Consider the following 57,671-nt stretch of genomic DNA (forward strand, 5'->3'; position numbering starts at 1 on the left):
CGAATTTCCTTACCAAGTGCACCACATAACAATGGAACAGCTGGCCATTGGGACACTATGGTCGATAAAGCAATTGATCTTGCCCAGCATAGCGATGCCGAAGAAATCTGGCTGAATAAAGGATTAAGTAACGTAACCGACCTAAATAAGATCGAGCCAAACCGCCGACCAGACTTGCTTGTAAAACGAGCTGACGGCAAGATTGATCAATATGAAGTTCCTAGTAAGACGGATAAGATTGAAGATTTAGAACTTAGAATGGCTGATAATCAAAGAATTTTGGGTGATAAAGCTGGGAAAGCATTTATTTTAGTAATATCATAATGGAGGTAAGAGAAAATGGCTATATTTAATACATTATCAATAGTTTTATATGGAAGTGTATCTGATAATATTGGCAGTTGGAAAAATTGGTATGAATACTCAAAAAAACAAATACAAGATTTGAATTTTGAACCAAATTATATTGGGATATCAGGTACAAATTTTAAATCTTCAAAGATTAACACGTTAAGAAGGATAGAGAAAAAATTAATCGAAGCATTTGATAATAGTGAAATATTATCATCATTGGAATTATACTCTATGCCTGATGAATTTAAACAAGCAGCATTTGATTATAATATATATATGATAAGAACAGCAAACCTAAGGTGTCAGCGTGTGTTTATAACATTAAATAGAGATATTATACAAGCTATAAATATTAATTCTGTAGTAGAATCTTTAAAAAAACATATAGATTATACTAATGGTGAAGTTTTTGAGATGACCAATTTTGATAATCCTCAGTTTTATGCTGCTAAGATGAATGAACCATCTGATTATAAATCATTAAAAATTATAGAAACATTTTAACCAAGCGAAACCAATTCCACACCTAAAAATAAGTGGAATTGGTTTGCACAACAAATAAAAGGCACTAAATAACATTTATAAAGTTTCCTTGCATCTTTAAAAATTAGAAGAAGCATTTTCATTGTATGAAGATTTTAAACGTGAGTTTCTTGTTGCCAATAGTGCCAAAGTGTAAGCAAAATAAGGCAGCCAAAGTAAAATAGAGGAAGGAATCCTTAAAAACAAGCCGGATATAAAAAATATTATCTGGCTTGTTTTCATTGCTTGAACTATTGATATACCAATTGGGTTAAAGTTCACTGAAGTAATTGAAGGTATTTGGAAATATGCAGGTAAAATCAGCGGATGAAATAATTGCAGCAGGAAAGCTAATAATGTCCAATATATACGCAAATGTCCAGATTACCTGGTGATGAGAGCCAATGGCACCATATTGTTGAGCAGTCGCAGATATCAAAAAGTGGTTTTTCAACAACTACTGTTAATAATTTGAATAATGTGGTATCATTACCATCAGGTGGAGGTAGCATACATGCACAAATTAGTGGATATTACTCATCTATACAGGATTTTACGGGTGGATTAAGAGTAAGAGATTGGTTAGCAGGAAAAAGCTTTGATGAACAATTTAAATTTGGAATTGAATACTTAAAGAGATTCGGGAATATTATTCCGACATCAAGCGGATGGGTATTTAATCCGTTTTAATTAGTGAGGTGGAAAATGTGTGAACTTGAAAAACTAATACAAACTTTAGTTCAAGAGTCTATAAAGCAAGAAGAGGCAACACTTGTTGGTGATTCTAACATGATGAATAAGCAGTATGCTAAAATTAGAAAAATTAGGGAGTCATTAAGGAGGATAGGAAACATAGCATTTAGCGATATAATATCTCTTTTAAGTCATGAGAATAGTTATGTAAGGTATAATGCTTCATTTGTTATAATACCGTTTTTCCCAGAAGAGGCTAAAAAGACTTTGGTTGAAATATCAAAACTAAATAGTTCTATAGGATTTACTGCTGAAATGACTTTAAGAGAATGGGATAAGGGAAACTTGGAGTTCTAGAATTATTTAATAAAATGTTGTTGATAAGTCCCTTGTTGAGGTATAAAAGTGTGTTGGCAACTCCTTCAAGAAGGAAAATATGTATTTAAGTATATGATGCAATATTAAAACATAAAACAAGAAATGCCATAGTACAAAATAATCACCGTATTATGGTATTTTTTCTGAACTTATACAAATAGAGCCACCATTTACGAATGGCTTGACAGTACGTGATTGGTTGGCAGGAAAGAGCTTTGATGAGCAGTTCAAATACGGTATTGAAATCCTACAACAATATGGCAATGTAATTCCAGCATCAAGAGGATGGGTGTTTAATCCATTCTAAAATAGGAGGATAAGAGATGAGAAGCATAGAAGAACTTGTTAAAATGTTTGTTGATGCATCTATGAGGTTAGAAGAAGCTGAGTCGGTGGGAAACTCAAAAATTGTGAATCAGCAGTATGATAAACTTAGAAAGATAAGAGAAGAGTTAAAAGAAATAGGTGACGAAGCAATGGAGAGCTTAATATCCCTTATTAATCATGAAAATATTTATGTAAGGTATAATGCTGCATACAGCATTATACCAGTAAACCCAGAGAAAGCTAAGGAAGCTCTAAATGAAATTTCAAATGCTAGGGGATTAATTGGGTTCACTTCTAAAATGACTTTAAGAGAGTGGGAAAACGGAAACTTAAAGTTCTAGATAATTGGATACCATTAAGACTTAAATTAATTAGCCATGATGGGAAATTAAAGAGAGGGATATGCCTTTTTTTAGTTTCCTAATTTCTTCATCTTCAGGCTTTAACTTTCCACTTACAGGAAATGCATTAACTCCATCTTTCTCGTATTCTTTTACCCATTCATTTAATGTAGAGTAATGCAAACCAAGTTCCTGAGCTAAATCGCTTTTTTTCCTACCATCTTCAATTACTAATTTCACAGCACGGTCTTTAAAATTTTTATCAAATCTCTTATGTGACATTTTTTTGACCTCCTATTGACTTTATTATATAGTCATTTTGGATGTCTATCAATTCGGGATAAGGTCAAATAGGTGTTTGCTGCCATTGGTGGACACATCCTTTCTTTTGTCTATTATACAAGCTTTCTATGTGTCCATCAAATTGGTTGTGCTCCAAAGATCATAGAGTCCCTCAGACTGATCAATGTAAAAGATTACCATCAAAAGCTTTTCACATTTACCATACCATATAATCCCCTTGTAGTTTCGTCCGAGTATTTACTAAAATGCAATCCGAGCAATATTTGTACAATTGTATAATTCGATCTCATTTTTTAGACTCTGAGGCCGATTGAAATCTCATATTTAGCTAAATTGCATAACATTTAGTGTAAAAAGCAGTAGACTTAGTAAAATTATTTATATAAAATTAACATTGAAAAAATAATTAACAGAGCTTATATTTAGTAAAAGTGAAGTTTATAAGGAGTGCAAAGATTTATTATGTATACTGCACATTATAGGAAAAGTGACAAAAAACATCAAACAGTCAAGGAGCATTTGATAAAAGTTTCGGAATACTGTAAAATTTACGGAAAAAATACGGGTTTACCTAATACTTCTGAATTAATTGGATTAATTCATGATATGGGAAAACTTAGTGATGAATTTCAAGAATATATTACAACTGCTATAGTTCATGAAGAAAATGGAACTTTAAAAGAATGGAAAAAATCCTGTAGCAAAGTTGATCATGGCAGAATTGGCGGCATGTATATATATAATAAATTTCATAATACAGCAGGATATGTGAAAATAACATCTGAAATTATTTCAATGATTGTTTGTTACCATCATGGTGGGTTACATGATTTTATATCATTTGATTGTGAAACACCATTATTGAAACGCTTTGAACGAAAAAAAACTGATTTGTCATATCAGCAGGCTACGACACGTTTTTTTGAACAAATATGTGATGAAAAAGCTATAGAAAAGCTATTTTTTAATGCATGTAAGGAAATAGAGGCCTTGGACAAAGAAATAACGGAAAATAAATTATCCCGCCCTTTTTGCCTGCAATTGCTGATTAAACAATTATACAGCATTCTGATTGATGCCGACAGATATGATACATATTTATTTATGGATAATAAGGAGGAGCCTTATCCTGATACAAAAGTATTATGGGAACAATACTCCGAAATAATGGAGAATAAGATCTCCGAGTTTAGAAATATCAAAACAAATTCTGTCCTTGAAGAAAGGATTAAACAGCTAAGACTTGAAGTTTCAGATGCATGTGCGGAGTTTTGCGATAGGGAAACAGGTATTTATACACTTACTGTTCCAACCGGAGGGGGAAAAACACTGTCAAGTCTCAGATTTGCTTTAAAGCACGCAGCAGCAAAAGATAAAAATAGGATAATATATATCCTTCCTTTTACAACTATAATCGAACAGAATGCAAATGAAATTAGGGATCTTTTAAAATGCGATGATTATTTATTGGAGCATCATTCCAATATTATACATGATAATGATGAAGACGAAAATAATTATAAAGTATTGACTCAGAGATGGGATTGCCCTATTATTTTTACAACTATGGTACAGTTTTTGGAAACTATTTATGCAGGGGGAACACAGTCATTAAGAAGAATGCATAATCTTTCCGATTCAATTTTGATATTTGATGAAATTCAAGCAATACCTATACGCTGTATTTCTTTGTTTAACAGTGCTATTAACTATTTGAGTAAAATATGCAATACAACAGTGATACTATGCTCAGCAACACAACCGAATTTATCAGATACAAAAATTCCGCTGCTAAAGGAAAATAATGGAGAAATCATCCCTGATTTATCGGAGAAATTTAAAGGATTTAAAAGAATGCAAGTTGAAGACAAGCGAATTGATAGGGGATACTCTTATGAAATCCTTGGTGATTTTATATATGAACTTAAGAAGGCTTTATCAAGTGTTCTGATTGTTTTAAATACAAAATCTTGTGCAGAAAAAACGTATAATGAGCTAAAAAAAAGAAACGGTAATAAAGAGCACGTCATTTTATATTTAAGCACTAATCTTTGTCCTTCCCATAGGAAAAAAATAATACGGGTAATGAAGAAGTGTTTAAATAGAAAGAAATCTGTAATTTGCGTAAGCACCCAATTAATTGAAGCCGGTATCAATATAAGCTTTGACTCAGTGGTTCGTCACCTGGCTGGATTGGACTCTATAGCTCAGGCTACCGGTAGAGGAAACAGGCATGGTGAAGGTGACATTAAAGTATCGTATATTATTAATCTTTCCGATGAAAACCTAGGAAGCCTCAAAGAAATAGAATTGGGAGAAAAGCATGCCGCGGAGATTCTGTATGAGTACTCTAAAAATTCCGAAAAATTTGATAACGATTTACTTTCACCAGCAGCAATAAAATGCTATTATAACTATTACTATGCTGATAAAGATATTGGAAAACTTATGAATTATCCTGTTAGGGTTAAAGAGCATAATTGCAATACTGAAATCTATAAAATGCTGGATGGCACAGTGGCCAATAAGCAGTGGTATGAAGACAAATACGGTGAAAAATGCCAGCTGTACCTTAATTTTATGTTTGAAACAGCCGGAAAGCATTTTAGGGTTATTGATGATTTAACTACATCTGTAATTGTTCCTTATGGTGAAGGCAAAAAAATAATAGCAGGACTTTTTAGTTCAAAATCATTTGGTGACAAACTGAAGTACCTCAAACTTGCCCAGCAATATTCGGTAAATATTTTTGAAAATCAAATGAATAGGTTAAAAAGTGAAAATGCTTTTGAATTATCAGAAATACCTGGTATATACGTACTAAAAGATGGCTATTACGACAAGTCTATCGGTGTTGTAACAGAAAAACAAATGGAATTTTTAAATATTTAAAAAGAGACGCCTTAATCAAGTCAGTTAAGGCGTCTCTTCGTCTTTCACAAAAATAGTAATTTTAAAATTTCAATCCGCATATTTAAATGACAGTTTATTATAGCATAGGATACTAAATAATTGAACATTTAATTTACAAAAAATACAAGTCTACAGCAACAACAATGTCATTCTTAAGAAAATAATGTAATGTATTGACATCATTATAAAACTCTAGTATTATTTTAAGTAAATAAATTGTAATTTTAAAGAAAGGATACATATATGGAAAATTCGGTTACATTTAAGGTAATTGGCAGATATGCACTTTTTACTGATCCACTAACTAAAACCGGTGGAGAAAAATGTTCGCTTATGATTCCAACATATCAAGCTTTAAAGGGCATTACAGAATCGGTATACTGGAAGCCCAGTCTGATCTGGATAATTGATAGTGTGCGGATAATGAAGCCGATACGGACAGAAGCAAAAGGTATTCGCCCAATAAAGTACGGTGGAGGAAATGACCTAGCGATGTATACATATTTAAGCGATGTAGAATATCATGTAAAAGCTCATTTTGAATTTAATGTACATCGGCCTGACTTAAAAGAGGATCACAACGAGAACAAGCACTACTTTATTGCCAAAAGATGTATTGAAAAAGGCGGGCGCAGAGATATATTTTTAGGAGTAAGAGAGTGCCAGGGATATGTAATTCCGTACAACTTTATGGATGGTACAGGCTATTATGATAATATGGGTAAAATGGAATTTGGCTTACAATACCATTCAATCAGTTATCCAGATGAGAATGGCAAGGGTAAAATGATAGCAAACTTTTGGCTGCCAAAAATGGAAGATGGTATCATCAATTTCTGCAGACCTGAAGAATGTTATAAAAAACATTTAATAAGAGAAATGAAAGCAAAACAATTTAATGAGGTTAATTTTAGCGGTACTGCCGAAGCTGGGCTTCTTGACGGATATAAAGCACATGGAGGTGTATAAATGAGTTGGATGAATATGCTTTACACCACCTATGAAAATGTTATGAAAGGTGATACTGACGGATTGAATCCCCCTCTATTGCCAATTGCACACACAACCCAAAATGCAGATATTGAAGTGCAAATTGATATTGATGGAAATTTTATCAGAAGCTATGTTGTTGAAAGTGACAAACAAACAATGATACCTTGCTCGGAATCTTCATCAAGCAGATCTGGCTCAAATCCGGTTAACCACCCATTGTTTGATAAGCTTCAGTATCTTGCCGGGGATTATAGTGCTTTTGGAGGAGAAAAAGGATCACATTTCCATGAAAAGTATATGGCAGATCTGGAGGATTGGTGCAATTCCAGTTACTCAAACGAGCAAGTTCAAGCAATTTACAATTACCTGAAGAAAGGCTGCCTTATTTCAGATCTAGTCAGGGATGGATCGTTGATATGTGATGAAAACAACAGATTGTTAAAAAAGTGGCCAGGCAGCAAGAATGATATTCCAAAAATATTTAAGGCTATAATCGGTGAGCAAAGCAATGCTTTTATAAGATTTAGGGTGTCAGGCGGAAATGATGCTGAAACAGCTGCTTGGCAAAATAAAAAAGTTCAAGACGATTATATTGATTATTACTTAAGCAAGCAGGAAGACAAAGGCTTTTGCTATGTTACAGGTGAAATAATTCCATGTTCAAACAACCATCCTTCAAAGATCAGAAACACCGGGGACAAAGCAAAGCTAATTTCAGCAAATGATGATACCGGCTTTACTTTTAGAGGCAGGTTTATAAATTCAGGGCAGGCTATTCAGATCGGCTATGATGTTTCTCAAAAAGCCCATAATGCACTTAAATGGCTTATCAGCAAGCAAGGAAAAAACTTTGGGGATAAGGTTTTTCTACTATGGGGTACAAACAACGAGAAAACTCCTGATCCAATCCGTGATACTTGTGATTTTCCAGATTTCGGAACAGAAAATTTCGCTTATACAAAAGAAGAAATTGCAGAGCGTTTCAATCGTGCAATTGCAGGATACAAAGCAGAAATTGACAATAAAACCAGTCTGGCACTAATAGGCCTGGATTCTGCAACTACAGGCAGATTGTCAATAACATTTTACAGAGAATTCCATGGTAAGCAGGGAAATGAACTCATTAAAAATATTGAGAATTGGCATAATGATTGCAAATGGCACCATAGATACAAGAAAAAAGATAAAAACATTATCAGTTTTGATGGAGCACCTTCGCCGATGGATATTGCATTGGTGGCTTACGGTACGGAACAAAACGGTTTTCTAAAGGCAGATAACAAGCTTGTTGCTGCAACTGTGGAAAGAATTTTACCTTGCATTAGTGATGCTGTCAGATTGCCATTGGATATTATGCGTACAGCGGTCAATAAGTGTTTTCATCCTCAAAATTATCAGGATATTTACAATTGGAGTAAAGTAGTTAGTATAACCTGTTCATTAGTTAAAAAACATTATAAGGAACAAGGAGAGGATTGGGATATGGAACTTAATTTGGATACCGATGATATTAATTATAATTGCGGCAGGCTATTGGCTGTTGCCCATGAAATCGAAAGAAGAGCGTTAAAAATGACTGGGGATAATAACATTCGAAATACCAATGCAATCAGATACTTTACTAAATTCGCATTGTATCCATGTAAAACATGGGGAATTATTTCAGACAGGCTTAGACCCTATATAGAAAGATTGGGTGAAAGGGGAAATGACTTATATAAGCTAAAGCAGGAGATATCCGTCAAAATCCCTCCTAAGGCTTTTGAAGAAGTGAAAAATCTCGATGGGCGTATGGCTTTGGGCTTTGATTCGCAACGTTATTGTTTCTATAATTCATCAAATAAGTCTGAAAAAACTAAAGAAAATTTAGGAGGTAATGAAAATGAGTATTCTGAAGAACAAAATTGATTTTGCGGTTGTTGTTTCTGTGTCAAATGCAAATCCCAATGGAGACCCTTTAAATGGTAATATGCCGAGAACCACATACGATGGTTATGGTGAAATTTCAGATGTATGCATAAAACGAAAAATGAGAAACCGGCTTATGGATATGGGAGAATCGATTTTTGTTCAGTCCGATGATAAAAAAAATGATAGTTACGACAGTTTAAGAGAAAGAGCAAAGGCTAATTTGGCTTTAATGGCTGCCGAAAAAGCAAAAAGCAATGAAGAATTTGCAAAAATCGCATGTGAGAGTTGGATTGATGTAAGAAGTTTCGGGCAGGTATTTGCTTTTAAAGGTGAAAAAGACGATAAAGACGATAAAAAAGGTGGTGTATCTGTTGGTGTTAGAGGTCCTGTATCTGTTCATCCAGCTTTTAGTAAAGATATCGTCAGTGTATCAAGTATTCAAATAACTAAAAGTGTGAACAACGAATCCAATGACAAAGCGAAGAAAAGCTCAGATACTATGGGAATGAAGCATCGGGTTGATTTTGGCGTATATCTTATTAAAGGAAGCATAAATGTACAACTGGCAGAAAAAACAGGATTTACCGAGGATGATTCGGAAAAAATAAAAGAGGCATTAAGGACTATTTTTGTTAATGATTGCTCATCCGCTCGTCCTGATGGAAGTATGGCAGTTTATAAACTATATTGGTGGGTACATAATAACAAAATAGGTCAGTATTCATCTTCAAAGATTCATAATAGTGTACATATAGAAAAGAAATCCCAATGCGAACAATCTTCTTCAATTGATGACTACACAATAAGTGTTAAAAATCTGGAAGGACTGAAACTTGAGGAATATGATGGAATATAATGAAGAAGACTTCCTTTCTCTTTCGGGAATACAACATTTTAAATTTTGTCGTAGGCAGTGGGCGTTAATACATATTGAACAGCAATGGCAGGAAAATTTGCGAACCGTTGAAGGAGAAATACTTCATAAAAAAGCACATGATAATTTATTGAAGGAAAAGCGTGGAAACTTGATTATTTCACGAGGAATAGCTGTATTCTCAAAATCACTAGGCATAAATGGCATTTGTGACGTGGTTGAGTTTCGAAAAGATAAGGAAGGTGTAGCGATTTTTGGCAGAGAGGGCTTGTATAAACCTGCTCCTGTTGAATATAAACGTGGGAAACCAAAGGAAGATGATATTGATATTTTGCAATTAACAGCACAGGCGATGTGCCTTGAGGAGATGCTAAATTGTGAAATTAAAGTTGGGTATATGTTTTATGGTGAAATTAACCATAGAATAGAAGTTGAATTTACTGATGAATTAAAAAATTGTGTTGTGGAGATATGCAAAGAGATGCATGAAATATATAAAAGGCGTTATACGCCCAAAGTGAAGCCAAGTAAGAAGTGTAGTGCCTGTTCTCTTAAAAACATTTGTATGCCAAAGCTATGCAAAAATTTATCGGTTAAAGACTATATTGAGAGGAGTTTGAAGGAATGAGAAAGCTTTTAAATACTCTTTATGTAACTTCAGCTGATGCATATCTTTCCCTAGACGGTGAAAATATTGTTGTTTTGAAGAACGAGGCTGAAGTTATGAGGCTTCCATTACATAATCTGGAAGGGGTTGTTACTTTTGGATACGTAGGAGCCAGTCCAGCTTTGATGGGAGCATGTGCTAAAAAGAATATTTCATTGTGTTTTATGACACAGAGTGGTAATTTCCGAGGGCAATTTGTTGGAAAAGTACGGGGAAATGTTACGCTTAGAAAAACGCAATATTTTATGTCAGAAGATAATAATACAAGTGCCCTCTTGGCTAGGAATTTTATTTTAGGTAAAATTTTCAATTCAAAATGGGTAATTGAACGTGCAATAAGAGATTATGCACTGAGACTGGATGTTGCTAAATTGAAGAAGGTATCTTATAATTTATCAAATTCGCTTAATCTTATTAAAGGGTGTGTTGATTTAGAGCAGTTGAGAGGTTTCGAGGGAGAGGCAGCAAGCCAGTATTTTAGCGTTTTTGATGACTTAATTCTTCAACAAAAGGAAAGTTTTTACTTTGCACAACGCAATAAGCGACCTCCCCTAGACAATGTTAATGCTATGTTATCCTTTGTGTATACTTTACTGACTAATGATGTTGCATCAGCTTTAGAAACTGTCGGATTAGACCCTTATGTGGGATTTCTTCACAGAGACAGACCCGGAAGAGCTTCTTTGGCATTGGATTTGATGGAGGAATTGAGGAGTGTTTTTGCGGACAGATTTGTTCTTTCGCTTATAAATAAGAGAATAGTAAATGCATCTGGTTTTGTTAAGAAAGAAAATGGTGCTGTTATAATGGATGATGATACAAGAAAGACAATATTATCAAAATGGCAGGAACGGAAAAAAGAAGAATTGAAACATCCTTTTTTAGAAGAAAAGATTGAATGGGGATTAGTTCCCTATGCTCAATCAATGCTGTTAGCAAGGTGCATTCGTGGTGATTTAGAAGAATATCCACCATTCTTGTGGAAGTAGGTGATATATATTTTTGTTCTTATAACATATGATGTTAATACTGAAACAGTAGAAGGCAAAAAGAGATTGCGTAAAGTTGCAAAAATGTGTGTAAACTATGGTCAACGCGTTCAAAATTCTGTTTTTGAATGTGTAATAGAACCCGCAAAATTTAAAGAAGTGCAGCATAGGCTCCAAGAAATTATTAATAAGGATAAAGATAGCTTAAGATTTTACTATCTAGGGAACAACTACAAAAATAAAGTTGAACATATTGGAGCAAAAACATCTCTCGATATTGAGGGAACAATAATTATTTAGTGCGAATGTGTAGAGAACATAAAAACTGGGGACTTTCGCACCAAAAATTATATGTATTTAGGTATAATGAATAACATAAATAGTAGTTATATTGCAAAAGACACCTTTTAAGTTAGTCAAAGTTGTACAATTTCACTAATATTTTCAGCACATAATTGTATAATTTTGCTGTCGCTCTCTATACAGGGAGCGTGGATTGAAATTTCAAATGTCTGATAATGAAAGTCTACTAGATGGCGTCGCTCTCTATACAGGGAGCGTGGATTGAAATCTTGAAAGGAGTGGTAAAATGGGTTCAAGAGATTTAAGGTCGCTCTCTATACAGGGAGCGTGGATTGAAATTGAAAGTTGGGGTGATGATTTAGATTTTATTTATGGTCGCTCTCTATACAGGGAGCGTGGATTGAAATAAAAAAATATTTTGGTATTAGGAGGGTAGAGCATGAGGTCGCTCTCTATACAGGGAGCGTGGATTGAAATCCGGGTCATATGTATAAAGAAAAGGTTCCTATTGTCGCTCTCTATACAGGGAGCGTGGATTGAAATAGTCATACTCCGAAAAATTTGATACATCAACGCCGTCGCTCTCTATACAGGGAGCGTGGATTGAAATAGTAAAGAAGAATATAAGGCATTGCCTGAGAGTTTAAGTCGCTCTCTATACAGGGAGCGTGGATTGAAATCTGCAAGTCTTAAAAACGCTCAATTAACTAACGCAGTCGCTCTCTATACAGGGAGCGTGGATTGAAATCTGTTTCTTTTTCTCTTCTTTGGTGTTTCCGGTTCTATGTCGCTCTCTATACAGGGAGCGTGGATTGAAATGTTTATAAGTTTATCGTCACTTGTGTCCATCCAAGTCGCTCTCTATACAGGGAGCGTGGATTGAAATTCTTTTAGATGCAGGTAATTCTTATTTAAAAGAGGTCGCTCTCTATACAGGGAGCGTGGATTGAAATTGTACATATACATCAGTTGCTTGCAGCGAATATGGTCGCTCTCTATACAGGGAGCGTGGATTGAAATATGCCTAGAATATTTCTATTCGCTCTAATCCATTGTCGTCGCTCTCTATACAGGGAGCGTGGATTGAAATTTTACTGATAATGGTAAGGGGATTGCTCGTGTGTGTCGCTCTCTATACAGGGAGCGTGGATTGAAATGTTTATAGGTATATTAGTGTCAATATATATGGCAGTCGCTCTCTATACAGGGAGCGTGGATTGAAATTGTTTATGAGGACTCACCTCGATATGAACACCTGTTAAGTCGCTCTCTATACAGGGAGCGTGGATTGAAATTCCATCTGTATTTAGCATTGTCCAGAACATCAACCGTCGCTCTCTATACAGGGAGCGTGGATTGAAATTATGAAGCATATAGTAATACTTTTGCAATAATAGTCGCTCTCTATACAGGGAGCGTGGATTGAAATTGGAGTCCACGGGAATTTACCATTTCCCACTCTGTCGCTCTCTATACAGGGAGCGTGGATTGAAATATAATAAGCACCAATAAAACCTAAAACCAATATTGTCGCTCTCTATACAGGGAGCGTGGATTGAAATTTTGGACCGTGCTGTTAATGGACTAAAGCGCTGCAAGTCGCTCTCTATACAGGGAGCGTGGATTGAAATTATATTGTCAATAATCTCTGCTGTGACTGGCAAAGTCGCTCTCTATACAGGGAGCGTGGATTGAAATATTTTCATGCGTTTCGGTAATAATGACTCGTTTACGTCGCTCTCTATACAGGGAGCGTGGATTGAAATCTAACTGACCGACTGCTGTTTTTTCAAATGTTTCGTCGCTCTCTATACAGGGAGCGTGGATTGAAATCATCTGGCTTGCCGACATAACAAAACTCAAGACAGCTAGTCGCTCTCTATACAGGGAGCGTGGATTGAAATTTTATTAGCCTTGTATCTTATTGGTGTATCATCGTCGCTCTCTATACAGGGAGCGTGGATTGAAATAAAAAGTTGATTCAGCTATTGATCCTATCGATGTAGGTCGCTCTCTATACAGGGAGCGTGGATTGAAATTACGAGCTGGATAAACAAAAATTATAAAAGTACATTAGGTCGCTCTCTATACAGGGAGCGTGGATTGAAATGAGAATGGAAATCAAACATGGAGAAACAAATGACAGTCGCTCTCTATACAGGGAGCGTGGATTGAAATTATAAAAAAGGTTTGGATTGATGGGCAGGTTAAGTCGCTCTCTATACAGGGAGCGTGGATTGAAATACGTATGAAACTTTTTTAATATTTTCTGTTAATCCAGTCGCTCTCTATACAGGGAGCGTGGATTGAAATACAAACCACGATTTTAACTGGTGCAGGTCAATCAGTCGCTCTCTATACAGGGAGCGTGGATTGAAATTGTATCGGGTGCTGGACTGTATCCATACAACATAGTCGCTCTCTATACAGGGAGCGTGGATTGAAATCCTAGTGCGAGTACCTTTGCTCATGTTAGCCAAATGTCGCTCTCTATACAGGGAGCGTGGATTGAAATCAAGAATTGAGGAATGATACCATGCTTAATTATGAGTCGCTCTCTATACAGGGAGCGTGGATTGAAATTTTACAAGGGGTGCTAACATGAGAAGGATGTTGATAGTCGCTCTCTATACAGGGAGCGTGGATTGAAATATTTGGATCTACAGGAATTTAGCCAATACGGCATAATTGTCGCTCTCTATACAGGGAGCGTGGATTGAAATCCCAATTGCACTTTCGTATTCTAAAAATAACTGAGTCGCTCTCTATACAGGGAGCGTGGATTGAAATAGCAGCTTTAAGAATCATCAAGCTAAGAGGTTTAAGTCGCTCTCTATACAGGGAGCGTGGATTGAAATCAGCCATTATTGATGTGTAATCGGTGTATCTGTTGTCGCTCTCTATACAGGGAGCGTGGATTGAAATCCATATAGTAATGTTATTCACTTACGCCAGGACTTGTCGCTCTCTATACAGGGAGCGTGGATTGAAATTGTCCCATAAAATTCGTCTTTTAACTGTGCTGGTGTCGCTCTCTATACAGGGAGCGTGGATTGAAATCTGTATTAAGCTTCACTATTTTATCGCCTTTAAGTCGCTCTCTATACAGGGAGCGTGGATTGAAATATTTAACAATTGCTCTAAGTAATCCATATTTAAGTCGCTCTCTATACAGGGAGCGTGGATTGAAATCATAGTGTTTTAGATAATGTTGGCGTAGTAGTACCACCAGGTCGCTCTCTATACAGGGAGCGTGGATTGAAATCATTCAGTTGTCTGCATGAGATCATATATTACGTCGCTCTCTATACAGGGAGCGTGGATTGAAATAAGCCCTGTGTTGACAAATACTGCTGGTACTTCTGTCGCTCTCTATACAGGGAGCGTGGATTGAAATCTTTTATAAAGTATGGTTTGCTCGTTGTTGCAATTGAGTCGCTCTCTATACAGGGAGCGTGGATTGAAATCGTATGAGTCAAGCACACCAGTAAGAAATCCAGAGTCGCTCTCTATACAGGGAGCGTGGATTGAAATTTGAATAGTAAATGTCTTTGAGGCTACAGATGCAGTCGCTCTCTATACAGGGAGCGTGGATTGAAATATATAGGCAATTAGAAAAACAAGTAAAAAACGGTGTCGCTCTCTATACAGGGAGCGTGGATTGAAATACCTTGCTGCTGTCCCTGTTGTCCTTGCTGTTGACCGTCGCTCTCTATACAGGGAGCGTGGATTGAAATCAATGATTACATATTAATCTGGCCAGATAAAAAAGTCGCTCTCTATACAGGGAGCGTGGATTGAAATAAACAAAAGATAAGGACGGGAATAATGATGGATAATGTCGCTCTCTATACAGGGAGCGTGGATTGAAATCGTTATTCCTAAGACCGATTTTGTCCCAAAGCTTGGGTCGCTCTCTATACAGGGAGCGTGGATTGAAATACCACTGTTTGAGTTATTTGCTATTGTGTAGATAGTCGCTCTCTATACAGGGAGCGTGGATTGAAATCAATCAGGGTACACCAAATATGGGTGGTGCTAGAGGTCGCTCTCTATACAGGGAGCGTGGATTGAAATTCCTATTAAAGCCATACATACTGCCATTAAAGCTGTCGCTCTCTATACAGGGAGCGTGGATTGAAATAAGTTATTAATAAGACCTTGGTATTTGATATAAAAGTCGCTCTCTATACAGGGAGCGTGGATTGAAATAAGTTGGATTAAAGTTTTGCCTAACCCAAACTTTGTCGCTCTCTATACAGGGAGCGTGGATTGAAATATAAATATAAAAGCAATTCACAAGGGGAGAAAACGTCGCTCTCTATACAGGGAGCGTGGATTGAAATTATGATTCAATCTAAGGCAAAAGAGGCTGAGATGGTCGCTCTCTATACAGGGAGCGTGGATTGAAATTCTATAACCGCCCCAGGCTTTTACTCCCCCATTTGTCGCTCTCTATACAGGGAGCGTGGATTGAAATTTCAATGTTCTCAACATCTTCCTCAAGGTCTTCTTCCGTCGCTCTCTATACAGGGAGCGTGGATTGAAATCATGAGTGCGTCAAGTTCTTTTATGAGGTCAGTATGTCGCTCTCTATACAGGGAGCGTGGATTGAAATTTTCAAGTGAACAAATATCAATGGAAGGCTTATAAAGTCGCTCTCTATACAGGGAGCGTGGATTGAAATTACAACACAACAAAGTTTAACTGCTCAAAGAGAGGTCGCTCTCTATACAGGGAGCGTGGATTGAAATATTTTGACGATGGTAGAAAAGCAATTGTTTTAAATAGTCGCTCTCTATACAGGGAGCGTGGATTGAAATATCTGTTGTTGGCAATGACCATTGGATTGCTTTTGTCGCTCTCTATACAGGGAGCGTGGATTGAAATATTGATCTATACCTCTATCAACAGTGGGGAAGCCAGGTCGCTCTCTATACAGGGAGCGTGGATTGAAATCTCTAGTATACTGAGCATAGCTTTGTGGCACTGCAGTCGCTCTCTATACAGGGAGCGTGGATTGAAATCTTTTGATAAATTTATTATTGTATTACAGGCAATGGGTCGCTCTCTATACAGGGAGCGTGGATTGAAATAATAACCAGCCCAGTTGATGTAGACAGTATTGTGTCGCTCTCTATACAGGGAGCGTGGATTGAAATGTTCAAGTATGTTTTCGATAGAATTTTCTATGTGTCGCTCTCTATACAGGGAGCGTGGATTGAAATTGGAAAAAGGTGAATTAATCCGGCACGAAGATGGTTAGTCGCTCTCTATACAGGGAGCGTGGATTGAAATCAATAGAAAGACAAGGTGCTAGAAATGATTTAGGTCGCTCTCTATACAGGGAGCGTGGATTGAAATGGTTATGATAGCCGGGGCATTTGTACCACGTATTACGTCGCTCTCTATACAGGGAGCGTGGATTGAAATTTGCAAGAGACCCACGTAATAATATATATGTGTTGTCGCTCTCTATACAGGGAGCGTGGATTGAAATCCATATATTGATTTGTTTGTAGACACTAATTGCGTCGCTCTCTATACAGGGAGCGTGGATTGAAATTAGGACTTTTGCACTATACAAAAATATGGTATAATGTCGCTCTCTATACAGGGAGCGTGGATTGAAATTATTTTGCTAAGTCCAAATTCAGATATTGCAAAGTCGCTCTCTATACAGGGAGCGTGGATTGAAATAAGGATTTGAAGGAAACATTATAAAAATTGACAGAGTCGCTCTCTATACAGGGAGCGTGGATTGAAATTGTATATAAATATAATCCTCAAAATGGTACTTATTAGTCGCTCTCTATACAGGGAGCGTGGATTGAAATAAATTTAATGGTGAAATTCGCTAAGCAATGTGAAAACGTCGCTCTCTATACAGGGAGCGTGGATTGAAATCGTTTACTCCCGCCACAATAGCACCAGCTGCATTAAGTCGCTCTCTATACAGGGAGCGTGGATTGAAATCAAGATATCTCTGTACTTCCATTAGACTTGCTCCATTCTGGTCGCTCTCTATACAGGGAGCGTGGATTGAAATTCTTGGTATATTAACTTATATAATATCTGATATAGGTCGCTCTCTATACAGGGAGCGTGGATTGAAATTACTTTTGATTTTCTGCTTAATTTGTGCCAGTCAGTCGCTCTCTATACAGGGAGCGTGGATTGAAATAAACATGTTGATACACGCAACTATTCACTTTAAGAGTAATATTAAAGTGAAGGGGGAATATGGATGGTAAGAAAATTTGCTTTAATAACGCTAACAATGAGCTTATTGTTATTTTTGAGATGATTGTATGTACTTGAAATCCAACCTTTTGACAAGACATACATAAATTTGCTAATATAAAGGAAAAAAGTGTATTTGTTTTGGAGGCATAATGGAAAAGAAAGAATTTTTAGCAGGATGTATAATTATTGGTGCATCAATAATAATATGTTCGTTCATTTTAAAAGACAGTAATTTGTTGAGAAGTTTCATTCCTACATCGGCAGGACAAAGTGTATCTGTACCTAGCGATTTTAGTATTCGGCAAAATGATATAATTGGAATTTATGATGCAGCTGCGTATTTAGGAATGGATGATAGTAGTCTTGTAAGTGCTATTAATAGCAATAAGTTAAGGGGGTTACCATATACCAAAATTAATAATAACTATATTTTTAGTAGAAAGCTAATTGAACAATGGGTTCAAGAAGCTGCAAAAAGTAATAAGAGTTATTTAGAGTGATACTTTACCAATAGGTGTTTTGGTAAAGCCAACTTTAATGTACATTATTAAGGTCATATTGACTGGATGAAAAAATCTTTCGTGCTCAATTAAATGGTTTCCATAAAAAACCGGTAAAAAATTTTAAAATAGCTATTGCAATGATAATTGTACTATGCTATAATACCCTTTGTCACGAATAATGCGGGTTTGTGTAATGGTAGCACTACTGACTCTGGATCAGTCTGTCAGGGTTCGAATCCTTGACCCGCAGCCAACTGTATACATACAGTATCGTAAAAGAGGTAATCTTGAAATAAGATTACCTCTTTTACGTGTGTGACCATGTTAGGTGAATTTTGAAAGAAAGAATTTTACAATTCACAATATTTTTTCAATTCAGCAACACTATGAAAAAAAGAATTTCTAATAAAATCACTTCGTATCATATGAATTTTCCATCCCATTGTAATAAAATCAGAATATTGCTGAGGAGCATTCAAGAAATAATAAAACAGGAGGAACGAGTATTAAAAGGGTGGTTTCCACATAATCCGAAGAAAAAAGAAAAATAGATTAATAGTATATGAAAAAAGAGGACGGGTTATGTCTGAATACTTAGAATTGATTCTTGACATAAATTTTAAAAAAGTTTACAATGAGTTTATGCTAATGGGCGTGTTTGTACATTAGCTACTGTCCATTGAAAACTGAATAACAAGGAGGTGTGTATCATAAAATTCGCAATTGGTTTATTAATTGGTATTGGAATTGCAGTAATTGCTTCATTTATATTTTTCAAGTTGGGCATTAAGTTCAGAAAGAAACAGGCTGAAGAAAAAATAGGCGGTGCTGAAAACGAAGCGGTTAAGATTCTTAACGAAGCGGTAAAGCAAGCCGAAAGCAAAAAACGTGAAGTTCTTCTTGAAGCCAAGGAAGAAATTCATAAGAGCAAGGAAACACTTGAAAAAGAAATAAGAGACAGAAGAAATGAGGTTCAAAGACTGGAAAGAAGGCTTTTGCAGAAAGAAGAGACTCTGGATCGTAAAATGGAAGCCCTTGAGCAGAAGGACGAACAGCTCAATAAAAAGACAAAAGAAGTACAGGGACTCCAGGATAAAACGCTTGAGATTCAGAAAAAGCAGATCGAAGAGTTGGAAAGAATATCTGGTCTTTCAGTTGAAGACGCAAAGGATTATTTGCTCAGAAATATTGAAAGCGAAGTTAAGCACGAAGCTGCTATTCTTATAAAAGAGATTGAAGCAAAAGCAAAAGAGGAAGCGGATAAGAAGGCAAAGGATATAATCGCCTGCTCAATACAGAAATGTGCTGCAGACCATGTCTCAGAAATCACAGTATCTGTTGTTCCACTGCCTAATGACGAAATGAAGGGAAGAATCATCGGTCGTGAAGGACGTAATATCAGGACTCTTGAAACACTGACAGGTATTGATCTTATTATCGATGATACACCGGAAGCGGTTATTCTATCCGGTTTTGATCCAATAAAGAGAGAAGTGGCAAGGATAACATTGGAAAAGCTAATACTGGATGGAAGAATTCACCCAGCCAGAATAGAAGAAATGGTTGAGAAAGCCAAGAAGGAAGTTGAAAACACAATCCGTCAAGAAGGCGACCGTGCAACATTTGAAACAGGTGTACACGGATTACATCCTGAGGTTATCAAGCTTTTAGGTAAGCTTAGATTCAGGACAAGCTACGGACAGAATGTATTAAACCATTCTATAGAAGTAGCACAGCTTGCAGGATTAATGGCAGCTGAACTTGGTGTAGATGTTACTCTTGCTAAAAGAGCAGGTTTACTGCATGACATTGGAAAAGCAGTAGATCATGAGATTGAAGGCTCCCATGTTACTATAGGAGCTGATTTGGCAAAGAAGTACAAGGAAAATAATGATGTAGTAAGTGCAATTTTATCTCACCATGGAGATATAGAAGCTACTTCAATAGTAGCGGTTCTTGTTCAGGCAGCAGATTCTATTTCTGCAGCAAGACCTGGTGCAAGGAGAGAAACTTTGGAATCATACATCAAACGTCTGGAAAAACTTGAAGAAATTGCAAATTCTTTCAGTGGGGTAGAAAAGTCTTTTGCAATTCAAGCAGGTAGGGAAGTCAGGATTATGGTTAAGCCTGAAGACGTTACTGACGAAGGTATGATAATGATGACTCGTGAGATAGTCAAGAAGATCGAAAGTGAGCTTGAGTATCCGGGTCAGATAAAAGTAAATGTAATAAGAGAAGTTAGAGCTATTGAATATGCAAAATAGTAAAGATTTATATACATAAAAAGCGTGGTGACACGCTTTTTGTGCTTTAAAGATTATTTTTCAAAGCATAATTGATAAATTTATTAATTATTAATGTTAAGGTTAATAACACTTTTATCATTGAAATGGAGGATTAGGGTTGAGGGTTTTGTTTATTGGCGATATTGTCGGCAGTCCTGGAAGAAAAGCAGCAAAAGAAATGATAAATAAATTGAAAAAGGAAGAAGAAGTTGATTTTTGTATTGTTAATGGTGAAAATGCAGCAGGGGGAAGCGGAATAACATATGTTATTGCTCAGGAATTGTATAATAATGGGGTGGATGGGATAACCATGGGTAATCACACATGGTCAAAACATGAGATTTTAAACTTCATTGAAAGTGACAACAAGATGGCAAGGCCTGCAAATTACCCTCAAGATTTGCCTGGAAAAGGGTATGCCATATTAAGCGGCAAAAATGGGAAAATTGCAATAATGAACCTTTTAGGCAGAATATATATGGACAATATAGATTGTCCTTTTAAAGCCGCTGACAGAGAGTTGGAACAAATAAAAAAAGAGGTTAAGGTGGTTATTGTAGATTTCCATGCAGAGGCTACTTCGGAAAAAACTGCAATGGCTTGGTATTTGGATGGCAGAGTAAGCTGTGTTTTAGGTACCCATACCCATGTACAGACAGCAGATGAAAGGATTTTCCCTTTCGGTACGGGATTTATAACTGATGTCGGTATGACAGGGCCTTATGATGGTGTTATCGGTGTTAATAAGGATATTATACTTAAAAAGTTTCTTACCAATATGCCGCAACGATTTGAAGTAGCAAATGGAAGGGTAATATTTAATGCAGTGTTGCTAGATATTGACGAAAAAAATGGAAAAACTACAAATATTAGAAGAATAAGTTTGATAATGGAAGCCAGGTAGCAATAATTTGCCTAAAATGAATTCAAAAAAAGGATTTTCGATTTTTATGTAGAATATTTTAATATATGAAAAAGTTTTAGGGGGTACGAGTATGGACGTATTAAAAGTCTCATCAAAATCCAATCCAAATTCTATTGCTGGTGCTTTAGCAGGTGTTATTCGTGAAAAGGGTTCTGCAGAAATACAAGCTATAGGAGCTGGTGCATTGAATCAAGCGGTTAAGGCTATCGCAATTGCCCGCGGCTTTGTTGCCCCATCTGGAATCGAACTTATTTGCATCCCGGCTTTTACTGACATAGTGATTGACGGTGAAGAAAGAACTGCAATCAAATTATTGGTTGAGCCGAGAAGGTAGCAATAACTAAAGTATTTACATATGTAAAACAATCTTTAGTTTTATTAAAGCCTATTTAGTTAGTACTTTCTATCAATTCTAAGAAAATCTCTTAACTTCCGATTATATTTCTGCATTTATATCTGTTATTGTAACAGTGTTTTATAAATGCCATAAATTATTGGAAGTTTTTTTTATGGTTTTCCTCTAATCATATCTTTTAATGATCTTGCATTGCTTTCATTTATTCTAGGCAAAAAGAACAAGGAAATTAAAAGCCTGGTTATGAATGTAAGTATAAATAATGCATGATAGTGGTTTAATGTCTGACCGACTAGGAATGGGGCTTCAAGTTGCTTTAAGTAAGGCTCTGCAAACCTCATGAAACAAGAACCTAAAAGATAGGAAAGGCCTATTCCCACTACTGATGTAAACATTGTATAGTTGGCAAGGTATGATGTGCGGTGTTTTTTTGGAGCCAGCCATATGGATAGGTTTATAAAACTCATTTCAAAGCCGGGCCAGAAAATACCTGTTATGAGGCTTGCTATGGGTATAATAAAATAATAATTGTGCGGGGTGGCAAAGCACCATAAAAACGGAATTATGGATATAAAAAAGGCTGATATGACGGCTACAGGCCTATTTCCGTATTTGTCTATTGCCTTTCCAATATGCTGTACAAATAAAATAGTGGCGACATTAGAAACAAACTGGGAAAGAAGGTATATTGAAAAAAGGCTCATGTTAAGCTGTTTTATCATAAACATAAATAAAAACGGTGTTGGAAGGTTAATGCCGAAATTCCAAAGGGATACCGATATTATAAGTTTTAAATAATTTTTGTCCTTAAAGGGCTCTTTTAATGTTTTAATGCTTTGCTTCTCAGTAGTTTCAACCGGAGGATCTTTTATAAATATGAAGCAAAATATATCGGCTGCACCAAATAATGCAATCACAATAAACAATATGGAATAGTTCGTAAGACTGTTAAACCTGTCTATATACTGACCGATGATCAAACCGCTTAATGCACCTGAAACGGTATAGATCATCATTCTTTTACTAAAATATCGTCCTCTTATTCTTAATGGAATAAGAGAACCCATCCATGAGGAAAAGGCGACACCTACTACCGAATTGGCTGCAGAGGATACCATAATCAAAAAGGCAATGGAAATAAAAATAAGGTTTTTGTTTGCAGAGGGTACAAATAAAGGTATTAGTGCTATCGGTATATAAAGGAGCCTATGTATAAATCCCGCTGCTAGAAATATAAGCTTTCGCTTTCCTGAGTTCTCAATATTGAATGAAAAGGGCAATTGAATAACACTGCCTAAAATTGCTAGTGTTAGAATTATGCCATATTTGAAATCATCAATCCCAAGCTTTACTGCAAACTTTGTAAATGCCGCACCTCCAACCGGAGTTCCCACAGAAATGAAGAATACATTGCCAAGAGTAACTGCTATAATTACATAAGTAAGACTTTGTCTAAGATCCTTCCCCTTAATTCTATTTCCCATCAATACCTCTTATTTCCACGTTATTTTTATATTATTATTCCCCAAATGCTCATATTAAGTAATCTAATAATTGATCGGTTTTATCAGACATACATGTGAATTATAGCAAACTACATATTGGATTTGCAACTTAACAATGATCAAAATTTCGAGAAAAATAAATTTTGTAATGACATATGTGTTAAAATAATATTATAATAGACCATGTTATATGCTTAGGCATGAATGAAATTTAAACAATGTTTGGACAGGTGTAAAAAATGACAAATCTTATAATAGTAGTTATAATCTATATAATAGTTTTTGGGAATGACAAGTTTAAAGAAAAAGCCAGGTCAATACTACCTGTTGTGCTGGGTGTCTTGCTGGTTTTATTTACAGCTGCTGCATTGATTTTCAGATCCTATAATTACCTTCTTGGTAATTCAATAGACTTTTTGCTCATTGTAGTAATATTTATACTGGTGTTTGATGTAGAAAAGTTTTCTGCAAAAAATAAGGGTGCAGTAGTTGGGATCGTTGGGGGCATATTGCTTTGCTATCTATTGCAAAAGCTTTATTATTTAAGAATTTACCTTGCTATATCCGATTGGAAAAATATTATTGACGGTATCGGATTAATATTAGGCATTTTTTTAGTATTATTTATGATACATTCATTTGCTAGAAAGAAATAAACTAAAAGAGATTAATCAATTTCTGCTTCTATATTTATATATTAATTTGTGGGGAAATCAATATGAAATCCATGGGAAGATATCTTATTATTCTGTCGCTTATTCTTGTATTGTGGAATACTGTCATAATAAAGCCGTTAAAGCTGTTTGCAGTATTTCTGCATGAATTGGGACATTCATTAATGGCCTTCGTGTTCGGTTATGGCATAAGCGGTATTAGGATTAGCTTTAATGAAAGCGGATATGCACTTGTTAAGACAAAGGGCTGGCTTTCCCAAATTATGATTTTAAACGGTGGTTACTTGGGAAGTTTGTTCTTTGGGTTGCTTATTTTGCTTTTAAAGAAGACACCGATTAAAAAATACCTTCCAGGTATCATAGCGATAATATTTCTTGGAGTTTCCATAAAGTACGGAGATTTTAGCCTTATATTGCTATATTCAATAATATTTGCAGCTGTAGTTATAATTATCTACATGATTCAGAATGACAAGGTAATTGACTGGACTTTGGATATTATAGGAGTTTCAAGCGTTGCCTATGCTGTATATGATACCTTTGTGGATACATTGCTGGTCAAATTCAAATTTCCACTTCAGATGATAGGCGGTAGGGCAAATGGAAGCGATGCAGATCAACTGGCACAAATCTGGCCATATATACCTGCCGTTATCTGGGGAATATTCTGGATAGTACTTTCCTTACTAGCCATATATGTGTTTTTAGCTAAAGGTGGGGGGAAATCAAAGGCCTCTAAATCAAAAAAATAATTTTATAATTTAAGTAAAATGAGGAAAGGGTTGGATTCATGGAAGTTAAGAAGAGGATTGAGGAACTTAGAAAGCAAATAGAATATCATAATGAACGCTACTATAACCAGGATGATCCGGAAATAACAGATTATGAATATGATCAACTCTCATTAGAGTTAAGGAAGCTGGAGAAGGAGTATCCCCAGTTTGCAGATGCGGATTCACCTACCAGGAAGGTTGGAGGAACAAGCAAGAGGGAGCTTAGAAAAGTACAGCATGATGTACCTGTTGTAAGTCTACAGGATGTATTCAGTAAGGAAGAGGTTTATAGTTTTGTTAACAAAATGATTCAAGAGCTTGGGGAGCCTACTTTTATTGTTGAAAAAAAGATTGATGGGCTTTCAGTGGTCTTAAGATATAATGACGGTACATTTGTAGATGGGATAACCAGAGGGGACGGAGTTATTGGAGAATCGGTTTATGAGAATCTTCTGGAAGTACCCAATGTACCCAAAAGCATTCCTGAAAAACATCCGTATCTTGAGGTTCGCGGCGAGGTTTACATGACCAATGAGACCTTTGAAAACATTAACCGTAAACAGGAAGAGATCGGGGGTAAAATATACCAGACTGCAAGAAACCTTGCAGCAGGAACATTGAGGCAGTTGGATTCATCTATAGTAAGAGAAAGAAACCTTGATATATTTGTTTTTAATCTTGAGATATGCCGGGGCAGGGAATTTGCTTCCCATTCAGAGTCTCTAGGCTGGCTTAAATCCCAAGGTTTCCATGTAAGTCCCGATTATTGTGTATGTAAAACAGCTGACGAAGTATGGGATGCAATTTTCAAAATCGGTGATTCGAGATGGAGTCTGCCCTTTGGAATAGACGGAGCAGTTGTTAAGGTTGACAGCCTAGGAGACAGAGCAAGGCTAGGCATGACCAGCAAAGTGCCAAGATGGGCGGTAGCGTATAAATATCCGCCTGAACAAAAGGAAACCATAGTTGAAAAAATAGATGTTCAGGTTGGACGTACAGGCAGGCTCACGCCTCTTGCTATCTTAAAGCCTGTAAGGTTAGCTGGCACAACGGTTTCAAGGGCAACACTTCATAATCAGGACTACATAGACATGAAGGATATAAGAGAAGGTGACTCGGTAATTATTCAAAAGGCCGGAGACATAATACCGGAGGTTATAAGAAGCATTCCGGAAAAGAGGCCTCCGCATGCACAGAGGTTTATAATACCCAATACCTGCCCAAAATGCGGTGCACCTGCCCTGAGGGAGGAAAACGGTGTTGAGATTCGCTGTACAGGTTCCGAATGTTTTGCCCAAGCTATAAGAGGTGTTATATATTTTGCATCCAAGGATGCCATGAATATAGAAGGCCTTGGTCCAAGCTCGGTTGAGGCTTTGATGGCTGATGGGTATATAAAGGATATTGCAGATTTATATAATATAAAGAATCATAGAGAAGAACTGATAAACAAGGGAATTGTAGGCAAAGAAAAGTCAATTGATAATCTTATCAAAGCTGTTGAAAAGTCAAAAGAAAACGATATTGACAAGCTTATAACAGGCCTTGGAATAAGAAATGTAGGTAAACAGACTGCAAGGGTCCTTGCTGCAAACTTTCCCGATGTAGATTCCATAATGGAAGCGAAGTATGATCAGCTAATTGCATTGCCTGACTTTGGCGATATAATGGTGCAGGATATTCTGAGCTTCTTTGCAAGGCCTCAAGTTCGTGCTCTCATAGAAAAACTTAAGGAAGCCGAAGTTAATATGGTCTCAAAGGCTTTGGAGAAAAAGAAAGATGATCGTTTTGCAGGAAAAACTTTTGTCCTCACCGGGACTTTACCCTCAATGACAAGGGAAGAGGCTTCGGAACTCATTCAAGCGTATGGTGGAAAGGTTTCAAGCAGTGTTTCAAAGAAAACATCTTTTGTGCTTGCAGGGGAAGATGCGGGAAGTAAGCTGGTTAAAGCAAGGGACTTAGGAGTTTCTGTTATTTCCGAGGAAGACTTAAAGAAGATGATTGGGGAATAGTTAAAGAGTTAGGTAAATATAAATTATTTATTAAAAAATTATTAAAAATTTATTAATAATTAGATATCTTTTTTTAAAATTTATGATAAAATATTATTGTATAGAGAAATAAGTACCAATTTATTAAACCAAATAATAACCTGATGGGTAAATTGTGATACTTAAATAGGTTTATTTTATCTGTAAGTGATTAGATTATTTTGAAAAGAGGTATGTTATGGCTATAATTGTTTTCGTTATTTTTGACATCATTGTAGTTGCCATTGTTTTGGGCTTGTTGTTTAAGTTTTTGGACATTAAGATTCCTTATAAGTTAGTGGAAACAGTTAACAAGTCACCCAAATTAAAAGCTGCATTGGATAAGATAATAGGCTTCATAAAGGATTTGGACCTTAAGAGCAAGATATCAAATCTAAAGCTGCCTAAAATTGAGCTTGCGAAAAGGAAGATAAAGACAAAGCCTATTAGTGTTAACAGTAATGATATAAAACAGGATATTGCCAATTACTTTAGCAGAAAAAAAGAAAACAGATCTATAAATCCAGATACATATGATCATCCCAAATTCGGAAGAATAGGCAATGACAATGAGCCTGTAATGAATAATAATCAAAATGATTATTTTCAAAGCAACAATATACCTTCGATGAATCAAAGGCTTGCTACTGTGGAAAGTTCCAGCTATTCCGGAGGTTTCTCAATTGAATCGAATCAGAAATACGATAATGACAGCAGTATCTCTACAAAAAAGTTTACGCCTTGGGCATTATCAAATAACTCTGATGACGACAGTTGCTATGAATTACTCAATAAAAAAGTGCCTGAGCAGGATAGTCAAAGAGTAGAAAGTCCTTACGGGGATAGGCTGAATCAGGACAAAAGTAAAGAAGAAGGTATCAAGGGGAAATTATTTCAGAGAAATATAAAAGAAGAAGTCAAGAAGGTTGCAAAAGAAGATACAAAGAAGGAAAAAGTAAAGAAAGACAAGTCTTTATTTGGGAGCAATAAAAATCAAAATAAGAAATATAAGGTTGTTCAAACGGGGTTTGCAAGCATATTTTTCTCAAGAAATAACAGCATTATAATAATCCCTTATGCAAAAGATATTGAAGGAAAGGGCAGGGCTATGGACAATATTATATATATTGACGGTCCGATTCTTCCGCATCAATTGGGTGAAGCTGTAAGGCAAGCTGTTGAGATTGACAGCAACGTTTATCCGTTTACCGACAAAGAGTTGGTTAAGAAGCTGGAGGTAAAAGAATGGTGCGAATTTACCCAGGGAAGAAGATATATATCAGTAAGGTATGATGATGAATGCGGGTATATTTTAAATACCACGACAAGAAATACTGATGGATCATACAGATTGAATTGTCCTGGGGGAATAGAAAAGATTGTTAATAAGGATGCAACATTGACTGATTTGGGTGATACTATATACCATCTCTTGGAAAAATGTAAAGCATGATTATGAAATATCAAAATTAATATATCAAAAATAATATATTAAAGTGATAATATATTATTTAAATTATCAACATGGCATTAAGAGGGCATATTATATATGTCCTTTATTTGTGTTCTTTATTCATGTCTAGAATACTTGGAGAGAATAAAAAATAATTGCTTTTACAATAGGCATTTAATATAATAAACATTATGAATGGAGGGAATTTTATGAAAATAACTAGAGAAACTATTGAACATGTTGCTCAACTTGCCAGACTAAACCTAACAGAGGCAGAAATAGTAAAATTAACTTCTGAAATGGGAAATATTATTTCATATGTGGACAAGCTTAATGAGCTTGACACATCAGGCGTACAACCAACTGCACATGTTATGCCCCTTAAAAATGTTTTCAGAGACGACGAGGTTAAAGAATCGTTTGACAGGGAAAAACTTTTGTCAAATGCACCTTCAAAGGAGAATGGATGCGTACAAGTACCCAAGGTTGTTGAATAGGGTTTAAATAAATTTGATTTGTGAATAATATTGGATTTCAGGAGGTAGAATTGTGGAACTTTTTGAACTGACAGCCCATGAGTTAAAAGATTTACTTCAAAATAAAAAAGCAAGTGCCGTAGAAATTACAGAGTCGGTGCTTGGTAGAATAGACAGTGTTGAAGGTAAAGTAGGCAGCTTCATTACAGTGTGCAAGGAAGAAGCCTTAAAGAGAGCTAAAGACATCCAGGATAAGATGGATAAAGGTGAAGCAACATCACTGCTTAGCGGCATTCCTATGGCATTGAAGGACAATATGTGTACAGAGGGCATCAAAACCACTTGTGCATCCAAAATGTTAAATAACTTTATACCGCCCTATAACGCCACTGTTTCAAAAAAGCTTTTCCAGGAAGATACTGTTTTAGTTGGTAAGCTTAACATGGATGAATTTGCCATGGGAGGATCAACGGAGAACTCCTTCTTTAGAAAGACATGCAACCCATGGGATTTGGAAAGAGTCCCCGGGGGATCCAGCGGAGGGTCTGCAGCGTGTGTAGCAGCTGGTGAAGCCATATTTTCACTTGGCTCCGATACAGGGGGATCTATAAGGCAGCCGGCATCCTTTTGCGGAGTAGTTGGATTAAAGCCTACATACGGTTCTGTATCAAGGTATGGACTTGTTGCATTTGCATCCTCATTGGATCAAATAGGGCCGTTGACGAAGGATGTAACCGACTGTGCACTGGTAATGAATGCGATCTGCGGTCATGATCCTATGGATTCAACATCTATAAAAACAAGCTATCCTGATTTTACAAAGGCTTTGGTTAATGATGTAAAGGGTATGAAGGTTGGTATACCTAAGGAATATATAGGTGAAGGCCTAAACAGTGAAGTCAGGAAGTCGGTATTGGATGCTGTTGAGGTGTTAAGGAAGCTTGGAGCCCAGTGCGAGGAGTTTTCTCTGCCTATTACCGAGTATGCTATCCCGGCGTATTATATTATATCGTCAGCAGAAGCAAGCTCCAACCTTGCAAGGTATGACGGTGTAAAATACGGCTATCGTGCAGAGAAATTCACTGACTTGATTGATCTTTACAAGCAGTCAAGGAGTGAGGGCTTCGGTGCCGAGGTTAAGAGAAGGATAATGCTTGGAACGTATGCATTGAGTTCGGGATATTATGATGCTTATTATAAGAAAGCCCTTCAGGTAAGGACCCTTATTAAAAACGGCTTTGACGAAGCCTTTTCAAAATATGACTTGGTATTAGGGCCAACTGCTCCATCCACTGCATACAAGATTGGTGAGAAAATGGACGACCCTCTTGAAATGTATCTGGGTGATATCTTCACTGTATCTGTTAATATAGCAGGATTACCGGGATTGGTTGTTACATGCGGCTTTGACGGAAATAATCTTCCCATAGGCTTGCAGCTCATCGGAAAGCCATTGGATGAAAGTACACTCCTTCGGGTTGGCTATACATTTGAACAGAACACGGAGTTTCATAAGCAAAGGGCGAAAATATAGGATTACAAAAGAAGGGTGATGACAATGGATTACGAATTGGTAATAGGTTTGGAAGTTCATGCAGAGCTGTCAACTAAATCAAAAATATACTGCTCATGTACAACTGAGTTCGGCGGAGATGTTAATACTCATTGCTGTCCTATATGTACTGGGATGCCGGGTGTTTTGCCTGTTTTAAACAAAAAGGTTATTGAGTATGCTGTTAAGGCAGGGCTCGCTACAAACTGCGAGATTGCAAGATTCAGCAAACAGGACAGAAAGAATTACTTTTATCCTGATCTGCCTAAAGCTTATCAGGTTTCACAGTTTGATCTGCCCATATGTAAGAACGGGTATATTGATATAGAAGTAAACGGAGAACAAAAAAGAATCGGTCTTACCAGGATTCACATAGAAGAAGATGCAGGAAAGCTCATACATGATGAATGGGATAGAGGAACCCTTGTTGATTACAACAGGTGCGGGGTGCCGCTGATCGAAATAGTGTCTGAGCCTGACATAAGGTCGGCTGAAGAGGCAAAGGCATTTTTGGAAACATTGAAGGCTATTTTGGAGTATATAGATGTATCGGACTGCAAGATGCAGGAAGGATCTTTAAGGGCAGACGTTAACCTGTCTATAAGGCCTGTAGGACAGAAGGAATTCGGTACAAGAACAGAAATGAAAAACCTCAACTCTTTCAAGGCTATTTTAAGGGCAATTGAAGGAGAGTTCAAGAGACAGAAAACCGAGCTCGAATACGGCGGAGTTATCATACAGGAAACAAGACGCTGGGATGATAACAAAGGAACAAGCTATGCAATGAGGAGCAAGGAAGAGGCTCATGACTACAGGTATTTCCCTGAGCCTGACTTGGTACCTATCGTACTTGAAGACAGTTATATTGAAGAGATAAGATCTTCACTTCCTGAGCTTCCTGAAGCAAGGAAAAAGAGGTATATGGAGGATTATGCATTGCCCGAGTATGACTCGGCGATACTTACTTCGTCAAAGTATTATGCTGATTTCTTTGAAGAGGCTGTTAAGATGAGCAATAACGCAAAAGCGGTCAGCAACTGGATAATGGGTGACCTGATGAGGATTTTGAAGGAGAAGGAGATGGAAGCCAGTGAGATACCTTTTCCAGCAGAGTACTTGGCTAAGCTTGTTAAGCTCATAGACAGCGGCAAAATCAGCGGAACAATCGCCAAGAAAGTTTTTGATAAAATGTTTCAGACTAAAAAAGATCCTGAGGTTATTGTAAAAGAAGAAGGACTTGAGGTTGTTAATGATGAAGGTGCACTTGTAGGCATTGTTAAGAAAATACTTGAGGCCAACCCCCAGTCTGTTGCAGACTTCAAGAGCGGTAAGGAAAAAGCCTTCGGCTTCCTTGTGGGACAGTGTATGAAGGAAAGCAGAGGAAAGGGCAATCCTCAAATAATCAACAAGATTCTCAAAGAAGAGCTTGAAAAACTCTGATATGAAAGACTCTGATAAGGGGTATTAATTAATTCAGAAATTTAAATATAAAATTGCTTCGTATAAGGAAATTTACTTGGCCTATTGTTCTAACAGTATTCTGTAAGAGGCCATGTAAATTTCTTATTGAAGTATCTAAATGTTTTGCAATAATCATTTGACATTTGTAAGATGTTGTGAAATATTTTCCTTGATGTATATGTTGCAAAAATTCAGAAAAACGCTATACATTTATTATGTCAGGAGAGTGTGATAATGCGTTTTCTACTTTCAACCAACGGCATTTTGCCCGTCATATCTGCGATTTTGTCGTTTTTTATGGTTGTATATTTCATGTTTAAAGCAAAGAAATCCAGTCTTTTTATATGCTATGTATGCTGCCAGACATTGGTGTTTGTGTGGTCTTTAGGCTATGCATGTGAGCTCATGGCACAGGAGTATTCAAACAAGCTGATATTCATGAAAGTTAATTATTTTTGCATATGCTTTTTAAGCTTGGGCTGGCTGATATTTTGTAACCTTTTTGCTGAAAACAGGAGTTTTTTTAAGAAAAAATCCATTATACCTGCTGCTCTTATTCCTTTTGTTAACTATTTAGTTGTATTGACCAACGATTATCATAAGATATTTAAAGACAGCATTGGTGGTGACAACGGCAGAAGGGTTTACTTCTGGATAATAGTTTTTGTAACCTATGTGTACATTTTTCTGGGAATACTGGTTCTAACTAGAAAATACAGTAAACAAATCAGGATTCTAAAGATTCAGACTCTAGCTCTAATACTGGCAGTTCTTATACCCATTATATCCAATTTTTTATCTGTTACAGGCATTGTAAAGGTAAATTATGACCTGACACCTGTAAGCTTTTCTCTTACAATGCTTATAGTAGCTATTGCAACTTTTAAGTACAGGTTTCTTGATCTTGTACCCATTGCGAGAAGAGAAATTGTTGAGAAAATGAATGATTCGGTACTGGTTTTTAATTTAAGCAATAAGGTTATAGACTGGAACATGGCTTTTCTGTCAAACATACTAGCAGATGAAGACAGCTTAAAGGACGTTGATATAAGCTTGGTCTTCAGTAAGATAAAGTCAATATCAACAGGAGAAATAGATGCTGGGTTTATAGAATGTGTTATGGGACAAAAGCCTTCTATGATATCTACTGAAATAACAATAATACATCCCACCCCCAAAACCTATCATGTAAAGCTTCAGCCTGTTTTGAACAGGCATGGGGATATGCTAGCTAAGACATTGACATTTACTGACATTACATTATATAGAGAGCTGACCATTACAAAGGAACGAAACAGAATTGCCCATGATGTGCATGATACATTAGGGCATACAATGACACTGCTCATCTCAGTCCTTGAGGTGGCCAACATAACTTATAAGAGCGATGTGGACACTACAGGAGATAAGCTTAAAGAGGCATTGAAGATATCCAAGGAGGGACTTAAGGAGCTTCGCAGATCGATAACAGGTTTGAGGCCGGAAAAGCTTAATTCAAATAGCCTTATAACATCACTCAATAACATGTTTTCGGATTTCAGACTGTCAGGTGTGGAGATTGATTTTACCTCTGAGGGAATGGAGCCTCATGATATTGAGAGGTATTCTGATATTGTATATAGAGTATGTCAGGAAGCCTTGACCAACTCCATTAAGCATGGCAAAGCTAAAAACGTCAGTATAATTTTGAGATTCGATGCAAAAATGATTAAGCTCTTTATTTTGGATGATGGTATTGGCTGCGGTAAAATTGTAAAGGGATTTGGTTTGTCCGGAATGGAGGAGAGGTTAAAAGCGGTCAATGGAACAATAATCTATGGTTCGGATGGCGAAAGCGGTTTTAACTTAAGAGTGGAAATTCCTCTTAATAAAAGTTAATGAGATTAATATGAGGTGTCTTAATGATAAAGGTATTGATTGTGGATGATCAGGCGATGCTCAGACAAAGCCTGAAGTTTATTATTGAACAGGATAGTGCAATAGAGGTTGCAGCAACTGCCGGTAATGGAGAAGATGCATTCAGGCTGTGCAGTGAATTAAACCCTGATGTGGTTTTAATGGACATCATGATGCCTGTTTGTGACGGTATTGAAGGCACAAGGATAATAAAGTCAACGTACCCTAACATAAAGGTTATTATTCTTACAACGTTTAATAATGATGAAAATATAAAAAATGCTTTGCAAAACGGAGCGGCAGGCTATCTTTTGAAGGATGCTGATCCTGAAGATCTGATTCTTGCAATCAAAAGCGTTGCAAAAGGTATGAGCATCATTCACCATGACGTTTTTGACAATGTAGTAAAAAAGGTAAGCCACATTGAGCCTCAAAAATCAACTGAGGTTAATGGTCCTGATATACATTTTACAGACAGGGAGCTTGATGTAATAAGGCTTATTGTTGACGGCAAAAGCAATAAAGAAATAGGGTCAGAGCTTTTTATTACAGAGGGCACTGTAAAGAACATAATTACAGGGACTTTGGATAAAGCGGGGGTAAAGGACAGGACCCAATTGGCTGTATACGCAATAAAAAACCATATAGTATGACTTAAGTCACTTTGTGATACCATGACTTTCGGCTGTCAAGTTGTGACCTGGGATATCTGGGAATAACAATAAAATCCATCTATAATTTAAATATAACATTCAAAACAAATTGTTTTATTTAAATTTTGAAAGGATGGAGTAAATATGAACAACTTGTTCAAAAAACACTGGATAACCCTTCTGGGTGCGGTATTTATGTTTCTTACCTTCTCGTACCTGTTTAGATTTGCTGTAGACAAGGGATGGATATCCAATCAATTGAAAATCATGATTGGTATAGTGGCAGGAACAGGTTTTGCAGTTGGTGGTGTAACTGCAGGACAAAAGGGAAAGTCAGCATTAAATGAGATTTTATCAGGTCTTGGAGCTTCTTTGATTTATACTACATTTGCCTTTGCGGGTATTTATTACTCTATGTGGAGCCCTATGACAGTATTCCTGCTGATGGTTGCAGTGACATTGATGATTAGTGTATATTCCTATAGGCTTGATTTAAGGATCCTTATGAATATCGGTTTATTGGGGGCACTAATAGCTCCATTAGTCATGAAATCGGAAAATGCTATTTTTACACTTTTTCTCTACCTTCTGGTTATAAATTCAGCTGCATTCTATGTCAGTGTCAATAAAAAATGGCCTGAATTGAGGCTGATCCCATTTTTGGCAACATGGATACTTTATTCAACTTACTACCTGTACTATCAGCCTGATAGCTGGCAATTCTCATTCAAATATGCCTCAGCAGCATTTATGTTCTATGTTATAAGTTTTGTAATATCATCATGGAAGGACGGCAAGAATTTTAACGGACTCAACCTGTATCTTGGCATATCAAACGGAATAATTTTCGGAATTTGGTCCGTCATTATAATGAATGGTATTACATCCTTCTCCTTAATACTTGGAGCAATCGGAATGGTTTATGTTGGTGCAGCTCTTGTGGTGTATGGAATGCTTAAAAAATTCACCGCAGCTGTTATGTTAAAGCTCTTTGCAGGTGCACTATTGATTCTAATTGCATTGAATGATATAGGTACAGGCCTTGACATAAAACCGATGATCTCAGTATACTTATGGATCTTGGTTGCGGCGGTGGTATTTGTTGCAGCTCAAATAAAGAAATTGGACTACCTTAAGATAACCGCAATAACAATATGGGTTATCACATCGATTTACTGGTACTATACAACATGGACAACTCCAATAGGCAACTGGTTCGGCACTTTTATACCCATATTCAACTTTTCGGGAATGGCTTGGGTGCTGCTTGCAGCTTTCGGTTTTTGCTTATCAGTTAAATTGAAGCTCAATATATTTAATAACAAGGAAGATAACGACTCCTTTAATTATTATATAAGCAACACATTTGCAATTATAAGCCATATAATCGTCGGAGGTCTCCTAACCTTCCAGATTGATAACCTTTGGGAAAATTACAAAATAACCTTCATTGATCTCAGGCTTACATATTCAATTACATGGGGAATTTATGCACTATTGATATTCATATGGGGGGCATACAGCAAGCAGGCATTATTCAGATGGTTTGGCTCGGCGGTTCTGGTCCTGGTGGCTGTGAAAACAATATTTATAGACCTTTCAAGTGCCGACACAATAGCCAAAATACTGGTGCTGTTCGTATTAAGCGTTATAACCTTTGCCATATCCTATATAAACAACATATGGAAGAATGAAGAAGATTCTTAGGTTATTGAAAAAGTTTTGATAAAGTTTTTTAATTATGCAAATAAACATATATATTTATCCTACTGGACTTTTGTCTGCATGATTTGTATATTATACGACAAAAGCTCCAGTAATTTTTTATGTATTCACTTCAAAATATATAATCTAAAATTTATTTTAATAAAATCTTGTATACAATGAACAATTTATATTATAATATCTATGGCTGGAAACACTGATGACATCAGGTGTTATGACCTGGTGATAATAATAAAACATATCTAAATTTATACATATTTATACCGAGAGGAGTTTAAAAATGAATTTCTTAGAACAAATCAGCCTTAGGGCAAAATCCGACTTAAAAACAATCGTACTTCCTGAAAGTTCAGACATCAGAACAATAAAAGCTGCGGCTCTTATACAGGAAAAAGGTATCGCTAATATAGTACTTGTGGGTAATCCGCAAGAGATAAAAGAATTATCAGGGGATCTGGATATCTCGAAGGCGAGAATAGTGGATCCCTTAAATTCTGACAAATTTGATGAATATGCAAATGCTTTTTATGAGTTAAGAAAGTCTAAGGGCGTAACTATAGAAAAGGCAAGAGAAATAATGAAGGACAGCATGTATTATGGAGTAATGATGGTAAAGATGGGGGAAGCAGACGGGATGGTTTCCGGTGCCATCCACTCAACTGCCGACACATTAAGACCTGCTTTGCAGATATTAAAAACGGCACCTGGTACTAAGCTTGTATCATCATTTTTTGTAATGGTTGTTCCAGATTGTGAGTATGGTGAAAAAGGCACATTCGTATATTCGGACTGCGGGCTTGTGGAAAATCCTTCAGCTGAAGAATTATCAGAAATTGCAATTGCATCTGCTGATTCCTTTAAGGCACTTGTTCAGGCAGAACCTGTAGTTGCTATGCTGTCATATTCTACTTATGGAAGTGCAAAGAGCGAGTTGGTTGATAAAGTAACTAAGGCAACAGCACTGGCTAAAGAAAAAGCACCAGAGCTGGCACTTGATGGAGAACTTCAGGCGGATGCGGCGATTGTTCTATCTGTGGGAGGCTCAAAGGCACCTGGAAGTAAGGTGGCAGGTAAGGCTAATGTATTAGTATTCCCTGATCTGAATGCAGGTAATATAGCCTACAAACTTACACAGAGGCTTGCAAAGGCTGAAGCATACGGACCTGTTACTCAAGGATTGGCAAGGCCTGTAAACGATTTGTCAAGAGGCTGCAGTGCGGAAGATATCGTTGGAGTTGTTGCAATAACTGCAGTCCAGGCACAGAATATGTCAAAGTAATTGGCAGGGCAGATTTACTTAAAATAATTACTATTATGTAAAGATAGGAGAATATCAATGAAAATATTAGTTATTAACACAGGAAGCTCTTCATTGAAATATCAGTTGATAGATACCATGAATGAAGCGGTATTGGCAAAAGGAAACTGTGACAGGATTGGAATTGAAAACTCATTTATAAAGCACACAAAGATGGGAGCAGATGCGGTTGTTATAGAAAAGGATATGGCTAACCATAAGGTTGCCATACAACAGGTTCTTAATGCTCTCACAGATAAAGACATCGGCGTAATATCAGATATGTCTGAAATAGCTGCTGTTGGTCACAGGGTTGTTCATGGAGGAGAGAAATTCCATGATTCGGTTATAATTGATGATGATGTAATGGAAGCATTAAGAGATTGCATCGAATTGGCACCTCTTCATAACCCTCCAAATATAATAGGTATTGAAGCATGCCAGCATGAAATGCCCGGCACACCTATGGTAGCGGTTTTTGATACAGCTTTTCATCAGACCATGCCCAAACATGCATATCTCTATGCATTACCATATGAAATATATGAAAAATATGGGGTCAGAAAGTATGGATTTCATGGCACTTCCCACAAGTATGTTGCAAACAGGGCAGCTGAAATGATTGGAAAACCGCTTGAAAAAACAAATCTTATTACCTGCCACCTGGGTAATGGTGCAAGCATATGTGCAGTCAGAAACGGTAAGTCTGTAGAAACCAGTATGGGATTTACTCCACTGGCAGGACTTGCTATGGGAACAAGATGCGGTACAATAGACCCTGCTGTGATTTCTTACCTTATGGACAAAGAAAAGATGTCGGTTAAGGATATAAATGACTACTTGAATAAAAAGTCAGGGGTTCTTGGTATATCCGGTGTAAGCAGCGACTTCAGAGATATTGAAGCAGCGGCAGATGAAGGAAATGAAAGAGCGGCACTGGCAATCGAAATATTCTGCTACAGGGTTAAAAAATATATCGGAGAGTACGCAGCAGTTATGGATGGTGTAGATGCTATTATCTTTACAGCAGGGATTGGTGAAAATAACCCTCTGGTTAGAAAGAAAGTTCTAACAGGTATGGACTACATGGGAATTGATATTGACTGGGAAAAGAATGGAGTAAAAGGCAAGGAATTGGACATCAGTGCTCCTAATGCAAAGGTGAGGACTTTGGTGGTTCCAACCAATGAAGAGCTTGCTATTGCAAGAGAAACAATAAAACTTCTAAAAAAATAAGGTTTTGAGATTATTATAGTTAAGGCATGATTAAAGAATTACTTACCGTTGCGAGTGTGAGTTCACGAAATTAAGTGGACTCGAAAACGAGCATATACGGTAAGTTATTTCTTTAACATGCCTAAATATAAAAAGAGCTGATATCCATTTGTTTATATTTCGGGCAGCTCTTTTAATTTTGTTATATAATATGGTATATTACAAATGATTAAATATTTCTTTGGGAGATGCGATATGCAAATAATAATTATAGGATGCGGCAAGGTCGGTTCAAAATTTGCACAGATGATGTCGGAGGAAGGACATGATGTAGTTGTTGTGGACAACAACAGCAGCTCATTTAAATCGCTAGGATTGTCTTTTAACGGGCTAACCGTAACAGGTGTCCCTATCGATCAGGATGTTTTAAAACAGGCAGGTATTGAGACTGCAGATGTGTTTATAGCATTGACACCTGACGACAATATAAATATTATGGCCTGTCAGGTTGCAAAGGAGATATTTAATGTTCCTCAGGTTTTAGCCAGAATTTTTAACCCCGAGCGGGAAGATGTGTTTCATCAATTCGGACTTGACACCATATGTCCTACCAATGTAACTGTAGATGTAATAAGATCCTTTGTTTTTGGAGAAAAGGGTGTATCCAGGTACACTTTGGGAAGCAATTTAATATCCTTTAAAAAGGAAAAGGTTCAAAAAAAATATGAAGGGAAAAAGATTTCCTCAATCAAGTTAAGGAAAGGCTTATTCATATTTGGTATAGTTAGAAACGGAACATTCAATTTTGCATTTCCATCGTTAAAGGTTAGTGCGGAAGATACTTTGGTAATAGCAGAAAAAGTTGATTAGGAGGCTCATAATGTTTATTGTTATTGCAGGCGGCGGGAAAGTTGGCTATTATCTTATAAAAAATTTGATTCCTCGAGAGCACCAAATCGTTGTGATTGAGCCCATTACAGAGATATGCCATAAAATAGCAGATGAATTAAATATTCCTGTAATAAATGGGGATGGAACGGACATTGCCAAGCTAAATCAGATAAACTTGTCTAAGGCGGATATTTTTATTGCGGTAACGGGCAAAGATGAAGAAAATCTGATTGCGTGTCAGCTTGCAAAGAAAAACTTTGGAGTAAGAAGAACTATTGCCAGAGTAAATAACCCCAAAAATATAGCGGTTTTTGAGCGTTTGGGAGTTGATATTGCTGTAAGCAGCACATCTATTATTACTGATCTTATTGAACAGGAAGTTGATAGCTCAGGGGTTAAAACCATAATGAAATTAAAAAAGGGTAAAATAGTTTTATTGGAGATAGATATTACAATCGGACATGCTATATGTGGAAAGACATTGAAGGACATAGTACTCCCAAAGGATTGTATATTTATATCAATAATTAGAGAAAATGAAGTAATTATGCCAAATGGCTTCACCATAATAAAAAGCGGAGATTGTATAATAGCAGCAACATCCGAAGAAAAGCAGCAGGAATTGAGGGAATATTTCAAGGTGTAGGAAAAAATAGAAGGGTAGGTACAATTTGTGATTAAATTAGCTATTAAATATAAAGATAATAAAATATTTTATATGAATCCTACCAGGCTTATTGTTCTTAGCTTCATTTTACTGATAGTGATAGGGGGATTTCTTCTAAACCTTCCCATAGCCTCAAAGGATGGGAAAAGTGTGGGAGTATTGGGAGCGTTTTTTACCTCAACATCAGCATCCTGTGTTACCGGGCTTATTTTCAGGGACACTCAGAATCAATGGACTATCTTCGGGCAGCTGGTCATATTGTTCCTGATTCAGGTAGGAGGCCTGGGAATTATTACATTAACCATGTTTTTTACAGTAATTTTGGGAAGGAAAATCAGCTTAAAGGGCAGGGCTCTTGTTCAGGAATCCCTTAATTCATTAACCATCAGCGGTGCATTGAAGCTTCTTAAGAAGGTATTTTTAATAACTATTGTTTTAGAGCTTATTGGTGCTGTTCTGCTTTCAATCGGCTTTGTCCCGAAGTTCGGTTTACGTGGAATCTACATGGGAGTTTTTCATTCTATAAGTGCTTTTTGTAACGCGGGCTTTGATATAATTGGAAATCAAAAGAGTTTTACGGAATATAACGGAAATCCACTGGTGCTTCTTACAATTTCATTTCTTATAATAACAGGTGGACTTGGATTTATTGTTTGGGAAGATATTATGGATTTTAGAAGAAAAAGAACTTTCATGCTGCATTCAAAGATTGTGTTTTTAACGACTGCGTTTTTGTTGATATCAGGTTCTATATTATTCTTTCTATTTGAATATAACAACTCACTTACAGTAGGTAAATTAAACTTATTTGAAAAGATTAATGCATCTGTTTTTCACTCGGTTATAACAAGAACCGCAGGCTTTAATTCTCTTCCGCTTAATGATATGACTGAGCTATCCAAGGTAACAACGACGATACTGATGTTTATTGGAGGAGCCCCAGGTTCTACTGCTGGAGGAATAAAGGTTACTACCTTCAGTATAATTCTGATTTCTATAATTTCACAGGTAAGAGGTTCCTCTCCTGTTATATTCAATAATGGAATTTCATTTGCGGCGTTAAATAGGGCTATTGCGATTATAGGGCTAGCTGCAATATGGGTTATAGTTGTTACAACATTTATACTTGTATTCGAGGGAAGTAAACATTCATTTTTAAATATTTTGTATGAAGTAACATCAGCATTTGGTACTGTAGGGCTATCGGCAGCAAATACACCCGATTTGCATGTGTTCAGCAAGATTTTATTAATGGTGACCATGTTTATTGGCAGGGTTGGTCCCATCTCTTTCGCTATAGCAATTACAATAAATAACAACAAGGATAGAGACAAAGTTTATCCCGAGGGAAAGGTTATAGTAGGGTAATGTGGGTTGAGAATGCTATTTATTTCAACTTATATACTCACTGGAAAACTACCGGTATAAATAAGTACATAGGATACTCTGCAAAAATCACAGGTACCATATCCAAAGTGCCTTAAGGAATTATGATGTTTAATGTAAAAACTTTAAAAAAAAGAAACTATGGTATCATCACAATGCCATAATTTCTTTTTTAACTTGTTTTACATGATGTTTCCAATTGAGTGTTTTAGCTTATTATTTCTTAAATATACCAAAGGGTTTTCCTACTGGTAAAAATGTTCTTCCAAAATGAGTGTTCAGAACAGAGGCTGCTGAACCATAAAATGAGAAAATAGAGACAATAAGCTCTGATATAGCAGCTAACCTGTGTGAAAATTCAGGTATAAATCCAATTGAATTCATTGATAAGCCAATGAATAGAAAATCAATAAAAACAAAAATAATGAATAAAATCTTATTTGTTTCCATAGCTCCAATAGTCATGAATATTGTAAATACAAGATATCCAAGAAATGCAATCCCTAGCTGTTTTGTATCAGCATCTTTTGCTAAAGCTTGACCGAAAACTCCCATTTTTATCATCCAGGAAGCAGCAACCCCAAACCAGAATAATGCATATGCACCAAAAGCTGTTGTCCCAAAGGTATTGTTTCGTTTGGAATCGTTTATGCAGGCAAACAACTGTGCAAAGGCACCAAGAAAAATTGCCCATGGAATAACAAATGACAAGCCGGAAGTAATCTCCAGTTTTTGTGATGATGCTACCAGCGTAACCATAGCAAGTCCAAAGAGACCTAAAGCAGATGGATCTGCGGTAACAATTTTGACGTTTTGTGTTTCAGTAGTACTCATATATACCCCCAAAGTTTATTACATTCTATAAAAGTCCTATTTATTCTAACCTATAAAGTAGTGTTATGTAAAGTGATAACATTTTTTAAGCCTTGATTTCTATAAAAAAGAAAATTGGTAAAATTCACAAGTTTCCTGTAAAATATTAAGGGATAGGTTACTTAAAGTTTGATGTAAATCATGTGGCTTATGAGTTGAATGATTATAAGTAAATACAAATCTATGAAGTAATCGGTGAAAGGTAGAGCATGTTGCTTAATTAGGGGATGGTATGCTAAAATATGACTATTCTTTTATGCATGCAACATTAAACTTAAATTAAGGGACAGGAATATGATTGATACTAATAATGAAATAAACTCTGCACTCTTCCAATATTTTGGCAGTAGTAGCTTTGATATAGATATATCAAAGGGTGGAATGAACAATACCACATGCTTTGTGAGGATAAAGGGCAATAAATACATACTTCGAATTTACAGATCACATAGTGATGAAGCAAAAGTCTGTTATGAGCTTGAAGTGTTAAATGCATTAAGGGAAAATAATTTTCCATTAAAAATACCTAATCCCATAACATCATTGGAAGGGAAGCCATTTATTAGGACGGTGGAAGGTAACATAGCTGTTGTGTTTAAGTACATGGAAGGAAAAAATCCTGATTTTTTCAGGCTCAATGAGCTTTGTTCCTTTGGCTTTGCCTGCGGTACCCTCACCAAGGCTCTGGATAGTCTAGTATTAATGGGAACTCCTGCTTACAGACCCTACTATGAAATTGAGAGTGCATACCCGGAGTGTCCGCTGGATAAAGTTCTTGAGTTTTGCCGTAATCCGCCTTACGAATTTACCAGGCATAAAGTATATCTTGCAAGTATCCGTCAGCAGCTTGAGTTATTAAAAGATAGAATTCCGAGCTTTAGAGATCTTCCACATCAGATCATTCACGGTGATCTTAATGCGTCTAATGTCCTTGCTGATGAAAGAGGCAATATATGCGGAATTTTGGACTTTGAGTATGTAACATACGATTTAAGGGCTATGGAGCTGGCAGTTTGTCTTTCCGATACAATACAATATACCGAAGGGGAAGGAAGTGTATGGGAAAGGATCCAATCCATTATGAATGGATATAAAAGGGCTGTTGTGCTTGAGAAAGATGAGCTTAAGGCGATACCCGCGTTATTGAATTTAAGAAGGCTTGATGTTTTTGTGCATTTTCTTAACCGTTATTGGAAGGGCATTGATGGTCCTGAGGTTCTAAAGAAAAGGATATTGAATAATATGGACCACTTTAAATGGGTCTTTGACAATTGCCCCATTGACCAGTTAATTATTTGATAATACCTATAATACCTAATTAACAAAAAATAAGCAGCGTTTTATTTTAAAAGTGATTAATCTATCGCATTTAGCAAAGAATAATATATAAAAAACAAATGTATGATTATTAGCACTTTTAATTTATCAAGGGAGAATATATGAGTTTTTTACCTATTAATAGAGAAGATATGGAAAAAAGAGGCTGGGATGAATTGGACGTTTTATTTATAAGCGGTGATGCTTATGTTGATCATCCCAGCTTCGGTCATGCTATAATAACCAGACTTTTAGAAAGCGAAGGCTACAGAGTAGGAATAGTAGCACAGCCCGATTGGAATAAGGATGAAGACTTCCTTAAAATGGGGAAGCCTAGGCTGGCGGTTCTCATTGCATCAGGTGTTATTGATTCTATGGTAAATCATTATACTGCCAGCAAAAAGCCAAGATCGGACGACGACTATTCGCCAGGAGGCAAGGCAGGGAGAAGACCTGATAGAGCGGTTATTGTATATGCAAACAAGGTTAAGCAAGTTATGAAGGATGTTCCTGTCATTATAGGAGGGCTTGAGGCCAGCCTTCGAAGGTTTGCCCATTATGATTATTGGGATGATAAAGTGAGAAGGTCTATTCTTGTTGACTCAAAAGCAGATTTGCTGATATACGGGATGGGAGAAAAACCAATTCTTGAAGTTGCGGAAATGCTAAATAAGGGAATACCTGTTAATAAGATAAAAAATATTCGGGGAAGTGCTTATATATCCAGGACTGAAGATATGCCTGGAGCACTTAAGAGCTACCTTGAGAATCCAGGAGACAAGGCAAACTCATCGGGATTTGCTATTGTACCATCCTTTGAGGAAGTTTCAAAGGATAAAAGAAAGTACGCAGAAGCCTTCAAAGTACAGTATGATGAGCAGGATGCCATTACAGGAAAAACAATAATACAAAGGCATGGTGATAGATACCTGGTACAAAACCCGCCTGCATTTCCTATTGAAACGAAAACAATGGACAAGATTTACTCGCTCCCGTATGAAAGGACATACCACCCGAGCTATATCGAGGCTGGGGGGATACCTGCAATAGAAGAGGTTGAGTTTAGTGTAACCAGCCATCGAGGCTGCTATGGGGGATGCTCATTCTGTGCATTGAACTTTCATCAGGGTAGGGCAATACAGATGAGAAGCAAGGCATCCCTGGTTAATGAAGCTAAAAAGCTTACCTGGCTTCCAGGATTTAAAGGATATATCCATGATGTTGGCGGACCTACAGCCAATTTTAGAACAAAGGCTTGTACCAAGCAGGTTAAGGGCGGTGTATGCAAGGGGAAACAGTGTCTGTTTCCTGAGCCGTGTAAGAATATCGTTGTGGATCACAGCGAGTATCTGGATATTTTAAGAGATATCAGGCAGCTCCCTGGAATTAAAAAGGTTTTTATAAGGTCGGGTGTAAGGTACGATTATCTTATGCTGGATAAAAACGACAAGTTTTTTAATGAACTTTGTACTCATCACGTCAGTGGTCAGCTTAAGGTTGCTCCCGAGCATGTGGTTGACAGGGTTCTTGAAAAAATGGGTAAACCAGGCAGGAAGGTTTATGATAAATTTACTAAAAAGTTCTATGATATCAATAAAAAGATAAATAAAGAACAGTACCTTGTTCCCTATTTCATTTCAAGCCATCCCGGAAGCGATCTTGAGGCTGCAATAGAGCTTGCGGAATATTTAAGGGATTTAGGCTACAATCCTGAGCAGGTGCAGGATTTTTATCCGACTCCTGGGACACTTTCAACATGCATGTATTATACAGGCCTTGATCCTAGGAACATGAAGCCCGTATATGTGCCCAAGAGTCCAAAGGAAAAAGCCATGCAGAGGGCTTTGCTCCAGTTCAGGAAGCCCCAGAACTATGAGTTGGTTTATGAGGCTCTAAAGAAAACTGGAAGGGATGACCTTATAGGATTTGGGAAGAAATGCCTTATAAGGCCAAGAAGTGCGGGGAGGTTTATTTCCGGTGAGGGCAAAAAGGGCGGTAAGCCACAAGAAAGGTTGGGTTCTAAAGCAGCGTCAAAAGGCAAGAGCGAAAGAACTTCCGGAAATGTTCGAGGGAGCGATAAAAAATCAAAAGTCAAGACGAATGAATTAATAGCAAAGAAAAGCAGAGGAGTCAGGAATGATGTTTCTATAGGGAAAAAAGGAAAAGGAATTGCTTTAAAAGAACCTGTTGTAAGAGCTAAAAGCAAAAAAAGGCGATAATTATAATATAATATAATGTTGGAGGGGTGATGTCATATGGAGCACAACGGCTTAAAAGCCATAACAAGGAGCGACATTGATAAAGTTGTGGCATTGCGTATAGAGATATTTAAAGACATTGGAAAAATCCAATCGCTTGAGGAAGAAGCTTTAAAAGTAGTAAATAAGCGATATATGGATGAGCTTTTTGACAAAAACTGTTTTTGTGGCTTCTATGAGGAAGCTCACGGTAAAATAATCTCGATTGCATTAGGTGTAATACTGGCCTTTCCTCCAATCAATATGGAAAACCAGGGTATAAGAGGTTACATATTTAATGTTTATACAGATAAAGAGTACAGGAATCAAGGAAAGGCCTCAAGACTTACCCAAAAACTTGTTGATGAGCTTAAAGGAAGAGGAGCAAGTAAGATAGAACTTGATGCAAATGAGAGTTCCACGAAAATTTATGAGAAAATCGGGTTTATGCAGTCAGCAAACCATATGTTTTGCTTATAAATTAATCAGGAGAAAAAATTGACACAATTAGGTTCATTAAATAAAATATACATTGTCATCTAATTTATTAAATTAACGAAAGGAAAAGGATAGCATATGGCAGCGACTGTAATTAGTGGTAAAGATTTAGCAAAAAAGGTAAAGGATAACCTTAAAACAGATGTTGAGGCACTCAAGGCCAAGGGAGTAGAAACCTGCCTCGTTGTAGTAATAGTAGGAGATGACCCGGCTTCAAGGGTTTATGTAAATAATAAGAAAAAGGCATGCGAAGAAGTAGGTATTAAGTCAATTGAATACGCTTTAGGTGCGGATACAAGTGAAGAGGAGCTTCTTAAGTTGATAGACAAACTCAATATGGATAAAAGCGTAAACGGAATACTGGTGCAGCTTCCACTTCCTAAGCAGATCAACGAAGACAAGGTAATAATGGCGATTAACCCGGAAAAGGACGTTGATGCATTCCACCCTGTCAATGTAGGTAAGATAATGACTGGAAATCCTGATTTTATGCCATGTACGCCCGCAGGGGTTATTAAGCTTATAGAGGAAACTGGTATAGACATTGCAGGAAAAGAATGCGTTGTAGTGGGTAGAAGCAATATAGTAGGCAAGCCTCAGGCAATGCTGCTTCTAGCTAAAAACGGAACCGTTACTATTTGCCACTCAAGGACCAAAGATCTTGAGGAAGTGTGCAGAAGAGCAGATATTCTTGTAGTAGCAGTGGGAAGGCCTGAAATGATAAAAGGCAGTGCTATAAAGCCCGGGGCGGTTGTAATTGATGTCGGAACCAATAGAACAGAAGCAAAGAAGCTGGTAGGGGATGTTGAATTCTCATCTGCTTCCGAGGTAGCATCATACATAACACCTGTTCCTGGAGGAGTTGGTCCGATGACCATTGCAATGCTTATGGAAAATACCGTTAAGGCCGCAAAAGTCCAGGCAGGGATATAATCCTAAATACTAGAGATGGTAATACTGTATAGGTATTATCATTTCTTTAATTTCTATAAAAGTTTTAATCTGTAATAAAAGTGATAAATCTGTTACATTTTAAATTTTAATAAAGCGAAAGAAGAAGGCTTTTTATGGATCATGATATAGAATTGGACCAGCTAAAAATTAAATATGACAGCATACGCAAAGTTTTTTTTAACATGAAGGGGAAAGAAGAGCAGCTTCAGCAAAGAAAATCCGAATTGGAAGTGCAGCTTCAGAAAATTTTGGATAATATTGATTTGCTGGAAAAGGTTAGTGTGCTGTTAAAAAAAGCTTCAGAGTACGCAAGAGAGCAGTCGAGGCTTCAAATTGAGTCCCTTGTTACAAATTGCCTGCAGTTTATTTTTAACTCAGCTCTTGAGTTTAAAATAGAAATAAATGAGGTTAGGGGCAGGCCTGAAGCTGAGTTCTATGTTTTGAGCAATATAAACGATGAGATAATAAAGACAAGACCTCAGGATTCAAGAGGAGGAGGTGTTGTTGATGTTGTGTCCCTAGCTATAAGAATAGCAATGATAGAGTATGGCAGTATGAACATTAATGGCCCTATAATATTGGATGAACCTGCAAAACACGTAAGTGACGATTATATAGTGCAGGTGGCCGAATTTCTAAAACAGGTAAGCACAATGTTTGGACGGCAGGTTATTATTATAACTCACAACAAGCACCTGAATGAAATAGCTGACAAATGGTTTTATGTGGATATGGAAGACGGTGTCAGCAAGGTAACATTTGATGTTGAAATATAATATAACGTCAAAAGTTAAGGGCATTTCCTTAACTGAATACTGTATTGAATTTCTTGGCAAGTATTATAATATCGCTAATATTTATTACACCATCATTATTTAAATCGCATTTTATGTTGCTTTGTGAAGACTGATTGAAATAACCGGCGATAATAATAACATCTGCCATATTCACTACCTCATTTCCGTTAATATCCTCTGGATTTAACGGTTTTGTTATTGATGGAATTGGTTTTAAATACAGGATTGCTGGATTTGCTCCATGATGCAGGATCTAGCAGGTCGCTGGATGCAGATGTTGTAATCATAACCTGATTTCCAGATATCGCAAGAGGGCTGTTCATTTTTGCTATATATAGATTGCTGTTGCTGTTAATTCCTGTCTGCGACTGGGCCCATAAAAGATATCTTGTACCGTTGTGTTCAAAGGTCGTAGCATCGAGTGTAAAAGACTCCCAGTTTGTCTTTAATTGTCCTTTCTCTACCACTGTCCTGTGACAGGATTTTCTGCAGAGCATTCCAACACGTATAATCTGATTGCAAATTTGTTTTCAGACGTACCGGCAGAAAAATAGATATACCACTTGCCGTTTATGAAATGAATTTCGGGTGCCCAGATATGTCCTCCCATAATTCCGCTGACATGTCTTCTCCATATTACTGTTGGTGCAGCTGTTGATAAGCCCTGAATAGATGTTGACCTTCTTAGTTCTATTCTGTCATACTCGGGGACTGACGCAGTCATATAATAATAACCATCAGTATGTTTGAAAACTCAAGGGTCTGCTCGCTGTTTTACTATCGGATTTGTGACGGTTATAGATTCAGCTAGAGAAATCGTTGTAAAACCAAACAACAGAACTACGATCATAATAAATGAAACTACTTTGGACATAGCTTCCACCTCCTATACCTCCTATACCTCCTATATATAACTATAACATATTTAGCCATAGAACAAAATCACAATGTGATCTTGTAGGCCCTTACACATCAAAAAGCCGATGCGAAACTGGAAGAAGCTTTGCACCGGCATATTTTTAAATCTTATTAATATTTATTTTTCAGCCTTTAACTTTGGCGGTTTTAGCAGGGCTATGATTATAAACCCTACAATTGCTCCAATTCCGGCAATTAAAAATGCTGTCGAGAATGATTTCGTCTCACTGAGCTTTGCAACTGTATAGGAAGAACCTACGGCCCCTACACCAAACCCAAGAAGAACCATACCATAAATTGTTGCAACATTTTTAGTTCCAAAGAAGTCAGCTGTCATGGCAGGGAATACACCAAGAAATCCACCATAAGAGAAACCTATTATTGCAATAATGGCAAGCATTGAATATGCACTTGCAAAGGATACGGCTATAATAGAAATTGCCGCAACTACAAGAAGTATCAGCAATGTTTTCTTTCTTCCCAGCTTATCTGAAATCCAGCCCCAGAAAAGGCGTCCGAAGGAATTAAATCCGGTAATAATCATAACTCCGGCAACAGCTTCCTGTTTGGACAAGCCGCTGTCCGGCTGGAGCCCAAGAATCTTTGCCATAGGTATCATCATTGAACCTGCAGCAGTTGCACACATAAATGCAAAAGTTATCATATAAAACTGAGGTGTCTTTAATGCTTCTAATGGAGAAAAACTTTGTGCAATTATTCCATCTTTACGTGCAGGTGGTGTCCAGCCCTCAGGTTTAAAACCCTCAGGAGGATTGTTGATAAAAAATGCCCCTGTTACTGTTACTACAAGGAATAAAACTCCAAAAATTGCAAATGTATGGAGAACTCCATAATTTTTAATCAATGCCTCAGCAACCGGTGTAAACAAAAGTCCGCCGAAACCAAGAGCTGATACTATAATACCTGTTATTAAACCTCTTTTATCAGGGAACCATTTCTGGCAGCAGGCAATAGTGGTTGTGTAAGCCATACCCATTCCAAGACCGCCTATAACTCCATAAGTCAGCCATAATAGCCATGGTGTTGATTCTGTTGTAAACTGTGCCAGGAAAAAGCCTAATCCCAGAATAATACCTGCAGCAATAATTACAGGCCTTGGCTTTAACTTATCCTGAATTCTTCCGCCAATTGTACTTCCTACTGTCAATACTCCAAGCAATAAAGCATAAGCAAGTGTCCCATGTGTTGCAGGCCAGTTGAACAAAGCGTTTGGTGTTGATTTTCCGATAATAAGGTACGACTGAAAAACACTCCAGATATACGCAGTTCCTAAACATAGTTGAATCGCAATACATGCAACAACTGGTATCCAGCGATTATTTATTGCTGGTACTTTTGCAGTTCTCTCCATATAAATACCCCTTTATAAAATTTTAAATTAATTAATGAAAGATTATGATCTTTTTGGAATATTCCTAAAGGCTACATAACTTATAATATTGCAATTTTGCTCTAGATACAATCAATTTTGCATGTTAGTTATAAAGAAAGCAAAAAAGCGTAAAAAAGGTTGGAGAGGGTGCAAAAAAGCGTAAAAAATAAAGTGATTAACAGCCCATGATTCATATATTGCTTATTTTGGAGCATCAATTAGTATAACGGTACTTCCTGCAGGCTCAAACTCGCTATCCACTGCCAAATAAAACGTTATGGAATGTTCTCCCGGCATGGTAAAATTAAGGTTATTCCAAATCAATACATTAAAAAAGGTGTTATCCTTAACCTCTACAGCATTAATGGCAGTCTCGTGCATAATTTCATTCAACGGGTTGGTAAGCCTGTATTTAAAATTGCTGATCCCGTTAGGGACATTTGCCACCATTGTATAAGTCACAAAGGACAGTGTTGCCTGGGGAGCCTTGTAAAAAGGATTGAACAAAAGATCCCGTCCATGCAGTCTAGTAATTTCATCAAAAACAAGCATATTGACAATTGCAGGCGATATGTTTTTAATATTAACCCCACCTTTTAAGAAATTTGAGTTGTACAATAAATTATTGTACTAGAATGTGAAACTTACTTCAACAATATTTAAAAATTAATTGTTTTAATATAGAATACTAGTATAATGATATATAAATATTTATAGGAGGGATTGAAATCATGATAAGACGCAGCAATGAAATGTTTAAGGAAATCAAAGAGCAAATGAGAGGTGGCAAGGGTTCGGTAGAGGTAGCACATGTTATGAAGCAGGATGAGTTAGGTGGCAAGGCAAGGCTTGTAGCGAAGGTATCACTCAATCCCGGTTGTTCAATCGGGTGGCATGAGCATGTGAACGAAGAAGAAATATATTACATTTTGAAGGGAAAAGCACTTGTTGATGACAATGGTGAAAAGAAGGAACTTAATCCTGGCGATGCATCTCTAACTACAGGAGGTAAGTGCCACTCAATAGAAAATATAGGTGACGAGGTATTGGAGTTTATGGCTATAGTACTTCTGTATGTATAATCGCAAACGATTTTGTTCTTGCGACATAAAATCAAGGGCCCCATAATTGGAGCCCTTTCATTTTTGGTCTTTTTGTTTTTTATCCGGGAAAACAAAAGAGAACCGTTCAATAACGATAATTACTATAATTATACATTATCGACCAAGGTAAAGTCAATACTTATGTTTAATAAATGGAATTTATGACTAAAATAATTATGGATAAGGTTTTAATTTTAATTCAAACTTTACAATTTGGTTATATTATGTTAAAATATCAGTTGCAGTTATCAACCATTTGCTCGGTTATTGGAAGACTCCGACCAATTTCCTGGCTGATGGCGATTTTATTACAGGAGGAAATAAAATGTTAAAAGAAAAGAAAACCGAAATTATCAACAAATTCAAGCTGAGTGAGAACGATACCGGATCACCTGAGGTGCAGATTGCCATTCTCACAGAGAGGATCAATCACCTTACTGGTCATCTTAAGACTCACAAGAAGGACCACCATTCAAGAAGAGGATTGTTAAAAATGGTTGGTGCCAGAAGGGGCCTGTTAAACTACCTTCAAGATAATAGCATTGAAAGGTATCGTGCGATTATCGAAAAATTGCAATTAAGAAAATAATTATAATGAGCGGAGATACCGCTCATTATTTCGTTAAAAGAAAGTAATTTAACAAATCACGAAATGATTTTGCTAAATAATAACGCAAATAATTAAAATGCTAAAGTCAAAAATAATATTTATTAAAAGCAATTTTTGATAGGAAGAACTTTAAAGGATTAATTATTATTTATTCTAAAGAACAAACCTTCAGGCGGTAGAAGGTAGATTGTATGCCAAAATAAATTAAGGTTCCTGTTTTGGCACAGAATCTACATGCTACAGTCTGTGGTTTATAATAAAAGGAGGAATATAAATGCAAAATATTTTCACTATGGATTTGGCAGGTAGGAAACTTGTGGTTGAGACAGGAGTTATGGCACAATTTGCGAATGGCTCTGCATTAGTAAGGTATGGCGAAACTGTAGTTCTTTCATCAGCGACAGCATCATCAAAACCAAGGGAAGGAATAGACTTTTTCCCATTAAGTGTTGATTATGAAGAAAGATTGTACGCTGTAGGAAAAATTCCGGGCGGGTTTATAAAAAGAGAAGGAAAACCTTCTGAGAAGGCAGTTCTTACGTCGAGGGTTATAGACAGGCCAATAAGACCTCTTTTTCCTAAAGATTTAAGAAACGATGTTACAGTTGTAAATACTGTTATGTCCGTTGAGCAGGATAACTCACCTGAGATTGCAGCTATGATAGGTTCATCTATTGCTATAAGCATGTCCGACATTCCATTTAAAGGACCTATCGGTGGTGTTGTATTAGGATTGGTAGATGGAGAGATTATAGTAAACCCTAATACTGAGCAAAGAGAAAAGAGCCAGATGTATGTGACGCTTGCAGGTACCAAGGACAAGGTTACAATGATTGAAGCAGGTGCCAATGAAGTTTCCGAAGAGGTTATGCTAAAGGCCATTAGAATAGGCCATGATGAGATAAGGAAGATCGTTACATTTATTGAAAGTATAGTTGAAAAGGTTGGAAAACCTAAATTTGAATATATATCGGCTGATGTTCCGCAGGAAATATTCGAAGCGGTTTATGAAGCAGGATACGAAAAAATGAGACAAGCTGTATTAACAGATGATAAATCAGTTAGAGACCAAAATGTTACAGCACTCACAGAAGAGATTTTAACCCAATTGGCTGAAAAATTCCCTGAAATGGAGTCTTCCATAAAGGAATCTGTGTACAAGCTTCAGAAGAAGGTTGTAAGAGAATATATATTAAAAGAAGGTAAGAGGGTGGATGGCAGAAGCCTTGATGAGATAAGAGCGTTATCTGCTCAGGTAGGTATTCTTCCAAGAACCCATGGATCCGGACTTTTCCAGAGGGGACAAACTCAGGTATTGACTATAGTAACATTAGGTGCTATGGGTGAAGTTCAGATGCTTGACGGTATAGAGCTTGATGAAACAAAAAGATATATGCACCATTACAATTTCCCGGGTTATTCTGTAGGGGAAGCAAAGCCTACAAGGGGACCGGGAAGAAGAGAAATCGGTCACGGTGCACTTGCTGAAAGGGCTTTAGAGCCGGTAATTCCAAATGATGTAGATTTCCCATACGCTATAAGGTTGGTATCGGAAGTTTTGATGTCAAACGGTTCCACATCCCAGGGAAGTGTGTGCGGAAGTACAATAGCACTTATGGATGCAGGGGTTCCCATAAAGAGTCCAGTTGCCGGTATTTCGGCGGGTCTTGTTATGGATGAAAATGATCCTAACAAATTTGTAACCTTTATGGATATACAGGGTATTGAGGATTTCTTCGGTGATATGGATTTTAAGGTTGCAGGTACAAAGGATGGAATAACTGCAATTCAAATGGACATAAAGGTTGACGGTCTCACAGAAGAAATTATAAAGCAGGCATTTGAACTTACCAGAAAAGGCCGTATACAGATTATAGATGATGTAATACTCAAAGCAATACCAGAGCCCAGAAAAGAGCTCTCTACCTACGCTCCGAAGATACTTACAACAAGTATAGACCCTGACAAGATAAGAGAAGTCATCGGACCAGGCGGAAAGATGATTAACAAGATAATTGCAGAAACAGGTGTTAAAATTGACATAGAGGACGACGGTAAGGTATATGTTGCATGTTCTGATATAAATGCAGGTAGGAAAGCTATAGGCATTATAGAAGGTATAGGAAGGGATGTTGAGCCTGGCCAGATATTTATGGGTAAGGTCATGAGGATTATGCCTTTTGGTGCTTTTGTAGAATTCCTTCCAGGTAAGGAAGGCTTGGTACACATATCCAAACTGGATACCAAGAGAGTGGAAAAGGTTGAGGATGTAGTCAAAATCGGCGATGAAATAATGGTTAAGGTAATGGAAGTTGATAAGCAAGGAAGAATCAATCTCTCAAGAAAAGATGCCATGGCTGAAACTGCACCAAAAGAATAAAATGTATCTAAAAATGTAATTTATTAATCACTTTTTATATATTTAGAGAAATAGTATAGTATTAATAATAACCACGCAACCGGAGGAATTATGTTCAAGAGAACAACACTTGATAATGGGGTTAGAGTAGTATGTGAAAAAATTCCTTATGTCAGGTCTGTTTCAATAGGTATTTGGGTTGGGACAGGATCAAGAAACGAAAACAGGGATAATAACGGTATTTCACACTTTATAGAGCATATGCTTTTTAAGGGAACAAGTACCAGAAGTGCCAAGGAAATTGCGGAAAGTATTGATAACATTGGCGGGCAGTTAAACGCTTTTACAGGAAAAGAATGTACCTGTTACTATGCAAAAATCCTGGATACTCATATAGATATTGCTCTGGATGTATTATCAGATATGTTTTTTAATTCAAAATTTGATCAAAAAGACATAGAGGTTGAGAGAAAAGTTATAATGGAAGAAATAGGCATGTATCAGGACTCGCCGGAAGAGCTTGTTCATGATGTTTTATCTGAAACAATTTGGCAGGATGATACATTAGGCTACCCCATATTAGGTACACAGGAAAGTCTTAAGGGAATAGGCCGGGATAGCATAACAGATTATATAGGGAAAAACTATGTAAGTGGTAATTCCGTTATTTCTGTAGCTGGAAATTATGATGACGATGCTCTTATTGGAATGATCAACGAAAGGTTTTCGAAATGGAGCAAGAATGATGCCTTCAATAAAGAATATACATGTGCACAGTTTAAGCCCAATTCTGTATTTATGGAAAAGGATACTGAACAGGTTCATATTTGTATGGGGTTTAACGGCATCAGCCACGGCAAGGACGATATATACACTTTGCTGGCTGTAAACAACATATTCGGAGGCGGTATGAGTTCCAGGCTGTTTCAAAAAATAAGGGAAGAGAAGGGACTTGTGTATTCCATTTATTCATATCCTGCTTCCTATAAGAATAATGGATTGTTTTCCATATATGCAGGAATGAATCCTGAGCATATGGAAAAGGTTATACAGCTTGTAGTTGATGAAATTAAAGAAATCAAAAAGAATGGTATCAGTAAAGAGGATTTGGAAAAATCCAAGGAACAGCTGAAGGGTAACTATATTTTAGGACTTGAAAGCACAAGCAGCAGAATGAACAGCATTGGAAAATCTGAGCTTATGCTTGGAAGAATCTATTCTCCCGATGAGGTCTTGAAAAAGATTGATGATATCAGTCTGGATAATGCAACAAGGATCATTGAGCAAATATTTAATTTTGATTCCATGGGGTTTTCTGCAGTTGGGAGCTTTAAGAATAAAATAGAAGTTAAGAACTTTATATAATTTTAATAAACAACAAAAGCGGATACTTCCAATGGGGGGTATCCGCTTTTGTTTATGCCTGTATTAAGATTATTAACACTTTTATTATAGGAAAAACACGACAACAATTACATATTTACATGGTGTTTGTAATTAACGTTGTAAAACTTGATTGACAAATGGTTTTTATTCAAATATAATGATATATAGGAAAAGGAAAATGTTTGCAATATTACTGTGTGTAAGGTAATTGTTGCAAAACATAAAGATATATGTACATCTAAGTTTACAATTGTGCTTTATAACGATTAAATTTATTTAGGAGGGTTTGCCTATGAAGAACAGAAGAACTACTATTTTTATGTTGGTCATTATTTACGTGGTATCTATTTCGATTATTAATTTATCACCTAACTTACCGGAGAAAGTTTATGCAGATTCTGTTACCGATACCGCAACACCAACACCTGCCATAAGTGATACCGTATTTACAGCTGACCGTGAAATATCATCTGGACAGGGAATAACAAGGTATTATGAAACTGGAACATGGACTGATTTAAACGAGGGAAATAGGGGAGGCTGCAGGATCAGCAGTAAGATCGGAAGCAGTGCATCCTGGACTTTTATAGCTCAGGAATCAGGTTATTATGATGTTGTTATTTCCTATCCGATTAAGGATACCTATACTACAATTGCCAAATACATAATAAATGTAGGAGATCTTCAAGATAGTTTTTATGCAAATCAGACCATTGGTGTAGCTAAATGCAATTATTATCTGAATAAAGGGGCTGCAGTGAAGGTATATCTTGTGGTTACATCCCCAAATAATCATGTGGCAGATAAGATAGACTTTATTAAAAAAGTTGAGCCTACTGCAACACCGACCATAAAACCAATTGTAACTCCATCTCCATGTGCCCGTGCGATACCTGCGTTTGTAGAAGCAGAGGAGAGCATGTTTAAAGGTGATTTTACTAGGGAAGATAAATATATTTACGCTGGAAGTAAAGGCGGGAGTATACTTATTCCCAATGTAACCTTTGGCTGCGGTCACATTCCAAATGATATTTTCAGTGCCGGCATATCATTAGAACCAAATGCAGCAGGTGGTGAGATTGAGGTTAGAAAAGACAGTGAAACAGGGACCCTCTTGGGCACTCTTCAGCTAAAGAATACAGGAAGGAATGTGTCGTGTTTTTATGAGCAAAATACCAGTCTGATCCCTACCAATGGTGCAAACTGCAATATATATCTGGTGTTTAAAGGTGATTGCAGCGGACGATATGATTGGTTTAAGATTACAGGTTTTAGTAATTATAAACAAATCCAGGGTTTACCTGTAAAGCTGACCCCAATAAGTTCGAGCACCGGCTATGTCTATGGAATGAATGAAAAAGTGCTTGATATCTATGGAAGTCCTGGGAAAATAGGCTTCCAGTTAACGGATATGTCAGGAAATCCTATTGCAGGGCAAATAATCAACATTGATAAGGCGGGTGATTTTTGGGGGATAAATACACTTGCAGTAACAGACAGTTTGGGTGTTGCTATGTTTGATTATACACCCCAATCCATGCATTATGATAGGAGTGATATTATTAAAGCCTGGTATTTAGGAGATAATCGTTATAATGCTGTGTATACTGAGATCGGTGCATCGGTGAAATCACCTCCAACACCCACCCCAACTAGGTCGACTACTACCCCGACTGAGCCAACTACTACT

General features: G+C 36.8%; 48 protein-coding genes, 1 tRNA gene, 1 pseudogene and 1 CRISPR repeat array (1 of these 51 running past the window's edge). Of the genes and pseudogenes, 43 read left to right on the forward strand and 7 right to left on the reverse strand.

What is annotated here, in order from left to right:
- The 5 genes from VIO64_RS13390 to VIO64_RS13410 all read left to right on the forward strand — a co-directional run.
- The coding region (locus VIO64_RS13390) for a hypothetical protein (protein WP_331919028.1) at nucleotides 1–324 on the forward strand (324 nt) is incomplete at its 5' end.
- Between the two features lie 15 nt (nucleotides 325–339).
- A complete protein-coding gene (locus tag VIO64_RS13395) occupies nucleotides 340–858 on the forward strand; it encodes a hypothetical protein (protein WP_331919030.1) in 519 nt (172 codons plus the stop codon).
- 393 nt (nucleotides 859–1,251) lie between these two features.
- Nucleotides 1,252–1,566 carry a hypothetical protein gene (locus VIO64_RS13400; RefSeq protein ID WP_331919032.1) on the forward strand — a complete coding sequence of 105 codons (315 nt, stop codon included), beginning with the start codon at nucleotides 1,252–1,254 and terminating at the stop codon, nucleotides 1,564–1,566.
- 15 nt (nucleotides 1,567–1,581) lie between these two features.
- Nucleotides 1,582–1,926, forward strand: a complete 345-nt coding sequence (locus VIO64_RS13405) for a DUF2019 domain-containing protein (RefSeq protein ID WP_331919034.1) — start codon at nucleotides 1,582–1,584, stop codon at nucleotides 1,924–1,926.
- Between the two features lie 344 nt (nucleotides 1,927–2,270).
- The gene (locus VIO64_RS13410) at nucleotides 2,271–2,615 is read left to right on the forward strand and encodes a DUF2019 domain-containing protein (RefSeq protein ID WP_331919036.1); all 345 of its coding nucleotides are present in this window, start codon (nucleotides 2,271–2,273) and stop codon (nucleotides 2,613–2,615) included.
- Between the two features lie 30 nt (nucleotides 2,616–2,645).
- Here the strand turns inward: VIO64_RS13410 and VIO64_RS13415 are convergent, their stop codons facing one another.
- The gene (locus VIO64_RS13415; protein WP_331919038.1) at nucleotides 2,646–2,897 is read right to left on the reverse strand and encodes a transposase; all 252 of its coding nucleotides are present in this window, start codon (nucleotides 2,895–2,897) and stop codon (nucleotides 2,646–2,648) included.
- A gap of 483 nt (nucleotides 2,898–3,380) precedes the next feature.
- Between VIO64_RS13415 and cas3 the strand changes: the two genes are divergently transcribed.
- The 13 genes from cas3 (at nucleotide 3,381) to VIO64_RS13480 (ending at nucleotide 21,861) form a co-directional block, all read left to right on the forward strand.
- Nucleotides 3,381–5,810, forward strand: coding sequence for a CRISPR-associated helicase Cas3' (gene cas3 / locus VIO64_RS13420; RefSeq protein WP_331919040.1), 2,430 nt, complete (start codon nucleotides 3,381–3,383; stop codon nucleotides 5,808–5,810).
- A 264-nt stretch (nucleotides 5,811–6,074) separates the two neighbouring features.
- A complete protein-coding gene (cas5c, locus tag VIO64_RS13425) occupies nucleotides 6,075–6,800 on the forward strand; it encodes a type I-C CRISPR-associated protein Cas5c (RefSeq protein WP_331919042.1) in 726 nt (241 codons plus the stop codon).
- Nucleotides 6,801–8,732, forward strand: coding sequence for a type I-C CRISPR-associated protein Cas8c/Csd1 (cas8c, locus tag VIO64_RS13430; protein ID WP_331919044.1), 1,932 nt, complete (start codon nucleotides 6,801–6,803; stop codon nucleotides 8,730–8,732).
- On the forward strand, nucleotides 8,707–9,591 hold the full coding sequence (gene cas7c / locus VIO64_RS13435; RefSeq protein WP_331919046.1) for a type I-C CRISPR-associated protein Cas7/Csd2: 885 nt from the start codon (nucleotides 8,707–8,709) through the stop codon (nucleotides 9,589–9,591). The genes cas8c and cas7c overlap by 26 nt, the downstream gene beginning before the upstream one ends.
- Complete coding sequence (cas4, locus tag VIO64_RS13440; RefSeq protein WP_333783864.1) at nucleotides 9,581–10,237, forward strand: CRISPR-associated protein Cas4; 657 nt, start codon at nucleotides 9,581–9,583, stop codon at nucleotides 10,235–10,237. The genes cas7c and cas4 overlap by 11 nt, the downstream gene beginning before the upstream one ends.
- Complete coding sequence (gene cas1c / locus VIO64_RS13445) at nucleotides 10,234–11,265, forward strand: type I-C CRISPR-associated endonuclease Cas1c (RefSeq protein WP_331919048.1); 1,032 nt, start codon at nucleotides 10,234–10,236, stop codon at nucleotides 11,263–11,265. The genes cas4 and cas1c overlap by 4 nt, the downstream gene beginning before the upstream one ends.
- Nucleotides 11,266–11,274: 9 nt before the next feature.
- Complete coding sequence (gene cas2, locus VIO64_RS13450) at nucleotides 11,275–11,565, forward strand: CRISPR-associated endonuclease Cas2 (protein WP_331919259.1); 291 nt, start codon at nucleotides 11,275–11,277, stop codon at nucleotides 11,563–11,565.
- A 170-nt stretch (nucleotides 11,566–11,735) separates the two neighbouring features.
- Nucleotides 11,736–17,752: a CRISPR direct-repeat array (repeat unit 33 nt; unit sequence GTCGCTCTCTATACAGGGAGCGTGGATTGAAAT).
- A gap of 211 nt (nucleotides 17,753–17,963) precedes the next feature.
- The gene (locus VIO64_RS13455; protein WP_331919050.1) at nucleotides 17,964–18,314 is read left to right on the forward strand and encodes a helix-turn-helix domain-containing protein; all 351 of its coding nucleotides are present in this window, start codon (nucleotides 17,964–17,966) and stop codon (nucleotides 18,312–18,314) included.
- A 182-nt stretch (nucleotides 18,315–18,496) separates the two neighbouring features.
- A tRNA-Gln gene (locus VIO64_RS13460) sits at nucleotides 18,497–18,570 on the forward strand.
- A gap of 172 nt (nucleotides 18,571–18,742) precedes the next feature.
- Nucleotides 18,743–18,868, forward strand: a complete 126-nt coding sequence (locus VIO64_RS13465; protein WP_331919261.1) for a DUF4491 family protein — start codon at nucleotides 18,743–18,745, stop codon at nucleotides 18,866–18,868.
- Between the two features lie 150 nt (nucleotides 18,869–19,018).
- Nucleotides 19,019–20,581 carry a ribonuclease Y gene (gene rny, locus VIO64_RS13470; RefSeq protein ID WP_331919052.1) on the forward strand — a complete coding sequence of 521 codons (1,563 nt, stop codon included), beginning with the start codon at nucleotides 19,019–19,021 and terminating at the stop codon, nucleotides 20,579–20,581.
- A 139-nt stretch (nucleotides 20,582–20,720) separates the two neighbouring features.
- Nucleotides 20,721–21,506, forward strand: a complete 786-nt coding sequence (locus tag VIO64_RS13475) for a TIGR00282 family metallophosphoesterase (RefSeq protein ID WP_331919054.1) — start codon at nucleotides 20,721–20,723, stop codon at nucleotides 21,504–21,506.
- Nucleotides 21,507–21,597: 91 nt separating this feature from the next.
- Nucleotides 21,598–21,861: a stage V sporulation protein S gene (locus VIO64_RS13480; RefSeq protein ID WP_036946279.1), complete on the forward strand. Its 264-nt coding sequence runs from the start codon at nucleotides 21,598–21,600 to the stop codon at nucleotides 21,859–21,861.
- A gap of 173 nt (nucleotides 21,862–22,034) precedes the next feature.
- On the opposite strand, the gene VIO64_RS13485 is transcribed toward VIO64_RS13480, so the two are convergent.
- Nucleotides 22,035–23,366 (reverse strand): MFS transporter, encoded by a 1,332-nt coding sequence (locus VIO64_RS13485; RefSeq protein ID WP_331919060.1) that lies wholly within the window; start codon nucleotides 23,364–23,366, stop codon nucleotides 22,035–22,037.
- Nucleotides 23,367–23,626: 260 nt separating this feature from the next.
- Between VIO64_RS13485 and VIO64_RS13490 the strand changes: the two genes are divergently transcribed.
- The 15 genes from VIO64_RS13490 (at nucleotide 23,627) to VIO64_RS13560 (ending at nucleotide 41,518) form a co-directional block, all read left to right on the forward strand.
- On the forward strand, nucleotides 23,627–24,043 hold the full coding sequence (locus tag VIO64_RS13490; protein WP_331919062.1) for a hypothetical protein: 417 nt from the start codon (nucleotides 23,627–23,629) through the stop codon (nucleotides 24,041–24,043).
- 62 nt (nucleotides 24,044–24,105) lie between these two features.
- Complete coding sequence (locus tag VIO64_RS13495; protein ID WP_331919064.1) at nucleotides 24,106–24,813, forward strand: M50 family metallopeptidase; 708 nt, start codon at nucleotides 24,106–24,108, stop codon at nucleotides 24,811–24,813.
- A 38-nt stretch (nucleotides 24,814–24,851) separates the two neighbouring features.
- Entirely contained in the window at nucleotides 24,852–26,846 is a 1,995-nt protein-coding gene (gene ligA / locus VIO64_RS13500; protein ID WP_331919066.1) for an NAD-dependent DNA ligase LigA, read from the forward strand.
- A 217-nt stretch (nucleotides 26,847–27,063) separates the two neighbouring features.
- Nucleotides 27,064–28,317, forward strand: a complete 1,254-nt coding sequence (locus tag VIO64_RS13505; RefSeq protein ID WP_331919068.1) for a hypothetical protein — start codon at nucleotides 27,064–27,066, stop codon at nucleotides 28,315–28,317.
- A gap of 209 nt (nucleotides 28,318–28,526) precedes the next feature.
- Nucleotides 28,527–28,814, forward strand: a complete 288-nt coding sequence (gene gatC / locus VIO64_RS13510; RefSeq protein WP_331919070.1) for an Asp-tRNA(Asn)/Glu-tRNA(Gln) amidotransferase subunit GatC — start codon at nucleotides 28,527–28,529, stop codon at nucleotides 28,812–28,814.
- Between the two features lie 52 nt (nucleotides 28,815–28,866).
- Nucleotides 28,867–30,327 (forward strand): Asp-tRNA(Asn)/Glu-tRNA(Gln) amidotransferase subunit GatA, encoded by a 1,461-nt coding sequence (gene gatA, locus VIO64_RS13515; protein ID WP_331919072.1) that lies wholly within the window; start codon nucleotides 28,867–28,869, stop codon nucleotides 30,325–30,327.
- A 24-nt stretch (nucleotides 30,328–30,351) separates the two neighbouring features.
- Entirely contained in the window at nucleotides 30,352–31,785 is a 1,434-nt protein-coding gene (gene gatB, locus VIO64_RS13520) for an Asp-tRNA(Asn)/Glu-tRNA(Gln) amidotransferase subunit GatB (protein ID WP_331919074.1), read from the forward strand.
- Nucleotides 31,786–32,040: 255 nt separating this feature from the next.
- Entirely contained in the window at nucleotides 32,041–33,684 is a 1,644-nt protein-coding gene (locus VIO64_RS13525) for a histidine kinase N-terminal 7TM domain-containing protein (RefSeq protein WP_331919076.1), read from the forward strand.
- A gap of 23 nt (nucleotides 33,685–33,707) precedes the next feature.
- Nucleotides 33,708–34,355, forward strand: coding sequence for a response regulator transcription factor (locus tag VIO64_RS13530; RefSeq protein WP_331919078.1), 648 nt, complete (start codon nucleotides 33,708–33,710; stop codon nucleotides 34,353–34,355).
- Between the two features lie 144 nt (nucleotides 34,356–34,499).
- The gene (locus tag VIO64_RS13535; protein WP_331919080.1) at nucleotides 34,500–36,062 is read left to right on the forward strand and encodes a DUF2339 domain-containing protein; all 1,563 of its coding nucleotides are present in this window, start codon (nucleotides 34,500–34,502) and stop codon (nucleotides 36,060–36,062) included.
- A gap of 298 nt (nucleotides 36,063–36,360) precedes the next feature.
- On the forward strand, nucleotides 36,361–37,359 hold the full coding sequence (gene pta / locus VIO64_RS13540; RefSeq protein ID WP_331919082.1) for a phosphate acetyltransferase: 999 nt from the start codon (nucleotides 36,361–36,363) through the stop codon (nucleotides 37,357–37,359).
- Nucleotides 37,360–37,416: 57 nt separating this feature from the next.
- A complete protein-coding gene (locus VIO64_RS13545; protein ID WP_331919084.1) occupies nucleotides 37,417–38,613 on the forward strand; it encodes an acetate kinase in 1,197 nt (398 codons plus the stop codon).
- A 234-nt stretch (nucleotides 38,614–38,847) separates the two neighbouring features.
- Entirely contained in the window at nucleotides 38,848–39,462 is a 615-nt protein-coding gene (locus tag VIO64_RS13550) for a TrkA family potassium uptake protein (protein ID WP_331919086.1), read from the forward strand.
- A gap of 10 nt (nucleotides 39,463–39,472) precedes the next feature.
- Nucleotides 39,473–40,129 carry a TrkA family potassium uptake protein gene (locus VIO64_RS13555; protein WP_331919088.1) on the forward strand — a complete coding sequence of 219 codons (657 nt, stop codon included), beginning with the start codon at nucleotides 39,473–39,475 and terminating at the stop codon, nucleotides 40,127–40,129.
- Nucleotides 40,130–40,156: 27 nt separating this feature from the next.
- Nucleotides 40,157–41,518, forward strand: coding sequence for a TrkH family potassium uptake protein (locus tag VIO64_RS13560; RefSeq protein WP_331919090.1), 1,362 nt, complete (start codon nucleotides 40,157–40,159; stop codon nucleotides 41,516–41,518).
- A 234-nt stretch (nucleotides 41,519–41,752) separates the two neighbouring features.
- Here the strand turns inward: VIO64_RS13560 and VIO64_RS13565 are convergent, their stop codons facing one another.
- Nucleotides 41,753–42,370: an acetate uptake transporter gene (locus VIO64_RS13565; protein ID WP_331919092.1), complete on the reverse strand. Its 618-nt coding sequence runs from the start codon at nucleotides 42,368–42,370 to the stop codon at nucleotides 41,753–41,755.
- A gap of 333 nt (nucleotides 42,371–42,703) precedes the next feature.
- Here VIO64_RS13565 and VIO64_RS13570 point away from each other — a divergent pair, with 333 nt between their 5' ends.
- The 5 genes from VIO64_RS13570 (at nucleotide 42,704) to VIO64_RS13590 (ending at nucleotide 48,191) form a co-directional block, all read left to right on the forward strand.
- Nucleotides 42,704–43,708: a phosphotransferase gene (locus VIO64_RS13570; protein WP_331919094.1), complete on the forward strand. Its 1,005-nt coding sequence runs from the start codon at nucleotides 42,704–42,706 to the stop codon at nucleotides 43,706–43,708.
- A 140-nt stretch (nucleotides 43,709–43,848) separates the two neighbouring features.
- Complete coding sequence (locus VIO64_RS13575) at nucleotides 43,849–45,945, forward strand: YgiQ family radical SAM protein (protein ID WP_331919096.1); 2,097 nt, start codon at nucleotides 43,849–43,851, stop codon at nucleotides 45,943–45,945.
- Nucleotides 45,946–45,981: 36 nt separating this feature from the next.
- A complete protein-coding gene (locus tag VIO64_RS13580; protein ID WP_331919098.1) occupies nucleotides 45,982–46,443 on the forward strand; it encodes a GNAT family N-acetyltransferase in 462 nt (153 codons plus the stop codon).
- 96 nt (nucleotides 46,444–46,539) lie between these two features.
- Nucleotides 46,540–47,394 (forward strand): bifunctional methylenetetrahydrofolate dehydrogenase/methenyltetrahydrofolate cyclohydrolase FolD, encoded by an 855-nt coding sequence (folD, locus tag VIO64_RS13585; protein WP_331919100.1) that lies wholly within the window; start codon nucleotides 46,540–46,542, stop codon nucleotides 47,392–47,394.
- Between the two features lie 134 nt (nucleotides 47,395–47,528).
- Complete coding sequence (locus VIO64_RS13590) at nucleotides 47,529–48,191, forward strand: ATPase (protein ID WP_331919102.1); 663 nt, start codon at nucleotides 47,529–47,531, stop codon at nucleotides 48,189–48,191.
- A gap of 28 nt (nucleotides 48,192–48,219) precedes the next feature.
- Here the strand turns inward: VIO64_RS13590 and VIO64_RS13595 are convergent, their stop codons facing one another.
- The 4 genes and pseudogenes from VIO64_RS13595 to VIO64_RS13615 form a co-directional block, all read right to left on the reverse strand.
- The gene (locus VIO64_RS13595; RefSeq protein WP_331919104.1) at nucleotides 48,220–48,360 is read right to left on the reverse strand and encodes a dockerin type I domain-containing protein; all 141 of its coding nucleotides are present in this window, start codon (nucleotides 48,358–48,360) and stop codon (nucleotides 48,220–48,222) included.
- Between the two features lie 19 nt (nucleotides 48,361–48,379).
- Nucleotides 48,380–48,936 (reverse strand): annotated as a pseudogene (locus VIO64_RS23115) (family 43 glycosylhydrolase).
- Between the two features lie 312 nt (nucleotides 48,937–49,248).
- The gene (locus VIO64_RS13610) at nucleotides 49,249–50,502 is read right to left on the reverse strand and encodes an L-lactate MFS transporter (protein WP_331919110.1); all 1,254 of its coding nucleotides are present in this window, start codon (nucleotides 50,500–50,502) and stop codon (nucleotides 49,249–49,251) included.
- A 222-nt stretch (nucleotides 50,503–50,724) separates the two neighbouring features.
- A complete protein-coding gene (locus tag VIO64_RS13615; RefSeq protein WP_331919112.1) occupies nucleotides 50,725–51,030 on the reverse strand; it encodes a hypothetical protein in 306 nt (101 codons plus the stop codon).
- A gap of 224 nt (nucleotides 51,031–51,254) precedes the next feature.
- Here VIO64_RS13615 and VIO64_RS13620 point away from each other — a divergent pair, with 224 nt between their 5' ends.
- The 5 genes from VIO64_RS13620 to VIO64_RS13640 form a co-directional block, all read left to right on the forward strand.
- Nucleotides 51,255–51,605: a cupin domain-containing protein gene (locus VIO64_RS13620; RefSeq protein WP_331919114.1), complete on the forward strand. Its 351-nt coding sequence runs from the start codon at nucleotides 51,255–51,257 to the stop codon at nucleotides 51,603–51,605.
- A 346-nt stretch (nucleotides 51,606–51,951) separates the two neighbouring features.
- Nucleotides 51,952–52,215, forward strand: coding sequence for a 30S ribosomal protein S15 (gene rpsO, locus VIO64_RS13625; protein ID WP_331919116.1), 264 nt, complete (start codon nucleotides 51,952–51,954; stop codon nucleotides 52,213–52,215).
- Between the two features lie 295 nt (nucleotides 52,216–52,510).
- Nucleotides 52,511–54,616 (forward strand): polyribonucleotide nucleotidyltransferase, encoded by a 2,106-nt coding sequence (locus VIO64_RS13630; RefSeq protein ID WP_331919118.1) that lies wholly within the window; start codon nucleotides 52,511–52,513, stop codon nucleotides 54,614–54,616.
- Nucleotides 54,617–54,706: 90 nt separating this feature from the next.
- Complete coding sequence (locus tag VIO64_RS13635; RefSeq protein WP_331919120.1) at nucleotides 54,707–55,960, forward strand: pitrilysin family protein; 1,254 nt, start codon at nucleotides 54,707–54,709, stop codon at nucleotides 55,958–55,960.
- Between the two features lie 313 nt (nucleotides 55,961–56,273).
- Nucleotides 56,274–57,671, forward strand: the 5' portion of a protein-coding gene (locus VIO64_RS13640; protein WP_331919122.1) for a carbohydrate-binding protein. It continues 1,341 nt past the right edge of the window; 1,398 of the gene's 2,739 nt are visible here — the first part of the coding sequence; it begins with the start codon at nucleotides 56,274–56,276; its stop codon lies off the right edge, out of view.

This window comes from Pseudobacteroides sp. (genome assembly GCF_036567765.1).
Classification (GTDB): domain Bacteria; phylum Bacillota; class Clostridia; order Acetivibrionales; family DSM-2933; genus Pseudobacteroides.

Coding starts and splice junctions, on each gene's coding strand:
- VIO64_RS13395 (WP_331919030.1), top strand. CDS start 340: ATGGCTATATTTAATACATTATCAATAGTTTTATATGGAAGTGTATCT.
- VIO64_RS13400 (WP_331919032.1), top strand. CDS start 1,252: ATGTCCAGATTACCTGGTGATGAGAGCCAATGGCACCATATTGTTGAG.
- VIO64_RS13405 (WP_331919034.1), top strand. CDS start 1,582: ATGTGTGAACTTGAAAAACTAATACAAACTTTAGTTCAAGAGTCTATA.
- VIO64_RS13410 (WP_331919036.1), top strand. CDS start 2,271: ATGAGAAGCATAGAAGAACTTGTTAAAATGTTTGTTGATGCATCTATG.
- VIO64_RS13415 (WP_331919038.1), bottom strand. CDS start 2,897: ATGTCACATAAGAGATTTGATAAAAATTTTAAAGACCGTGCTGTGAAA.
- cas3 (WP_331919040.1), top strand. CDS start 3,381: ATGTATACTGCACATTATAGGAAAAGTGACAAAAAACATCAAACAGTC.
- cas5c (WP_331919042.1), top strand. CDS start 6,075: ATGGAAAATTCGGTTACATTTAAGGTAATTGGCAGATATGCACTTTTT.
- cas8c (WP_331919044.1), top strand. CDS start 6,801: ATGAGTTGGATGAATATGCTTTACACCACCTATGAAAATGTTATGAAA.
- cas7c (WP_331919046.1), top strand. CDS start 8,707: ATGAGTATTCTGAAGAACAAAATTGATTTTGCGGTTGTTGTTTCTGTG.
- cas4 (WP_333783864.1), top strand. CDS start 9,581: ATGGAATATAATGAAGAAGACTTCCTTTCTCTTTCGGGAATACAACAT.
- cas1c (WP_331919048.1), top strand. CDS start 10,234: ATGAGAAAGCTTTTAAATACTCTTTATGTAACTTCAGCTGATGCATAT.
- VIO64_RS13455 (WP_331919050.1), top strand. CDS start 17,964: ATGGAAAAGAAAGAATTTTTAGCAGGATGTATAATTATTGGTGCATCA.
- VIO64_RS13465 (WP_331919261.1), top strand. CDS start 18,743: ATGAATTTTCCATCCCATTGTAATAAAATCAGAATATTGCTGAGGAGC.
- VIO64_RS13480 (WP_036946279.1), top strand. CDS start 21,598: ATGGACGTATTAAAAGTCTCATCAAAATCCAATCCAAATTCTATTGCT.
- VIO64_RS13485 (WP_331919060.1), bottom strand. CDS start 23,366: ATGGGAAATAGAATTAAGGGGAAGGATCTTAGACAAAGTCTTACTTAT.
- VIO64_RS13490 (WP_331919062.1), top strand. CDS start 23,627: ATGACAAATCTTATAATAGTAGTTATAATCTATATAATAGTTTTTGGG.
- VIO64_RS13495 (WP_331919064.1), top strand. CDS start 24,106: ATGAAATCCATGGGAAGATATCTTATTATTCTGTCGCTTATTCTTGTA.
- ligA (WP_331919066.1), top strand. CDS start 24,852: ATGGAAGTTAAGAAGAGGATTGAGGAACTTAGAAAGCAAATAGAATAT.
- VIO64_RS13505 (WP_331919068.1), top strand. CDS start 27,064: ATGGCTATAATTGTTTTCGTTATTTTTGACATCATTGTAGTTGCCATT.
- gatC (WP_331919070.1), top strand. CDS start 28,527: ATGAAAATAACTAGAGAAACTATTGAACATGTTGCTCAACTTGCCAGA.
- gatB (WP_331919074.1), top strand. CDS start 30,352: ATGGATTACGAATTGGTAATAGGTTTGGAAGTTCATGCAGAGCTGTCA.
- VIO64_RS13525 (WP_331919076.1), top strand. CDS start 32,041: ATGCGTTTTCTACTTTCAACCAACGGCATTTTGCCCGTCATATCTGCG.
- VIO64_RS13530 (WP_331919078.1), top strand. CDS start 33,708: ATGATAAAGGTATTGATTGTGGATGATCAGGCGATGCTCAGACAAAGC.
- VIO64_RS13535 (WP_331919080.1), top strand. CDS start 34,500: ATGAACAACTTGTTCAAAAAACACTGGATAACCCTTCTGGGTGCGGTA.
- pta (WP_331919082.1), top strand. CDS start 36,361: ATGAATTTCTTAGAACAAATCAGCCTTAGGGCAAAATCCGACTTAAAA.
- VIO64_RS13545 (WP_331919084.1), top strand. CDS start 37,417: ATGAAAATATTAGTTATTAACACAGGAAGCTCTTCATTGAAATATCAG.
- VIO64_RS13550 (WP_331919086.1), top strand. CDS start 38,848: ATGCAAATAATAATTATAGGATGCGGCAAGGTCGGTTCAAAATTTGCA.
- VIO64_RS13555 (WP_331919088.1), top strand. CDS start 39,473: ATGTTTATTGTTATTGCAGGCGGCGGGAAAGTTGGCTATTATCTTATA.
- VIO64_RS13565 (WP_331919092.1), bottom strand. CDS start 42,370: ATGAGTACTACTGAAACACAAAACGTCAAAATTGTTACCGCAGATCCA.
- VIO64_RS13570 (WP_331919094.1), top strand. CDS start 42,704: ATGATTGATACTAATAATGAAATAAACTCTGCACTCTTCCAATATTTT.
- VIO64_RS13575 (WP_331919096.1), top strand. CDS start 43,849: ATGAGTTTTTTACCTATTAATAGAGAAGATATGGAAAAAAGAGGCTGG.
- VIO64_RS13580 (WP_331919098.1), top strand. CDS start 45,982: ATGGAGCACAACGGCTTAAAAGCCATAACAAGGAGCGACATTGATAAA.
- folD (WP_331919100.1), top strand. CDS start 46,540: ATGGCAGCGACTGTAATTAGTGGTAAAGATTTAGCAAAAAAGGTAAAG.
- VIO64_RS13590 (WP_331919102.1), top strand. CDS start 47,529: ATGGATCATGATATAGAATTGGACCAGCTAAAAATTAAATATGACAGC.
- VIO64_RS13595 (WP_331919104.1), bottom strand. CDS start 48,360: ATGGCAGATGTTATTATTATCGCCGGTTATTTCAATCAGTCTTCACAA.
- VIO64_RS13610 (WP_331919110.1), bottom strand. CDS start 50,502: ATGGAGAGAACTGCAAAAGTACCAGCAATAAATAATCGCTGGATACCA.
- VIO64_RS13620 (WP_331919114.1), top strand. CDS start 51,255: ATGATAAGACGCAGCAATGAAATGTTTAAGGAAATCAAAGAGCAAATG.
- rpsO (WP_331919116.1), top strand. CDS start 51,952: ATGTTAAAAGAAAAGAAAACCGAAATTATCAACAAATTCAAGCTGAGT.
- VIO64_RS13630 (WP_331919118.1), top strand. CDS start 52,511: ATGCAAAATATTTTCACTATGGATTTGGCAGGTAGGAAACTTGTGGTT.
- VIO64_RS13635 (WP_331919120.1), top strand. CDS start 54,707: ATGTTCAAGAGAACAACACTTGATAATGGGGTTAGAGTAGTATGTGAA.